This is a genomic window from Gordonia sp. B8661-1 (assembly GCF_059427765.1).
Window position 1 is genome coordinate 171007 of record NZ_JCAHRL010000001.1, and the last position, 57032, is coordinate 228038.

Here is a 57032-nt window from a genome sequence, read left to right on the forward strand (position 1 = left end):
GGCGGCTTGGCCGCCGACGGAGGCGTCGTCGGAACCAGAGTGGTTGTCGCCCAACCGGGTTCGGCACCTCCCCAACGCGGCGCGGGGGCGGGCACATCCGTGGTCGGCATCGGCTCGGTCGGCTCCACGGTGATCGAGGGGCTCTGCGCACGGGTCGGCGAAGCGCTGTCCTCGGTGGTCGACGTCGCCGTGTCCTCCGCGAAGGACGGCGCGGTGGACGGACCCGACGGCACCGGCGAGTTGTTACCGGCCAGCGACGAACTCACCGCGTAGATGGTCATCAGCGTTGCCGCGAGGATGGCACCCACGACCGCGATCGGCGTGGCGGACAACCACTCCCGATGACGATGCCCGCCGATGAAGGCCAGTTGCGAACTCGTCTCGGCGGTGGTCCGGTTGCGCGCCAGCACCGCCGCACCGCTCGGTGCGGCCAGTTCCGGATTCGGCGGCACAATGACCTCGACGTCGCTGTCCGGGTCCAGCATGCATTGCACGGCAGGAAGATTGGCCAGACCGCCGACGAGAACAACCGCGTCGACGGGCTTTCCGTTACGCTCCGCCTCGGAGAGATAGCGCGCCAACACTTTACGAGCTTCGCCGACCATCGGTGTGACCGCCGCCTCGACCGTGCCCGACGTCAGCGGGAGCTGACCCACACCATCGGCCACCAGGATCGATTCGGCGTCCGTCGACTTCCCGGAGGCGGACAGTTCCTCCTTGGCCGTGCGGCACGCGCTGAGCAGGGCGCGACGGCGCGAACGGGTGGCGATGCTGCTGGTGGGCATCGGCTCACCGTCCGGTCCGCCGTCGATCAGTTCGTCGACGATGGCCCGGTCGAGGGCACGCCCGCTGAGAACCCGGGACCGTTCATGTCCCGAGATCTGTCCCGCCGACGGACGCACGGTGTAGAGCGACATTCCGGAATCCCCGCAGTCGACCACGACCACCGAGTCGAACCGGTTGATCTGGCCGGTCACCGAGAGATATTCGACGACGGACTCGTCCTCGCCGACGAGATGGATCTGACGTTTGGGGCCTGCGCCGCGGGAACGAAGTTCCCGGCGCTGCGCGGGGGTGCGGGCGGCCACCCCGATGGGCCCGGGCCGCAAACCCGCCTCACGGGCGGCGGTGAGCATCAGATCGATACCGGAGTTCACCCGTCCGGCGGCGTCGTGGCCGTCGCTCTCGTCGACATCGATCACCCGGCTGTCGACCACGTGGCGTCCCACGTCATCACGAGTGAGCAGGACGTAGTGGATCATCCCGGTGCCCGCGGACACACCCAGGGATGTCACCGTACTGTCGTCCTGCTTCTCGTTGGCCATCGTGGAACTGATACCCGTTGCTCCCCCGGCTGAAGTCGCGTCGATCTTCGGCCTGTACTTTTCGGGCCACGCCTGGTGGCGGCTCGCGTCGTCAGGTGCCGGATTGCACCCGTCGATCACACGAAACGTCGACCCTTAGGTCACGCAATGGTATCTATTGTAATCAATCTGTGCCCAAAGGGTCGATTGACGTGGCAAGCCAGAGTATGAGAATCCCCACTGAGGCCATGGTGGCGACATCAAAGAATCTGCTTCTGACCTGCAGTAATCCGATCCTCGCGGAGGGAATGACGGCGCGGAACACGGCACCGATCAGCAGAGCTGATCCGAATACGAAGGCACCGCGGCGCCAGCGGGCGTAGAGCACCAGGATCGCGGCGATGAGAACTCCGAGCATGACCAGCAGGTACGGGATCTGCACGGCGTACTGGCGCATGCGGCGAACCTTGCGGAGCCTGTCCACCCGGTTCGGCCGCTCGGACACCGTGCTCACCCGGCCGATCCGGCTCCGGTGCGTGCGGCGAGCTGGGCCTCGGCCCGCTCCACGACGTTGACGAGCAGGAAGGCGCGGGTCAGGGGCCCGACGCCGCCCGGGTTGGGCGAGACATGACCCGCGACGTCCCAGACCCCCGGTGCGACATCGCCGGTGAGACCGTCGGCCGTGCGGCTGACACCGACATCGATGACGGCGGCACCGGGCTTGACCATGTCCTCGGTGATGAGATGCGGCACGCCGGCGGCGGCCACCACGATGTCGGCGCGCGCGACCTCGGCCGCGAGGTCACGGGTACCGGTGTGACACAGCGTGACGGTGGCGTTCTCGCTGCGGCGGGTCAGCAGGAGACCGATAGGGCGGCCGATGGTCACACCGCGTCCGATGACGGTGACGCGTGCGCCGTCGATCGGGATGTCGTAGCGGCGCAGCAGGTGGATCACGCCACGCGGTGTGCACGGCAGTGTGGACTCCTTGCCGAGGACGAGGCGGCCCAGGTTGATCGGATGCAGACCGTCGGCATCCTTCTCCGGGTCGATGCGCTCGAGCGCGGCGTTCTCGTCGAGATGCTTCGGCAGCGGCAACTGCACGATGTAACCGGTGCAGGCCGGGTCGGCGTTGAGTTCGTCGATGGCGGCGTTGAGTTCTTCGGTGGTGATGTCGGCGGGCAGATCCTTGCGGATGGATGCCACACCGATGCGTGCGCAGTCGGCGTGTTTGCCCTTCACATAGGACTGTGACCCCGGATCGTCGCCGACCAGGATGGTGCCGAGCCCCGGCGTGATGCCTGCCGCGCGGAGTTTCTCCACGCGTGTGCTCAGATCGGTGAAGATCTCGTCTCTGGTGACCTTGCCGTCCAGTCGAATCGCGCTCACGGAGAACCATTGTTCCATCCGTCGCTGCGCTAGCGTGGATCGACGTGGAGCCGATCGTTGCCGACGACATCCGTGCCGCCCGCGAACGCCTCGGCACAGCCCTGCGACGCACCCCGGTGCTGTCCGGAAGCGTCGAGACCGTCGACGGCCCGGTCGATGTCGTGTTCAAGCTCGAGTACACGCAGATCGGCGGATCCTTCAAAGCCCGGGGCAGCCTCAACGCCGTGCTTCGGGCCCGCGCCGACGGCCGGCTCGGCGACGCCGGCGTGCTGGTGGCCTCCGGTGGCAACGCCGCGATCGCGGCGGCCCATGCGGCCCGGATCGTCGGCACCCGGTGCACCGTGGTGGTGCCGGAGACCGCGCCCGCGGTGAAGGTCGAGGCGTTGCGCGCACTCGGGGCCGACGTGCACCTGATCGGCGACCGCTATCAGGCGGCGGCCGATGCGGCCCGGACGATGGCCGGGGAGACGGGTGCGGTTCTGCTGCACGCCTACGACCAGCCGGAGATCGTCGCCGGCGCGGGAACCCTCGGCGCGGAGCTCGCCGAACAGGTCGACGGACCGCTCACCACCGTCGTCTGCGTCGGTGGCGGCGGGCTGCTCGGCGGTCTCGCCGCCGCACTGCGTCCCGGCGATCATCTCGTCGGCGCCGAACCGATCGGGGCGTCGACCCTGCATCAGGCGCTCACGGCGGGGCAGCCCGTTCCGGTCGAACTCGACAGCATCGCCTCGGACTCCTTGGGTGCCACCCGCCTCGGCGACATCTGCTGGGCCACCATCGCCGGGCGCCCGGAGGTGTCGAGTGTGGTGGTCCCCGACGACGAGATCGTCGCCGCCCGCGCCGGCCTCTGGCGCGACTACCGCATCCTCGTCGAACACGGCACCGCCACCGCCCTCGCCGCCGTCCGCACCGGCCGGGCACGTCCGGCGGCCGGCACCACCCTGTGCGTCGTCCTCTGCGGCGCCAACACGTCCCTCGCTCTGTAGGTCGGGTTCGCGCTCACCCATTCCGTTCCCGCTCACCCGATCCAATAAGCGGGAACGGAATACGGTCGCAGGAGGGACGCGAGACCGCCGACCGGTGGGCTAGCGTCTGCGGACATGCGACCAACCCGAGGACCTGCACTCACCATCATCGTGAGCGGCATCGTCGGTGCCGTGGTGTTCGGATGCGTCACTTTCGTGGTCGGCTGGCTGCTGCTGTTTCCCGGCGATCCCTTTAGCGGGGAACCCACCAGCGGATTGACCCCGGAAGGCGAAGCGGTCGGCAGGCAATTCACCACCGTCGCCGCATTCATGCTCGCCGCACTCGCGGCACTGTTCGGCTTCCTTCTCGGCGGTCTCGCCGGGTGGCTCGGTCATCGTCGTAGCCGCAGACAATCACACCCTCACCATTGAAATTGAGGTCTTTCCTAAATACATGCTTGAGCCAGTCCAGACAACCCCTGGCACTCAGTCTCTAAAAGCTCAATCCACCTACCTACCGACAGTCTCTGACCTATCGTCTCAACAAGCATCAACGAGCGAAAGAGGACGAACCATGGGACTTGGCGATCAGGTTGCGGCGCTTGCTACGAAGATAAGAAGCAACCGCGCAAGCATCTTGACAGAGGAAGCAACGAAGAATGCCTTCATCATGCCGTTCATATCCAATGTCCTCGGTTATGACGTGTTCGACCCCACCGAAGTAGTTCCGGAGTTCATCGCCGACGTAGGCGTCAAGAAAGGAGAGAAAGTTGACTACGCAATTTTCAAAGACGACCATGTTCAAATATTGATCGAATGCAAATCGATTTCCGACACCCTCGATCTTCGCTACGCCTCTCAACTATATCGGTACTTCTCCGTAACGTCGGCCCGGATCGCAGTCCTGACAAACGGCCAAGTTTATCAAGTATATACAGACGGCGACATACCGAACAGGATGGACGAGAAGCCTTTTCTCGTATTCGACCTCCTGGATATCGACAGGAATTTACTGCCAGAGATCCAGAAATTGTCGAAAGAGTCTTTCGACCTAGACTCGGTAATCAACGCGGCACAGGAACTGAAATACATCGGCGGAATCCGCAGAATTATCTCGAACGAAGTGAAGGAACCCACCGATGATTGGGTACGGTACTTCGTGTCGCGAGTCTATGACGGCAAGGCCACGCAGCGAGTCGTTGACCAGTTCCGCCCACTCGTCAGCAAGGCTCTTGGACAGTACATCGGAGCCCAAGTGAACGATCGCTTGAAAACCGCACTCGGCGAAGACGCGCCAGCGAGCGAAACACAAGCCACTGTCGCACCGCCTATCCCCACCCCCTCCGAAGTTGAAGGCCCTTTGGAACAGGCCGATCGCGACATTATCACGACAGATGAAGAACTTGAAGGATACAACATCGTTCGAGCTATCGCCGTCTCTGACGTTTCCCCCGAACGTGTCGTTCACCGCGACAGTAAGGCATACTTTGCAATACTACTTGACAATAACAACAGGAAACCAATAATCCGGCTGCACCTGAATGGCCAGAAGGTGAAGTTCGTAACCACTTTCGAAAACGGAAAAGACGCTCCTGCACGACATGACATCGACTCCGTAGTCGATATTTATAAAGTGGCAGAGAAGATTCGCTCCACAATCAGGAATTACGATGCAGCAGTCAGCGGTTTTACTGACCCTGAAACCTCTGGAATGCCAGAGTAACGATGGGTGCCGCTCCCTTGTTCGTTTCGCCATTCACGGACACAACGCGCTGCCACCACCCGCGACCTCGCCTCGTTCCCGCGACTTCGGCTGAGGTCGCGGGAACCAGGCGACGTCGCAGGAGTTGGCGGGGCCGTGCCCGATAGAGTGGAACGACCATGTTCCGCATCATGTTCTATCAACCCTGCATCCCACCGAACACCGGCAATGCGATCCGGCTGGCGGCGAACACCGGGTGCGAGTTGCATCTGATCGAGCCGCTGGGTTTCGGCATGTCCGACACCCAGGTGAAGCGCGCGGGCCTCGACTACCACGAGATGGCAACGGTCACAGTGCATCCCGATCTGCAGACGGCGTGGGATGCGTTGCAGCCGTCTCGGGTGTTCGCCTTCACGGCACACGCGAACCGCTATCACACCGGCGTCGACTACCGGCCCGGCGACGTCCTGTTGTTCGGCCCGGAACCGACGGGCCTGCCCGACGAGGTGCTAAATCAGCCGCAGGTCACCGACAAGGTGCGGATCCCGATGCTGGCCGGCCGGCGGTCACACAATCTGGCGAACGCGGCGAGCATCGTCGTCTATGAGGCGTGGCGGCAGAACGGATTCGACGGCGCGGTGTAGCGCTCGACTCGGTGCAGCACTCAGTCGATGCGGAAGCGTTTGGTCCGCGAGGTCGCGCCGCCGACCAGGGTGACCCGACTCTTCGGCACCCCCAGATGTGTGGCGAGGAGTTCGGCGACGGCCTTGGTGGCTTTTCCCTCGGTGGCGGGTTCGCGGACGAAGATCGTGAGCGAGCCGTCGGCCCCGGTCTCCACCAGCGGCCCCTTACGACTGCCCGGTTTCACCGTGACGACGATCTGCTCCGACATGCCGTCCACCCTATTGCCAGTCGCGGGATCGGGTGCCCACCCGGAGATCGAGCCGCTGCAGACGTTCGGCCACCACGGTCACCGCACCTTCGGCGTTCTGCAACCGACCGTGGATGAGCAATGCCGACGACGACTGCGCGATGTTCCGGTACCGCGACCACAACCCCACCGAACACACCACGTTCACCATGCCCGTCTCGTCCTCCAGGTTGACGAAGGTGACCCCCGAAGCGGTCGCCGGGCGCTGGCGATGGGTCACCGCACCGGCGACGACGACCCGGCTGCCGTCGACGGCGGCCAGCAATTCGTCGGCCGGGGTCACCCCCAGCGCAGCAAGCCGGGGACGCAGGAACTGGGTGGGATAGGAGGTGGGCGTGATCCCGGTGGCCCACGCATCGGTGGCGGCCAGCTCGACATCCGACAATCCGGGGAGAACCGGTGTGGGCGTGGCATTCTCGAGTGCCAGCTGATCGTCGCGGACCGTCGCGGCGGCACCCGCCTCCCACAACGCCTGCCGTCGCGACACCCCGAGGCCGTCGAAGGCCCCCGCACCGGCCAGCCCCTCGAGTTGACGCACCGTGAGGTCGGCGCGGCGCGAGACGTCGGTGACGTCCCGGTACAGGCCGTCACGGTTGCGGCAGTCGACGATCCGGTCCGCCACCTCCTCCCCGATCCCACGGACCGCGGCCAGCCCCAGCCGCACGTCGAGGCCGAAGTTCTGCAGATCGGCGTGGGTTACCGAGTTGTTGATATCCGGGCCGTGCACCGTGACACCATGTCTGCGGGCATCGGCCACCAACGTCTGGGGTGAGTAGAAGCCCATCGGCTGCGCCCTCAGCAGCGCCGCGCAGAACGCGGCCGGATGATGCAGCTTGAACCACGCCGAGTAGAAGACCAGCGACGCGAAACTCTGCGAATGGCTTTCCGGGAAACCGAAATTCGCGAAGGCCGACAGTTTCTCGAAGATCCGGTCGGCGGTCTCCCCGGTGATCCCGTGCAGCTTCTCCATGCCCTCGTAGAATCGTCTGCGCAGTCGTTCCATCCGTTCCGGCGACCGTTTGGACCCCATCGCACGACGGAGCTGATCGGCCTCGGTGGCGTCGAAACCCGCCACATCGACGGCCAATTGCATGAGTTGCTCCTGGAACAGCGGCACCCCGAGGGTGCGGTCGAGCGCCTTGCGCATCGACGGATGTTCCACCGTCGGCGGCTCGGTTCCGTTGCGCCGCCGGATATACGGGTGTACCGATCCGCCCTGGATCGGGCCGGGACGGATGAGCGCGACCTCGACGACCAGATCGTAGAAGGTGCGCGGCTTCAGTCGCGGCAGTGTGGCCATCTGGGCCCGCGACTCCACCTGGAAGACCCCGATCGAGTCGGCGCGGCACAACATGTCGTAGACGGCCTCCTCGGACAGGTCCAGGGTGGCGAGGTCGACGTGGATGTCCTTGTGGTCGGCGACCAGGTCGATGGCGTAGTGCAGGGCCGACAGCATGCCGAGGCCGAGCAGATCGAATTTGACGAGACCGATTGCCGCGCAATCGTCTTTGTCCCACTGGAGCACACTGCGGTTCTCCATCCGCGCCCATTCCGTCGGGCAGACGTCGGCGATGGGCCGATCGCAGATCACCATACCGCCGGAGTGGATGCCCAGATGCCTTGGCATGCCGAGGATCTCGCCGGCCAGGTCGGTGACGTCGGCGGGCGCGCTCTCCGGGTCGCGACTCCACGCATCCTGCTGACCGGTGGCATACCCCAGCGCTCGCGCCATGTCGCGGATCGCCGAGCGCCCACGGTAGGTGATGACGTTGGCGACCTGCGCACTGTAGTCGCGACCGTATCGCCGATAGACGTACTGGATGGCCTCCTCACGGCGATCCGATTCGATGTCCACGTCGATGTCGGGCGGCCCGTCCCGCTCCGGCGACAGAAAGCGTTCGAAGAGAAGGGCATTGGCGACCGGATCGACGTTGGTGATGCCCAGCGCGTAGCAGACCGCCGAATTGGCCGCACTGCCCCGGCCCTGACAGAGGATGTCGTTGCTCTTGCAGAAGTTCACGATGTCGGCGACCACCAGGAAGTACCCGGGAAAGGTGAGCGCCTCGATGATGGTGAGTTCGTGTTCGATCTGCCGGTAGGCACGCGGATGCGATCCCGGCGGACCATAGCGGCGCAACGCTCCCACCATCGTCTGCTCCCGCAGCCAGCTGGCCTCGGTGTAACCGTCGGGCACGTCGAAGGGCGGCAACTGCGGCGCGATGAGTCCCAGTTCGAACGCACAGTCGGCGGCCAGACCGGTCGCGTTGTCGATGGCATCGGGATGCCCGGGCAGCAGACGGGCCATCTCGTCCCCGCTGCGCAGGTGCGCACCGCCGACGCCGGGCAGCCAGCCGTCGATGGTCTCGATGTCGGTGCGGGCGCGCACCGCGGCCACTGCCGTCGCCAGCCTGCGCCTGCGTGGACCGGAGAAGTGCGCACCGGTGGTGGCCACCGTCAGCAGGCCGAATTCCCTTGCCAGATCTGCCAATACCGCATTGCGCTCATCATCCTCCGGCAGGCCCTGGGCGGTGAGTTCGACGACCAGATCGTCGCGGCCATAGCGGTCGACCATGCCGGCCAGCGCACCGCGGGCGGCCTCGGGACCACCACGGTCCAGCGCCCGCCGCACCTCCCCCTTCCGGCAGCCCGTCAGGATCAGCCAGTGCCCGGCTCCCTGATCCGGCAGCGCGTCGCGGTCGTAGCGGAGCAAGCCCTTCTCCCCCGCGACCATGTGCGCGTCGGCGATGGTCCTCGACAGTCTGCGGTAGCCCTCGCCGTCGCGGGCCAGCACCAGCAGGTGATCACCCGGCGGGTCGGTCACCCCGGTACGGGTGACATCCGGCTCCAGCGACAGTTCGGCACCGAACACCGTCGGCATCCCGTATTCCCTTGCCGCCTCGGCGAATCGGACGATTCCATAGAATCCGTCGTGGTCGGTCAGAGCGAGCGCCCCCAACCCCAGACGGTGCGCCTCGGCCACCATCTCCTCGGGCATCGACGCACCGTCGAGGAAGCTGTAGGCACTGTGCGCGTGCAGTTCCGCGAAGGGCACCGACGACGGTTCCCTGGTCAGCGGCTCGGCGCGATACGCACCCCGTTTACGGGACCAGGCCGGACTGTCGTTGCCGTCGCCGGGGCCGAACGCCTCACCCGGCCGGCCACCGTCCGGTGCTCGGCCGGACAGCACCCGTTCCATCTCCGACCAGGTCGGAGGGCCTTGATCCCATCCCACCCGCACAGATTATCGAACGTCTGTTCGACACACCAAGGGGCTAACGCCGGGACACGCCGATGTACGCCGAAGATGTTATTGCCATCCACGGATGTAAGTGTCAGTGTGTTGGGATGATGTTTCTTACCGTCCGGTAAGCAGCGGGGCCTTTCAGCGGGGGATGACGGGCCGTCATCTGCCGCTTTCACATCTCGGACAAGGACGCACAGCGCATGACCACCTACTTCGTCACCGGCGGTAGCGGATTCATCGGCCGCCGGGTCATCGAACGCCTGCTCACCGTCGAACCGGATGCCGAGATCTACGCGCTGGTGCGGGCCGGTTCGTTGTCGAGGTTCACCGAGATGCTCGCCGGATTCGATTCCGGCGATCAGGTGACGCCGGTCGTCGGCGACCTGACCGCGCCGGGACTCGCCTTGAGCCGCAGCGATCTTCCCGCCATCGACCATGTCATCCACCTCGCGGCCATCTACGACATGGCCGCCGACGCCGAATCGCAGCAGGCGGCCAACGTCGACGGCACCTCCCGGGTCGCCGACTTCGCCCTCGCCCGCGGCGCCATGCTGCACCATGTGTCGTCCATCGCGGTGGCCGGCGATTTCCGCGGCACCTTCACCGAGGACGATTTCGACCTGGGGCAGGGCCTGCCGTCCCCGTACCACCGCACCAAGTTCGAGGCGGAACGCGTGGTGCGTGAACGAGAAGGGTTGCGCTGGAGGGTCTACCGGCCGTCGGTGGTCGTCGGGGATTCGCGAACCGGCGAGATGGACAAGATCGACGGTCCGTATTACTTCTTCGGCCATCTGCGTGCCCTCGGCTACCTGCCCTCGATGCTGTCGCTGCCGATGCCCGATCTCGGCGGCACCAACATGGTCCCGGTCGACTACGTCGCCCACTCCATCGTCGCGTTGCTCACGACCGAGCCCGAGCGCAGCGGGCTCGTGTACCACCTGAGTGATCCGCGCAGGCGGACCATCACCGACATGTACAACGCGATCGCGCCGGCCTTCGGTGGTCCGCAGGGGCACAACGTGGTGCCGAACGCCGTCGTCGATCCGTTGGTGAAGCTGGCCGGGCGCGGACCGTTACGCCTGGGCCGCGACCTCACGGCAGCACAGCTGAACATTCCACCGGCGGTGCTCGACACCATGTCCCTGACAGTCGATTTCCGCTCCGACACCTCCGTATCCGTCCTGAGTGAGCACGGCATCACGCTGCCCGATCTCGAGGAGTACGGCCCTCGCCTGTGGACGTATTGGGCCGAACACCTCGATCCGGGCCGTCATCGCCGAGACGATCCACGCGGACCTCTGGTGGGCAAGAACATCCTGATCACCGGCGGCTCCACCGGCATCGGCAAGGCCACCGCGCGGATGTGTGTGGCGCGCGGCGCGAATGTGCTGATCGTCGCCCGCGACGCCGACGGACTCGAGTCCGCGGCCACCGAACTCGGCGCCACCGGAAGCGCGGACGGCGTCCCACCCGGCCGGGTGTTCACCTACCAGTGCGACGTCACCGACGAGAACGCCGTCGGCTCACTCGTCAAAAACGTTCTGGCCGAACATGATCACATCGACATCCTGGTGAACAACGCCGGACGGTCCATCCGCCGCGCGACGGTCAACGCCACCGAGCGCATGCACGACTATCGCCGGGTGATGGCGGTCAATTACTTCGGGGCGGTGAACCTCATCCTCGGACTGCTGCCGCATATGGTGGAACGCCAGTCGGGGCATATCGTGAACGTGTCCTCGATCGTGGTGCAGGCCCGTGGTCCGCGGTTCGGCGCGTACGCCGCGTCCAAGGCCGCACTGGAGGCGTTCAGCGACGTCACCGCCACCGAAACACTGTCGGACCACGTCACTTTCAGCAATGTGCGCCTCCCGCTGGTGCGCACTCGCATGATCGCCCCCACCGACGCCTACGAGAACCAGGCGACCTGGGGTGTCGACAAGGCCGCGAGCCGGGTCTTGCGCGCCATCGTCCGGCGACCCCATCGCACCGGTCTCGCGCTGGGTAACCTCGCCGAACTCGGCCACCGATTCGCTCCCCGCCTCACCAACCGCATCCTGCACCAGGAATATCTTCTCCTCGGCGAATCCGACGCCGCGCTGGGCCGCGAGAAGCCCGGCGCCACAGTCGATTGAGCTATTCACCGATCACGTAGTCGCTGAGCGCAGTGGGCCGGCGCGTCGAGATACCGCCACCACACCGGTAGCGACCATCTGTCCACAGGTGTGCACAACACAGGCATTGACACCCGTTGCGCAACGGGACACAATTGTGAGATGTACGCATGATCCAGTCATTCGCGGATGCCATAACCGAAGCAACTTTCCGGGGTGAACGTGCCGGAGTACGACGGTTTGGTTCTGCGGTGGCGAGGCAGGCGATGAAGCGACTGTTGTTGCTCCATGCGGCCGACTTGTTGTCCGATCTCATGTCGCCTCCCGGCAATCGCCTGGAGGCTTTGGCCGGAGATCTGACCGGTCTGCACAGCATCCGCGTCAACGGTCAATGGCGGATCGTGTTCAGGTGGACCGACCGAGGTCCTCATGATGTGCAGATCGTTGACTACCACTGAGGAGGTGAGAGGAATGGCAAAGAACGTCCATCCCGGAGAGATGCTTCAGGATTTCATGGATGATTACGGACTGTCGCAGCGTGGACTCGCGGAACGGCTCGACGTCTCCCCGCGTGCTGTGAACGAAATCGTGCGCGGTCGTCGACGGGTGACGGCAGCAATGTCACTGCGCCTCGGCAAGTTATTCGGTCAGTCCGACGCATTCTGGTCAAACCTACAGGCCGAGTACGACCTTCGAGTCGCCCGCGCTGAAGCCGACCTGTCCAATATCCGGCCACTGTCTGCCTGAGCGTTGCAGCACAGCGGGTCTCGATACGCGACGGGCTCGCTGCGCTCACACGTCACTACTCGACCAGCGAATGACGTATCGAGATCACTCGTACACGCCTTCGACGGTCCACTCCCCGGCCCGGTAGCCGATCAGCAGGGCCCGGGAGTCGTCGAGGAGCACCTGGGCGCGGGCGATGATCCCGTCGCCCCCGGCGGAGGTGTCGGTCCCGGTGGGCCACGGGCCGGCCCACCATCGCAGCTCCCAGCTCCGCGGCTCACCGACGACCCGGCGCATCCGCACGGTGGTGGGTTCGGCCGAGAAGGCACCTCGTCCGGTCACCTGCACCGGATGCCCCATCAGGTCGAGGACGTCGACGGGGGTGGCGGTCAGCACCGCGGGTCCCGGCTCGGGCAATCGGCCGGGCCACGGCGCATCCGGTGATCGGTGCGCCACCGGCTCGTCGCCGAAGGGCACCATCGTGATCCGTTGCGACGGGGTGCGGCCACCGCTGCGCACCGGCAGCCGGACGGCGTCTCCGCCGAGCAGCCCCTGCACGCGGACCAGGGAACGGCGCGCCCGCTCCCCTATACCCGCCTCACCGGACTGATCGGTATCGGGCAACCCCTTGCCGCGCAAGGCATATTGCAGCGCGCTCGCCGACGCCACCTCGACCGGTTCCAGACGGATCATCCCGATCGGCGCATCCGGCGGCTCCTCCATACCTGGCCGTCCGCCGGTCAGCCAGCCCTCCAGTTGCCAGCGAATCCGGTCGGCGGTGGCCTCCGGCGTCAGGGGCTGGGCACATCGCCAGGTGCGAACGTGCCGTCGGCCACGCCCGGTGACGGCCTCGACGGTCAGCCGCGTGCACGCCACCGAGGCGGCGGCGAGCCGGGCCGCCAGTTCGTCGGCGAGTCTGCGACCCAGGAAGGCCGCCGCATCGATCCGCTCGATCGGCGGATCACAAATGTGCTCGATCACCAGATCCACTGACGGCACCTGCCCGGACGGAGGCCTGCCGGGCAGCGCATTGGCCAGCCGGTGTGCGGTCACCGCATCCGCGGAGAACCGACCCGCCACATCCCGGACGGGCAGAGCCGCGAAGGCGCCGATCGTCGAGATCCCCAGCCGCCGTAGCAGTTCCACCAGTTCGATGCGGTCGGGATGGCTCAGGGCCGGCTCCACGGCGAGGTCGGCGATCGGCCGGCCGGCCAGATAGCCGGCGTCGCCGCCCGGTTCCACCTGCCTGCCCCCGCGGGCCGCGAGCACCGCGGTGAACAGTTCGTCGGCGATCCCCGCCTGCGCCTCCACCCCGGAGGCCGCGACCGCGTCGATGAGCTTTTCCGCGAGCGCCGACTCACCACCGTGATGGCGGGACGCACGATTCGCCGGAACGACCAGCAGACCCGGCCGCAGCACCTCGACCACCGGCACCAGATCGGCCACCACCGCGACCACCGGCTCGAAGGCCCTGCCGTCGCGATGATCGTCGGCGAGCACCACCGTCAGTTCCGGACAGGTCGCCTGCACCTGCCGTTTCCGCATGCCGCGACGCACACCGGCAGCCCTGGCCGCGGCCGAACACGCGATCACCCGGTTGGCGTGCAGCACCGCGATCGGCGTCTGCGGTGGAAGATCATCGGCCATCGCGGCCGCCGTCGCGGGCCAGTCCGGACACCACAGTGCCAGGATTCGCCCCGGGGAGGACACCGCATCGGTGTCGGGAGAGGGAGCCGGAGCCAGAGAAGTGGAGGTCATCAGTTCGCCACCGCCAGCTCCGGACGCCGCACGAGCACCCGTTCCATCCGTATGCCGGAGTCGAATCCGCTTGTCACGATGTCGATCTCGCCGATATCCCGCTGCCGGGAACGTCGGGTGACCGTCACCCGCAGGGACACCCCGCCGATGCGGCCGTATCCGGAGCGCGCATCGGACAGATCGGCCGCACCGTCGACTACCGGGATGTGCCGGTACGCCCGGACCTCCGTGTCGATCCGCAGTTGAGCTCCCGGCCAGTCACCGACGATCAGCAACGTCGACGACTGTTTGCGCAGCCGGCCCATCACCACCCGCACCCGTGACGGCGGGACCGAGACGCCCGTCAGATCCAGCACCACCAGATCCATCCCGTCGAGCAGCACCCCGGCCACCTCGACCGGATCACCACCGGGTTCCGGCACGGTCGCGATCCGGGACAGGACACCGCCCCATTCCACGATCGCCCCCAGATTCAGATACGGCATCCCGACGATCCCGACCTCCGCACCGGAATGACTCACCGACGCGATGATCGACAGCAGGACCGACCGGGCACCGGAGAGCACCGCGACGCCACCCCGCGCCAGCCCGCGGCCGGGCAGCAGATCGGCCAGCGCGTCCGGTACCGGCAGCACTCCCGCCGCCTCGTCGGCCGGCGCTTCCGCACGATGCCCCGGGCGACCCGACATCACCGCGATGCGGCGGCGCAATTCATCGACCTCGGCCTGCATTCATCCTCCTGACCAGCGACTTTCCGCAATCAGCGCGCCGGGAAGATGCATGCTGTTCGAACATGTTTTCGATATGACCCGATATTAAGGGCACCCACCGACAGCCGTCAACGCGTGCCGGTCAGACGGCTCAGAAGAGGGTCAGCGCCTGCTGCAACTCGGGCTCCGCGACCGGATCCTCGGCGCGCTGCACCGACGGAACCCGCGGCCCCGGGGAGCCGGACAGTCCGTGCCGGGCGACGAGCGGACGCATCCGGTCCCGCAGCCACGCCGAGTACTCGGGAGTGACGTAGGCACCGTGTCCGTACAGTCCGCGATAGCGGCGCATCAAGGCGGGATGCACCTCGGCCAGCCACTCCAGGAACCACGGCTTGGTGGCCCCGCGCAGATGCATCGGAAAGGCCGTGACCCCGGATGCGCCGGCATCGGCGAGCGCCGCCAGCAACTCGTCCAGATGAGCGGTCGAATCGGTCAGATACGGGATCACCGGCGCCACCATCACGTGCGGCGCGAACCCCGCATCGGCAATCGCGCGGATCAGATCCAGGCGGGCCTTCGGTGACGGGGTGCCGGGCTCCAGCGCCTTCTGCAGATCCGGGTCGTGGATCGCCAGCGAGATGGCGATGCTGATCGGCACCTGCCTCGACGCCTGCCGCAGCAGGGGCAGATCGCGGCGCAGCAGCGTGCCCTTGGTGAGGATGGAGAAGGGCGTGCCGGATTCGGCCAGCGCACCGATCACCCCGGGCATCAGCCGATACCGCCCCTCCGCCCGCTGATACGGGTCGGTGTTGGTGCCCAGCGCGACCGCATCCTGCTTCCAGGATCGTCGCCGCAACTCCTTGCGCAGCACCGCGGCCACATTGAGCTTCACGACGACCTGGGTGTCGAAATCCCGCCCCGAGTCCAGATCCAGATACTCGTGCGTCGGCCGCGCGAAGCAGTACCGGCAGGCGTGGGTACACCCGCGAAAGGTGTTGACGGTGAAGCGAAACGGAAGATTGGCACCCTCCGGGATGGTGTTCAGTGCACTCTTGGCCAACACCTCGTGAAAAGTGACACCCTCGAATTCGGGGGTCTGCACGGATCGCACCAGACCGGCCCGGCTCAGGCCCGGCAGTGCCCCGTCGTCGACCCCGACTCCCTGGTCGGACCACCGCATGGCCACAGTCGAACATATGTACGACGCGAATGTCAAACAGTTCGCACCGCGAAGATCGGGGCCGACTATCATGCTGCTATGCCGTCCTCCCACCTAGCGGGTAAGCGAACCCCGGGCCCCCAATCGCTGGTGGCCGGGCGATATCGGCTGCTCTCCCGGATCGGCGGCGGTGGCATGGGCGCGGTCTGGCTGGCCCGCGATCAACTGCTCGACCGCGAGGTAGCCGTCAAGCAGGTGGTGTCCACCGAGGGCCTCAGCGAGGAATCCGCGGAGAACATCCGTACCCGCGCCATGCGCGAGGGCCGCATCGCCGCCAAATTCGCCCACCGCAATGCCATCGCCACCCACGACGTCGCCCTCGACAGCGGCGAACCGTGGCTGGTGATGGAATACCTGCCGTCCCGCAGCGTCGCCCAGATCCTGCACACCACAAAGACTCTCGGTGTCTCCCAGGCCGCACAGATCGGCGCCCAGGTGGCCGATGCGGTGGCCGACGCGCACGCGGGCGGCATCCTGCACCGCGACATCAAGCCCGGCAACATCCTGATCTCCACCACCGGACGCAGCGCCGGTCAGGTCAAGATCACCGACTTCGGCATCTCCCGGGCCAAGGACGACGAGAGCACCACCGCATCCGGCGTCATCACCGGAACCCCGGCCTACTTCGCACCGGAGGTGGCGCGCGGTGCCGAACCCGGCGAGGCCTCCGACGTCTACTCGCTGGGCGCCACTGTCTACACCATCGTCGAGGGACAGCCACCCTACGGCGTCGACGACGACTCGATCGCGTTGCTGCACAAGGTCGCTCGCGCCCGCATCAACCCGATGACCAAGGCCGGGGAACTGCATCCGGTGATCCTCCGGCTCCTCGAACCGAACCCGGCCAAACGCCCCACCATGTCCGAGGCACGCGACCTGCTCGCCCAGGTGGCCGCGGGCAATCGCCGCACCGTCTCGCAGGTCCTCACCAACCCGATCACCACCCCGGACGGCGGTACCCCGATCTGGGCGCAGCGCTCACCGCGCCCGACCCGCGCCACCTCCACCGGTACCCACCTGCCGGTCGGTGGTCCCGCGCTCAGCACCGGTTCCCACCAGCGTCCCAACCTGCCCGGCGGTACCGTGCCGACCCCGCCGGCGCGCGGACCGCAGCAACCGACTCCACAGAATCAGAATCCGGGGACGGGCTTGCGCGGATCACCTGCGAAGCCCCCGCGATCGTCCTCGTCGGCGCCGATGTCACCGACGACGCTGGCCGTCGCCGGTGGCGCCGCACTGCTGGTGTTGCTGGTGATCGTGATCCTGGTCATCGCATTGTGATCGCATCCCTGCTTGGGTGAGGGCATGGGACAGCGATATCAGGACATCGCATTCGGACCGAGGTCCCGTGAGCGTCAGCGACGGGCGGGCAGCGACGTGGCCTACGGGAGCGCGGGGCACGTCGAGGACGGCGACGGCCCACAGGAACTGACCGGCCGGGAGATCGCCATCATCACCGGGGTCTTCCAATTCCATCTGGCCACGGTCACCCCCGACGGCTGGCCGTACGTGCAATACCGCAGTGGGCCACACGGATTCCTGCATCACCTGGGCGGCAACCGCATCGGGTTCGCCGACTTCCACGGGAACCAGCAGTTCGTCTCCGTCGGAAACATCGAATCCGACGGCCGCACAGCGCTTTTCCTGGCCGACTACCCCCGCAAGCGGCGACTGAAGCTCTTCGGACGCGCCACCGTCGTTGACGCACAGGATGATCCGGCACTGATATGGGACCTGCAACAGCTGCCCGGCGGCGCCGTCGTCGCCGCACGCTGCGAACGCGGCATCGTCATCGATATCGAGGCCTTCGACTGGAACTGCTCCCGCAGCCTGGTGCCCCAATACACCGCCGAGGAGGTCCGCGAACGCGTCGAACCGTACATCGAGCAGATCAGGACGCTGCAGGACGAGGTCGCCGAATTGCGTGCCCGCCTCGACGCGAGTCCCGGCGACTGACTCCGAAAATCTTGCGGCTCAACCGATGTGACGGTTGGCCGCCCACCGGGTCAGGGCATTGCGATTGGACTGCTGGGTTTTGCGCAACACATTGGAGGCGTGTGTCTCCACGGTCTTGATCGAGATGAACAGTTCGTCGGCGATCTCCCGGTAGGTGTACCCGCGGGCCAGCAACCGCAGCACCTCGAGTTCCCGTTTGGTGAGCGAATCGAGTTCCGGGTCCAGGGGCGGTTCGGGCGCGGCCGACTTGCCGGTGAAGGAGTCGAGGACGAAACCGGCCAGCCGCGGACTGAAGACCGCGTCACCGTCGGCGACGCGGCGTACCGCATCGGCAAGTGCCGCACCGTCGATGGTCTTCGTGACGTATCCGCGCGCCCCCGCGCGGATCGTGGCGATCACGTCCTCGGCCGCATCGGACACCGAGAGGGCGAGGAAGACCGGCGACTCCTCCCCGAGGGCGTCGTTGACGCCCCGGAGCACCGCAACGCCACCACCGGCGGGCATGTGCACGTCGAGGAGCACCACGTCCGGCCGACGGGCGACGATGCCCGCCACGGCCTCCGCGACACCGCCCGCCTCACCGACGACCTCGAGGCCGGCCTCGCCGCCGAGTTCGGCGCGCACGCCGGACCGGAACACCGCGTGGTCGTCGACGAGGAAGATCCGGCAAGTGTCGGAATCGGTCATCGTCGGCCGGCCTCTCCTGGTGCTGTCTCCACTGGTGAATCATCTTCCGCCCCAGTGTCGTTCACAACAGTGTCGTTCACAGCAGTGTCGTTCACAGCAGTGTCGTTCGCTGCGGCGTCGTCCGCAGCGGAATCGTGGTCGCCGTCGGCGGCACGCGGCAGGGTCAGGCGCACATTGGTGCCGCGTCCTTCGGCGGTGTCGATGGCGACGGTCCCACCGGCGCGTTCCATGCGGGCACGAATCGAGCGGGCGATCCCCTGCCGGTCGTCGTCGACGGCATCCGGATCGAAGCCCACCCCGCGGTCGCGCACGAACACCTCCACCTCCTCATCGGTGATCTCGGCGTACACGTCGACCTTGCGCTCGCCGGAATGCTTGGCCGCGTTGACGAGTGCCTCGCGCGTGGCGCCGACCAGCGCGGTCCAGCGCCTGCGGTCGGCGGCCGGTTCGTCGTCCGGCCGAAGATCACCCACGGTGATCACCCCGACTTCGATGCCGTAGGCGTCCTCGACCTCACCGGCGACGCCCTGCAGACTGGCCGACAGCGAGCTTCCGCGCAGCTGCGGATCGCCGAACAGCCATGCCCGCAGTTCCCGCTCCTGACCGCGGGCGAGCCGCGCGACCTCCTCGGGACGCGCCGCCTGCTTCTGGATCAGCGCCAGGGTCTGCAACACCGAATCGTGCAGATGCGAGGCGATCTCCTCGCGCTCGGCATTCCGGATGCGCGCGGCCCGTTCCTCGTTGAGCGCACGCCACATCCGCATCCACAGCGGCACGGTCAGCAGGATGACACCGATCAGGGTCGCCAGCACCGCGAGCAGAGTCGTCGACAATCCGCCGAAACTCTGATCGCCCGCCAGCACGATCACCACCAGGCCACCGATCACCAGCAACGCGCCACCACCGAGCCGCGTCCAGGTCAGCACGGGTGTGCGCGGCGCCGAATGCGTGTCGAACTCACGCCAGACCAGGCTCGCGCCCACCACGACGAAGACCAGCGGCACCAGGTAGGCGACGGGCGTTCCCGACGCCCCGAAGCCGACGAGGGCCATGGCCACCAGCCCGACCAGCGCCAGCCCGTACGCCTGACGGCGCTCCCCCGGACGGGGTTCGGCGGTGTCATGACCGGGCGGACTGAAGAACCAGATCAGCGCGTACGCGAGCACACCGGCACCGGCCAGCGCGGCGAGCACCACGAAGACCACCCGGACGCGGAACACGTCGACACCCAGGTGGTCGGCCACGCCTCCGGCGACACCGGCGATGACCCGCCCGCGGTCTCGCCGCACAAGCTTCGGCGCCGTCTGGCCCGGGGGGACTGCCCCGGGTAGACGGGAAGCCGGTACGGGCACACCACTACTCACCATTCGATAGTGACACGATCATCGTGCCCGGCACATCAGGGACGTTCTCAGGGTGTTCCCCCGATGTTTTCCGGCCGCCGACGCCCCACGATGGGAACCATGGATACGAAGCAGCTCGAAGGCATGTGGGCCACCCGCCCGGTGCGGCCGACGGCCGGCCGCACCGTCGCCGGTGTGTGCGCCGGCATCGGCGCCCGGTATCGGGTGGACCCGACGCTGGTGAAGGTCGCGTTCGTCGTCGCCGCGCTGTTCGGCGGCAGCGGCCTGATCCTCTACCTGGCCGCCTGGGTGGCACTGCCCAGCGCCGACCGCGCCCGCGATCAGCTCGGATCGATCGCCCACGGCCACCCGTTCCGGCACGGGCGTCGCCACCTGCACGGCCTGGGCAACGGGCGGGTCATCCTGCTGGTGGTGTTGGCGATCGTGGTGGTCACCTCCTTCGGTCCCAACCGCACCTGGGGTGGCGGTGGCCTGCTCGGTGTCGCCCTGATGGCGCTCGCCTGGTGGCTGCTCTACCAGCGCACTCCGACCCCGCCCGAGGGCACCAGCGTGGACACGGCCCCCGCCGCGCCCGTTCCCGGCACGGTCCCCGGTCCGGGTCAGTTCCAGAGATGGACCCCGCGCGGGATGACCGCACCGATGCCCGCGCCCGGATTCCCGACGGCGACCACCGGCACTCCGCACGTCCCCACCGCGACGGGAATCACCCCGACGGTGCCCGTGCCGACAGATGTCTCCCCGTCGGAGGCCGCCCCGACGACCGACGCCATGACCGCGTCCACGATGCCGACGTCGAGCACCGCACCGACGACCACCGCACCGACGGCGGCCGAAGCCCCCACCGTCGGCACCCGCACCGATCCGTTCGCGCCGACCGACCCTCCCGTACCGCCGGCATGGGATCCGCTGGGCACGGCGCGGTTCGCGTGGGATCTTCCGGAGCCGGCCGCATCACCGGAGCCGCCCCGTAAGCGATCGCCCCTGACGCTGATCGTCATCGGCCTCGCCGTGATCACCGGCGCCGTCGGTGCGGGTCTGAATCAGGCCGGGGTCGACTGGTTCACCCCCGGTCGCGTCCTTGCCATGGCACTCGCGGTCGTCGCGGTCGGCCTGATCGTCGCCGGGATTCGCCGTACCCCGCGCAAGGGTGGTGCGGGCCTGGTGCCGATCGTGGTGGCTCTCTCGGTGGCGACCATCGTCGTCACCACGGCCGGGCACTTCGACGGGTTCCGCGGCGGCGAGGTCGGTGAGCGCACCTGGTATCCGCACAGCGAGAACGAGATCCGCCCCTCCTACCGCATCGCGATGGGCAGCCTCAATCTCGATCTGCGGCGAGTGGAGCTGACGGCCGACCGGCACGTGTCCCTGCAGGCCGGGGTCGGCGAGATCATCGTACGGGTACCACCGAAGATGGATGTCCGCGCCATATGTGATGTGCGCGTGGGTGATTCGAAGTGCCCGACCGGCCTCGACGGAGGCGTCGACGGCACCGGCGGTCCCGTCCTGACCATTGATGCGAGCACACGTATGGGAAATGTGGAGGTCGTCCGATGAACGCGATCCCGGAGAACACCGACGACCAGGCGGCAGGCCGCCGCTCCCCCGGACTCGTCCTGATGGGCGTCGCCGGGCTGTTGATCGCAGGCTGGGGGCTCTCCGGCGGCGTGGAACTGCCGGCGGCCGCGCACTTCGGGTGGGCCGCGATCGGGATCGGCCTGGTCGTCGGCCTGATCCTGATCCTCACCGGCGCCCGATCGTCCCGGTCCTGACCCGCTGGTCGAGACGCCGGGTCCGCGTCACTCCCACTCGATGGTGCCCGGCGGCTTGCTGGTCACGTCCAGCACCACCCGGTTCACCTCGGGTACCTCGTTGGTGATCCGGGTGGAGATCGTCTCCAGCACCTCGTAGGGCACGCGGGTCCAGTCCGCGGTCATGGCGTCCTCGCTGGACACCGGACGCAGGACGATCGGATGACCGTAGGTGCGGCCATCGCCCTGCACACCGACGCTGCGCACATCGGCGAGCAGCACCACCGGGCACTGCCAGATCTGATTGTCGAGGCCCGCGGCAGTCAACTCCTCGCGGGCGATCAGGTCGGCACGGCGCAGCAGTTCGAGGCGGTCGGCGGTCACCTCACCGACGATCCGGATCGCCAGTCCCGGCCCCGGGAAGGGTTGGCGCGCAACGATCTCCTCGGGGAGGCCGAGCTCGCGTCCGACGGCGCGCACCTCGTCCTTGAACAGCAGGCGCAGCGGCTCGACGAGTGTGAACTCGAGATCCTCGGGCAGACCGCCGACGTTGTGGTGGCTCTTGATGTTCGCGGTGCCGCTGCCGCCGCCGGACTCCACGACGTCCGGGTACAGGGTGCCCTGGACCAGAAAGTCGATCTGCTCGCCCGCGTCGGCCTTGTCGCCGAGCACCTCGGAGACCGCGCCCTCGAAGGACCGGATGAACTCGCGGCCGATGATCTTGCGCTTCTCCTCCGGATCAGAGACGCCGGACAATTCCCGCAGGAAGACGTCGGCGGCGTCGACCGTCACCAGGCGGGCACCCGTCGCGCCGACGAAGTCGTGCTGCACCTGCTCGCGTTCGCCTGCCCGCAGCAGACCGTGGTCCACGAAGACACAGGTCAACCGGTCGCCGATGGCCCGCTGCACCAGAGCCGCCGCGACGGCGGAATCCACTCCGCCCGACAGCCCGCAGATCGCCAGCCCGTCGCCGACCTGATCGGATACCGCGTCGATGAGGGAGTCGGCGATATTGGCGGCGGTCCAGGTCGCCTCCAGCCCGGCGATCTCGTACAGGAAGCGCGTCAGGATCTGCTGGCCGTGCGGGGTGTGCAGCACCTCGGGGTGATACTGCACCCCGGCCATCCGCTTCTCGACATTCTCGAAGGACGCCACCGGCGCACCCGGCGTGGAACCGGTGACCGTGAAGCCTTCCGGTGCGACCTGCACCGCGTCGTTGTGGCTCATCCACACCGGCTGGGTGTCCGACAGCCCCTGATGCAGCACGCCGTCACCGGCGACCGTCAGCGTCGTCCGCCCGAACTCGCGACCACCGGTGTTGGCGACCTCGCCGCCGAGCGCGCGGGCCATCGACTGGAATCCGTAGCAGATGCCGAAGACCGGCACGCCCAGCTCGAAGACCTCGGGATCGACGGTCGGCGCATCGTCGGCGTATACCGACGCCGGTCCGCCGGACAGGATGAGGGCGACCGGGTTCTTGGCGCGGAACTCCTCGATGGGCGCGTCATGTGCGATCACCTCGGAGTAGATGCGTGCCTCACGCACCCGGCGGGCGATGAGTTGCGCGTACTGGGCACCGAAATCGATGACCAGCACCGGGCGCGGGGCGTCGAAGACGTCGGCAGGAGAATCCGTCACGCCGACAATTCTAGAGATGCACCCGCGAGGGCGTGCAGCCGCGCCACCGGGCCATAATGCTTGGCATGTCCGAGACAACCAGCAGTTCCCCGGCGCGGGAGAATCCGACCCGGTGGTACGCCCTCTCGGTCACCGATGTGACGCAGGCGGCGGTCTTCGCCGCACTCATCGCCGCACTCGGGCTGCCCGGGACCATCAACCTGGCGAGCGGTGTGCCGATCACCCTGCAGACGATGGGCGTGATGCTCGCCGGAGCGATCCTCGGCCCCAAGAAGGGCACGCTGGCGGTGGTGATCTTCGCGGTGCTCGCGATCGCAGGACTCCCGATCCTGGCCGGCGGCCGCAACGGCTGGACGTCGCTGTCCTCCCCGACCGGCGGCTTCTTCGTCGGGTTCCTGCCCGCGGTCATCGTGATCGGGGTCCTGACCGCGATGATGATGCCGCGGTATCGCGTGCTGTGGGGCATCGTGATCAACCTCGTCGGCGGGCTTGTGGTCATCTACCTGTTCGGCATCGGCGGACTGCTGATCCGCGGGATGTCGCTGAGTGCCGCGATCTCGGCGAACACCCCGTTCCTCCTCGGCGATGTCGCGAAGGCGGTGGTGACCGCGCTCGTCGCCGCACAGGTGCATCGAGGGTGGCCGGGACTCATCGCGCCACTTCGGTTCTCGGGGACATCGCAGCGCACCACATGATCGAATTCGATTCCGTCGGACACGCCTACGGCGATCGCGTCGTGCTGCGCGATGTGTCGTTGTCGCTGCCGGAGAAACGGGTCGGGATCGTCGGTGCCAACGGCAGCGGCAAGTCGACGCTGGCGCGGATGATCAACGCACTCGTCACGCCGGACACCGGCAGCGTCGTGGTCGACGGGATCGACGCCGCTCGCCATAAGCGGCAGGTGCGCAAGCAGGTCGGCTTCATCTTCTCCGACCCCGACCGGCAGATCATCATGCCGACCGTCATCGAGGACATCGAACTCTCGTTGCGCCGCACCGGATTGTCGAAGAGCGACCGTGCCGAACGCGCCCGCGAGGTGCTCGGCCGATTCGGGCTCGCCGACCACGCGGACCATCCCGCCCAACGACTCTCGGGCGGGCAGAAACAGTTACTGGCGTTGGCATCGATCTTCGTCACCGAACCCTCGGTGATCGTCGCCGACGAGCCGACCACACTCCTCGACCTCCGCAACAGCCGCATGCTTCGCGAGGTCTTCCGGACGCTCGACGAGCAGCTGATCGTCGTCACCCACGACCTGGACCTGGTGTCGGATTTCGATCGGGTCGTGGTGATCGACGACGGACGGGTCGTCGCCGACGACCTGCCCGGACCCGCTCTCGCCGCGTACCGGGAGCTGATGTCGTGAACGTGCTCGGCGTCTACCGCCCCGGAGACTCACTGCTGCACCGGCTTCCACCGGGGGTGAAACTTCTCGCACTGGCCGCGGCCATCCTGGTCATCTCGGTGACCGTCCGCACGCTCCCGGCCCTCGGCATCGCCGTGGGCGCGGTCGCGATGGTCTTCGCGATCGGCGGGATCGGCCCGGTCACCGCGTGGCGGCAGTTGTGGCCGATGCGCTGGGTCATGGTGCTGATCTTCGTGTTCCAGACCATCTTCGGTGATTGGCGGCAGGGACTCATCGTTTGCGGCATCCTGCTCACCTCGATGGCCCTGGCCGCCGTCGTCACCCTCACGACCCGCACCACCGACATCCTCGATGCCGTCGGCCGATGGCTGCAACCGTTGCGGCGCTTCGGCTTTCCCGTCGACCACTTTGCGATGGCACTGGCGCTCACCATCCGGTCCATCCCGCTGATGGTCGAGGTGGTGCGCGAGGTCGACGAGGCCCGCAAAGCCCGTGGCCTGCGCCCCGGACCACGCATCCTCGTCGCCCCCATCGTCCTCGCCGCCCTGCGCACCGCCGACGGTTTCGCCGACACACTCACCGCTCGGGGACTGGATTGATGTCGCGGTGATCCACCGAATCCAATTCCTTATCGCCCGAAGCACACGTCACGCGGACAGTGGACGGCGATTCCTGCGGAATTGCAGGCCACCGAATGTGACGGCTGCCGCCAGTGTCAGTGCGGGCCACAGGATCAGTGGTAGGTCCAATCCGAAGCTGTCCGCCAGAATCCCCCCACCGAGTGCTGCCAGCGGGATCGATCCCATCGTGATCATTCGTTCAGCCGCACTCGTCCGGCCGAGCGATTCCTGCGGGACGGCTGCTGCGACATACGAGAACCCTGCGATATTCGAGATGGTCACCACCATCGACCAGACAATGGTGAAGATCAGAAAGATCACTGTTGCGCCGGCAGGATTGTGAAGCGCCACCAACGGAAGCCACGTGATGATCGCCTGCACAACCGAGACGATCGCGAACAGCCGGCCAACTGACACCACTTGCACCAGTTTCGGAGCAGCAAGGGACGCCAGAAGTCCGGAAACAGCCCCAACTGTCCCGAGAAGTCCAAAGTAGACGGTTCCGAGATCAAGCGCCCTGAGGATAGCGATGGTCATTACGGAGTCGCCGATCGCAAGTCCCATGTTGGTCACGGCCACCAGGAGCGTCACGCCGAGAAGCACCTTCGTTCGGTACAAGACGGCGAATCCGTGCGCGGCCGTGGCCAGGGAAGCACGTAGGCGCAACGAATCAGATTCGGAACGCGGCTGATGACTTCGACGAGGTGTTTCACCACCTGTTCGTCGAATCCGAATCAACCCTGATGCCGCCGCCAGTGCGCAACCAATGAGGAACGTCGCGCCGGCAAATGCCGGGACACCATCCGACATCGTGATCAGCAACCCTGCCGAAGCGGGAGCGACAATCGAAGCCACGCGGTCGGCCGACGCCATCAGAGCGACTACCTTCGCGATCTTGTCGCCGTCGCCGACCAACGACGGCACGACAGCTGTCTGCGACATCTCGGTTGCCGTCGTGAACGCGCCGATGGCCAAGCCGATGATCATCGCCAACACGACGGACATGCTGTCGCTCAGTACCAACACGACGATCGTTGCGACCATCGCTACCTTGGCAAAGAGGCTTGCAATCAGGATTTCCACGGGACCGACCCTGTCGACAAGGACGCCGATCGGGATGGTCAACACGAGGAACGAAATCATCGACAGAGCATTGAGCAAGCCTAATTGGGTGGCCGTGAAGCCGAGTATCGCAACAGCGAAAAGGTCCAGCGCAACAGACGCCAGCTGGGTGCCGGCAGCGTCGGTGGCATTCGAAACATAAGAAAGCCTGAGAACGCTCCAATGTCCCGACATGATTCCCCCCGGATAAAGCCAAACTCGAACCGTGGAACGGTAAGATATTGCGCACCCCGGATCAAACCCTTTGTTGACACGGCCAGGCTCCACATGACGATCACGACAGCGGTTCCGACTGGAACGTGGCCGCGATGTCGCTTATCAACCCGCTACTCGGCATAACCGTCACCGCTGCGGTGTGAATCGGCCTCAGTCACGGCGTGTCGCCCGGCATCGGTGACGGTTACGCCAACAACTCCCGCACGTCCGACTAGGCCGCTACCGGGGTCGCGCGATTCCCTTCAGAAGGTTGTCCACGAGCTCGCCGAGATACGTTGTGCTGACCGACTGACGGAGAAGCAACACCTTGATCCACAACGCGCCGATCAGAGGATGAAAGACCTCGGATTCCTCAATGCCGGAAGGAATCTCGCCACGGGCCTGCCCTCGTTCGACAATCTCGCGGTAGCCACTGAGCCGGTCATCGACGAACTCGGTGGCCAGGTGGCCAAGATCAGGCCGACTGCCGTCGACCGCACCGGCGACGATGGCACGCGTGTACGGCGATTCGAGCAGTGAAGCAATCTGGCTCAGGATATCGAGCACGTCGCCGCGAAGACTTCCCGTGTCGACGGGCCGAAGTTCGAGAAGCCCCCCGTGCCGCAGTGCAGCAGACAGCAATTCGTCTTTACTGACCCACCAGCGGTAAAGGGTGGTCTTGTTCACGCCGGACTCGGCAGCGATTCCCTCGATCGTCACGGCGTCGTATCCATGGGCGGCAAGGTGCCGCAGAGCCACATCGAAGATCGCCTCCGCCTTTCGCGGTAACCGAACGTCGGCCATGTCGCACCACCCTACGACCACCAGCATCCATATGCAACGCTACGTTGCGTCCATTATTTGTGAGAACCCGCATGTTGCAAATAAGTGCAACGGAGCGTTGCATTATCGGTGAATCGACTGCTCACGGAGGCATCATGACCACAGAGACACAGACCGCTCCCGCCCCATTGTGGAGTACCTGGGGGCTTTTCGCCGCCTGGCTCATCCACGACATCGAAGAGCTGCTGACAATGCCGGCGTGGACAAGTCGCCGGCCATCCACGTTCGGCGGCCGCGAGCTACCGATCCCCGAACTGTCCCCACTGCACGTTCGCGTCGCGATCGGCACCGCCGGCCTCCTGGTCGCAGGCGCCGCGGAAGACGGTCGCCGCAGCGGAGGCCGGAGCCGCTTCTATCAGACGGGGTTGGCAGCCTTCGGCTGGCACAGCGTCACTCACCTGGCGGGCAGTGTCGTCACACGCGGCTATTCGCCCGGCGTGGCAACCGTGGTTCCGGTGGTCATCCCCTTCTATGTGGCCGCCCGCCGGGCCTTGCAGAATCGCGGAATCGCAATTGCGGACCGTGACCTCGCAGCGGGTGCGGTCGCCACATTTGCTGCCACCGTGGCACTATCGCACGGAATGGGTCACCTCATCGGCCGCCGGTCGTCCTAACCGTCACCGCTGCGGTGCGAATCGGCCGCAGTTGCGGCGTGTCGCCCCGCATCGGTGACGGTTACGCCAACGAACGCGCCTACGACACCTTCACGATCGGCAGGCGAAGGGCTCCGGGCGCGTCGGCGGGGACGACCGGATGCCGGGGCGCAACCGGCGCCAGACGCGCATACGACGCACCCTGTTCCGGACGGCTGTCGGCCTCATCCTTGTTGGGCCACAACGACATCGCCCGCTCCGCCTGTGCGCAGATGGTGAGCGACGGGTTGACGCCGAGGTTCGCCGAGATGGAGGCGCCGTCGGTGACGTGCAGCGACGGGTAGTTCCACACACGGTGATACGGGTCGATGACGCCGTTGGCCGGATCGTCGGAGATCACGCAGCCACCCAGGTAGTGCGCGGTGAGCGGCATGTTCATGACGTCGCCCCAGGTGCCGCCGGCCATACCTCCGGGCAGTTTGTCGGCGATGCGTCGGGTGGCCTCGTTGCCCTTGGGAATCCACGTCGGATTCGGCTCACCGTGTCCCTGCTTGCTGGTGATGTACTTCAACGGTCCACGACGCTTCACGAAGGTGGTGAGCGAGTTGTTGCTGTTCTGCATGACCAGCGCGATCACCGTCCGCTGGCTCCACTGGCGGACGTAGAGCAACCGCACCAGCAGCAGCGGATTGCGCGCGACCTGCTTCAGGAACTGCCCGAATCGGTTCATCCGGCTGACGCCGCCGTCGGTGAGCAGGGTCTGGAGATAGGCGATGGCGTTGGAGCCCTTGCCGTATCGCACCGGTTCGATGTGCGTGTTGGGTTCCGGATAGAAGGAGGACGTGATCGCGATGCCCTGCGAATAGTCGTGTGCCGGATCGAATTTCGATGCGGCGGCGCCGAGAATCGACTCCGAGTTGGTGCGGGTCAGGACACCCATGGCGTCCGAAACCTTCGGCAGCGTCGACGATTTCGCATGATGCATGAGTCGCTGTGTGTTGAAGGTGCCCGCCGCCAGGATCACCTGCTCGGCCGTGAACGTCCTGCGCCGCCGGCCGATGGGCCCCCACGACGACGAATGATGAGCACCGACCTCCCAGGAACCGTCCGGGCGCTGTGCCAGCCGGTCGACGGTGGTGCGGTCGATGATGGTGGCGCCGTTGCGTTCCGCGAGTCCGAGGTAATTCTTCATCAGGGTGTTCTTCGCACCCACCCGGCAGCCCGTCATACACGCGCCACATTCGGTGCACGCAGTCCGATCCGGGCCCGCCCCACCGAAATACGGGTCGGCGACGGTCTCGCCCGGCGCTCCGGACAGACCGGTCTTCGTACCGAAGAACACGCCGACGGGCGTCGGACCGAAGGTGTCGCCCACGCCCATCTCGTCGGCCACCTGACGCATCACGAGGTCCGATTCGGTGGTCGTCGGATTGGACACGACGCCCAGCATGCGGCGCGCCTGGTCGTAGTACGGACTGAGTTCGGCATCCCAGTCGGTGATGTGATTCCACTGCGGATCGGTGAAGAACGGCGTCGATGGCTTGTACAGCGTGTTCGCGTAGTTGAGCGAGCCACCGCCGACACCCGCACCGGCGAGGATCATCACGTCCTTCAGGGCGTGGATGCGCTGGATACCGTACAGGCCGAGCTTCGGCGCCCACAGCCAGCGATTGAGTCGCCAGCTGGTCTTCGCGAACTGGTCGTCGGTGAAGCGGCGACCCGCCTCGATCACCCCGACCCGGTATCCCTTCTCGACAAGTCGCAGCGCACTGACGCTGCCGCCGAAACCGGAACCGATGATGAGCACGTCGAAATCATGGTGGGCTGCCATGGTCGATCATACTAACGAACGTTGTCACGGTGGGAACACGCAGCCTCGCCTTCACGAAACGGGGCGGAACCTCACTCGTGAACCGAGAGCCCGACCTTCTGGAATTCCTTCAGATCGCAGTAGCCGGCCTTCGCCATCGACCGGCGGAGTGCGCCGATCAGGTTCAGCGAGCCGAACGGATCGTCGGAGGGGCCGGTGAGGACCGTGTCGAGGCTCGGACGCTCCTCGTCGATGGCGACCTGCAGCAGAGCGCCGCGCGGGGTGTCCGGGTGCGCCGCCGCCGACGGCCAGTACCAGCCGCGGCCGGGTGCCTGCGCGCTCGCGGCGAGCGGTGTGCCGAGCACCGCGGCATCCGCACCGCAGGCGATGGCCTTCACCAGGTCACCGGAGGAGTGAATGTCGCCGTCGGCGATGACGTGGACGTACCGTCCGCCGGTCTCGTCGAGGTATTCGCGGCGCGCGGCGGCCGCGTCGGCGATCGCGGTGGCCATCGGCACGCCGATGCCGAGCACCTCGTCGGTCGACGTCGCGCCATGGGCGGCGCCGTAGCCGACGATCACGCCGGCCGCACCGGTCCGCATCAGATGCAGGGCGGTGCGGTGATCGTGGACGCCACCGGCGATCACCGGAATGTCGAGATCGGCGATGAAGGTCTTGAGGTTCAACGGTTCCCGATGCTGGATGCCCGCGTCCTCGTCGTCCTCGGCGACGTGCTCGGCCGAGATGATGGTGCCGTGCACGACGAGGATCTCCACACCTGCTTCGAGGAGCGCCGGGGTCAGTTCCAGGGCGTGCTGGGGGCTCACGCGCACGGCGGTCGTCACGCCGGCCTCACGGACACGGGTGACGGCCTCGCGCAGCAGGCCGGTGTCCAGCGGTGCGGCGTGCAGGTGCTGCAGGAAGCGGATCGCTGCCGACGGATCCGGGTCGTCGGTGGCGACGGAGATCAGTTCGGCGATCTTCTCCTCGACGTCACGATGCCGTGCCCACAGCCCCTCACCGTTGATGACGCCGAGCGCACCCAGCCGGCCCAGCTCGATGGCCATCTCGGGCGATGCGAGCGCGTCGGTGGGGTGACTCAGGATCGGCGAGGTGAACCGGTAGGCGTCGATCTGCCAGTCGGTGGACACATCCTTGGACGACCGCGTCCGCCGGGACGGCACGATGTTGATGTCATCGAGTTCGAAGGTCCGACGGGCCGTGCGACCCATACCGATGTCGACGAGATCACGCACCATTGCGCCTTTCTGCCACGGGGACGATGACGTCCCCATGCCGGTTACTCAGGAGTCGGCTGGCGGGCACTCCCCGCCTGTCCGGCCGTCAGCGTGAATAGTAGTTGGGGGCCTCGGCCGTGAGAGTGATGTCGTGCGGATGCGACTCCTTGAGTCCCGCAGCGGTGATCTGGACGAACCGCGCATCGTGCAGGTCGTCGATCGTCGTCGACCCGGTGTAGCCCATCGCTGCACGCAGCCCGCCGACGAGCTGGTGGATGACCTCGCCGAGTGGCCCGCGGAACGGAACCCGTCCCTCGATGCCCTCGGGAACGAGCTTCTCCTCCTTGAGGACGTCGTCCTGGAAGTAGCGGTCCTTGGAGTACGACTTGCCCTGCCCGCGGCCCTGCATGGCGCCCAGCGACCCCATGCCACGGTAGCTCTTGAACTGCTTGCCGTTCACCAGGACCAGCTCGCCCGGTGCCTCCGCCGTTCCGGCGAGCAGCGAGCCGAGCATGGCGGTCGACGCACCCGCCGCGAGCGCCTTGGCGATGTCGCCGGAGTACTGCAGGCCACCGTCGGCGATCACCGGAACGTCGTGCTGCTTGCAGGCGGCAACCGCCTCGAGGATCGCCGTGATCTGCGGGGCACCGACGCCCGCGACGACGCGGGTGGTGCAGATGGAGCCCGGTCCGACACCGACCTTGACGGCATCCGCGCCGGCCTCCACAAGTGCCAGCGCGGCCTCCCGGGTGGCGACGTTGCCGCCGACGATCTGCACCTTCTCGCCGATCTCGGCCTTGAGCTTGGCGACCATGTCGAGCACGAGACGGTTGTGGGCGTGTGCGGTGTCGACGATGATCACGTCCACACCGGCATCGGCCAGCGCCATCGCGCGATCCCACTGCTCGCCGCCGGTGCCGACCGCCGCACCGACGAGCAGGCGGCCGTCGGCATCCTTGGTGGCCAGCGGATGCTGCTCGGTCTTGACGAAGTCCTTCACCGTGATGAGTCCGGTGAGCTTGCCGTTGCCGTCGACGATCGGCAGCTTCTCGATCTTGTTGCGACGCAACAGTCCCAGGGCGGCCTCGGCCGAGACCCCCTCCTGCGCGGTGATCAGCGGAGCCTTGGTCATCACCTCGGACACCGGGCGCGACATGTCGACCTCGAACCGCATGTCCCGGTTGGTGATGATGCCGACGAGCGCACCGGCCGCGTCGACGACGGGCAGGCCGGAGATGCGGTAGCGGGCGCACATGGCGTCCACCTCGGCGAGGGTGTCGGTGGGCGAACAGGTCACCGGATCGGTGACCATGCCCGCCTCGGACCGTTTGACGGTCTCCACCTGACCGGCCTGTGCGTCGATGGACAGATTGCGATGGAGGACGCCCATCCCGCCGGCGCGGGCCATTGCGATGGCCATCCGCGCCTCGGTGACGGTGTCCATCGCCGAACTGACCAGTGGCACCTTGAGGGATATCTTCTTGGTGACCCGAGACGACGTGTCGGCCTCACTGGGGATCACGTCCGACGCCGAGGGCAGCAGCAGAACGTCGTCGAAGGTGAGGCCGAGCATCGCAACCTTGCCCGGGTCGTCTCCGCCGGTGTGTACGCGCGTCATCGGACCATCGTATCGGCCCGCACACAGTGGCGGTGCTCACGCACCCCAACCAGCATGAATCCCGGGCAAACCGGGCCCGGAACACCCCCTGTCGACCCCGTACCTGCACCACCTGTGACCGATCATCGGTTACCGTTAGGTGTGCGCGACCAGCTTCCTCCCGGCCTCCCGCCGGACCCGTTTGCCGACGACCCGACCGATCCGGCGTCCGCTCTGGACTCGATGGAGCCGGGTATCCCCCTCGACGAGAACGAGCGGATCGCGGTCGAAGAAGACCTCGCCGACCTCGCCGTCTACGAGGCCCTGCTCGCGCAGCGCGGCGTCCGTGGGCTCGTCGTCATCTGCGACGACTGCCATGAGGACCACTATCACGACTGGGACATGCTGCGCGCGAACCTGCTGCAGCTGCTCGTCGACGGCACCGTCCGGCCCCATGAGCCGGCCGTTGACCCACGGCCCGATGCGTATGTCACCTGGGATTACTGCCGAGGCTACGCGGATGCGCGCGCCCACGCCGACGACGATCGCTGACCGAGTCGGCCCAGTAGGCGGCACGCGAACGAGCCGCTGTCCGTCTATCGATATCGAGAACCGACGACCTCGTACCGGTCAGGCCGACGGGGACGTCGTCGTACCCCGCCGATCGAGCGACTGCGACGCGGTCGGCTGCGGCGTCGTGGTGACCGCGGATGTGGGCCGAGGCGTTGTGGGAGGCGTCGACGCGTTGGTCGGCTGCTCGGTGGTCGGCGGCGTGCTCGGCTTCTGATCGACCGGTCCACTCGTCTCCGCGGATGTGTCCGACGGTCGCGTGGCCGTCTGCGATCGATCGGTGGTGGCGCCACGGCGGACGTCATCGGGCAGCGTGGTCGCGTCGGATGTCGCCGATCGGGGATCGGCCGGCGTCCGCGACGTCGCACGCTTCTTGGTCGTCGGGTCGGTGGTGGCCTCCAGCCGCGTGATCCACTCGTTCATGCGATCACGGGTGTCGCCCTTGTCCATCGGCTTCATGCTCAGCTGAGCACGCGCGATGAGTTCCGCCGCCTCGGCGGTGTTGCCCGCCGCCACCGCGGCCTCGGCCTTCTCCAGATTGGCCTGGACGTCCATGGAGGCCTGCGTCTGGGTCGCCGCGGACGAGAACACCACCTTCTTGACTCCCCACAGCGGGTCGCCCGGCGACGACCCCTCGGCGAGGACGGTCAGCCCGGCGCCTGCGATCACCACGATCGCGGCCGCACCGGATGCCACACGCAGGTGGCGGATCATGCCGCGCCCCTTGCGCTTTCGTTCGGTGGCGGCCATGGCCGCGGATACGTCGTCGAGTGTCGGCATTGCGGGCGCCGGCGTGGTGGCCACCTCGTGCCGCCAGCCGGACAGCAGTTCGGCCAGCTCATACTCGGCGTCGTCATGCGTGGGAACGGGACGGTCATGGGAGAGCGCCTCGATGAACTGGTCGTCGCGGTTCACCGCGGACAGGTCGATGGGGTCGTTCACATCCCACCGATTCGTTTCAGGATCGTGCCGGTCGTTCATCGAATCCACTCCTCCTTCCCAACTCGTTCTTCAACTTCGCCAGTGCGCGATGCTGTGCCACCCGCACCGCACCCGGTGTGCTGCCGACCGCCTCGGCGGTCTCCTCGGCCGAGAGCCCGACTACCAGGCGGAGCACCAGCACTTCTCGCTGTTTCTCCGGAAGGATCTCGAGCATCTCGCGCATTCGATGACTCGCATCGGAGTCCAGCGCCGCCTGTTCGGGTCCACCGGTGACGGTTCTGACCTCGGGGACGTCGTCCACCGGATCGGATTTCACCCGGCCGGCAACGCGCATGGCGTCGGCGACCTTGTGGGAGGCGATGCCATAGACGAACGCCATGAAAGGCCGGCCCTGTTCTTCGTACCGGGGCACGGCGGTCATCACTGCCATCAACACCTCCTGCGCGATGTCGTCCGCGGAGAACAAATGACGTTCTCCGACTCCGATGCGTCCCCGGCAGTACCGCAGGATGGGCTCCTGGACACTTTCGAGAACCGACGAGAGAGCATCACGGTCCCCGCGCCGTGCGGCGCGGACAGCGTCGTCTAACTCGTCACCTGCCAGCTTCATCGTGAGTTGAGATCTCCGTGTTACATCGCATGTGTGTGGCCCCGAACACCCGCCGATTACCTCGCTACTTTAAGCGATGGGTGCACGCGGACCGGTTGTCGGTCCGGTGTGGCCTGGCCGCCCCGTGATCATCCCCGAACGAACGGTACCCCGCGCCCCGTGAGCACCTCGCGGGTACGTGCGAGCTCGTTCGCGATGCGCGTGTCGTCCGGGTCGAGTCCCGCCCGCAACGCCCAACTCGCCCACTCCAGTGGCAGCAGATCCGCATCCCGCGCCCGGTCGGTGACCTCGGCGGCGAGCGACCGGGCGCGGTCCGGCTCGCCCGCGGTGGCCGCGGCCGCCGCTGCGATGAGCCGGGTCTTGACCCGATGACGTTCCGGGGTGCCCGCGATATCGGCGAGCCGCTCCCCCTCGGCGGCATGGACGAGTCCGGACCGCGGGTCGCCGGAGTACATCGCCAACTCCGCGGAGACCCAGGCGACACGGAGTCGCGGGCGACGACCACCTTCCCAGTCCTCGTTCTCGTCGTCACGCGTACCGGTCGCAGCCGCGAGTTCCGTGCGAGCGCGGTCGAGCAGGCGTGCCGACGCGCCCAGCCGCAGAAGCCCCAGGTTGTCGGCGGCCAGGCCGACGAGCGCGTCGAGTGTCGCCGACCGTTCGTCGGTCGTCGAGTCCGTTCCGAGCCGCCCCGCAGCGGCCAGCGCACGACCGTCCCACCGATGGGCGACGGCATGCCTGCCCGCCTGCCGCCACAGCGACGCAGTGGTGGAACGCGTCAGCGACAGAAGCGCACTATCACCCGCCGCCCTCGCCGCATCCGCCGCACCCTCCAGAAGCGACCACGCGGCCGCGGTGTGACCTACACCTCCCCGCTCGACCGCCAGCGCCCAGCGTGCGTACCCGGCGGCATGTTTCCCCATATCAGCCCCTATTTTCTCACCCATTCGCACACCCGCACGGAAACCGAATACGTTTCAGTTTGCCTGAATTTAACCTGACCTCGGAGCTCAAACGGGCCCGCCGATGTCATCGCCGCATAATCGAAAGATTTCCGGCAGGTTACTCGCGCCGCCACCCGCGCGCAGCGCAAGAATGCCATGCCGGGTCGCGAATCCTCAGTTGCCGCAAGCAAACCGACAGGTCAGGCACGGTTCCTACGTTCGTATACACCTCAGGACCGCCATCGTGACGCGGAACTGCTGAAATGGGCCTTCTATAACGCAGAGTTAACAACTGAGGAATTTTCATAGTCACTCATCGCATAATTGCGTCTATTGACTGCTTTTCTCGCACTTGCCTAATGTGTCTTTTGCACCGCAGTTTCATGAGTGCCCCGCGCAGACAAGGAGTCGCTGTCATGCCTCAGCCCAATCTTCTCCCCGGCCCGAATGCGGACATCTGGGATTGGCAGATGAGCGGCGTGTGCCGCGGCGTCGAGTCCTCGATGTTCTTCCATCCGGACGGCGAACGCGGCCGTGCCCGGCTGCAGCGGGAGCGCCGCGCGAAGGAACTCTGCCACCAGTGCCCGGTCATCGCGCAGTGCCGGGAGCACGCGCTGGCCGTCGCCGAGCCCTACGGCATCTGGGGCGGACTCTCGGAGTCCGAGCGCGCCGTCCTGATGAAGCGCGGCGTCGGCCGCCGCCTCGCCGGCTGAGCCACACGCAGACCACACAGTTCGGGGGCATCGATCCAGCACGGATCGATGCCCCCGAATCGTTCTGGGGCCGTCAGTGCGCGTGGCCGTGCCCGTGGCCGTCATCCGCGTCGGCCGGGCGGTCGACGATCGCGGTCTCCGTGGTGAGCACCATGCGTGCCACGGAAGCCGCGTTCACCACCGCGGACCGGGTGACCTTGACCGGGTCGACGATCCCCTCCTTGACCAGGTCGCCGTAGGTCAGCGTGGCCGCGTTGAAGCCGTGCCCGCGCTTCTCGGTGGCCACCTTCTCGACCACGACCGCGCCGTCGAGGCCCGCGTTCTCGGCGATCCAGAACAACGGTGCGCGCAGCGCGTCACGCACCACGCCGACACCGAGCGCCTCGTCCTCGGGCAGTTCCTTCTCGAGCTTGCCCAGCACGGCGGCCGCCTGCACGATGGCCGAGCCGCCGCCGGGGATGATCCCCTCCTCGACGGCTGCCTTCGCCGCTGCGACCGCATCCTCGACGCGGTGCTTGCGCTCCTTGAGTTCGGTCTCGGTGGCCGCTCCCACGCGGATCACCGCGACACCACCGGACAGTTTCGCGAGTCGCTCGGACAGCTTCTCGCGATCCCAGTCGGAATCACTCTGCTCGATCTCGGACCGCAACTGTGCGGCACGCTTGTCGACGTCCTCCTTGGTGCCCGCGCCCTCGATGAGGGTCGTGGTGTCCTTGGTGACGACTGCGCGGCGCACCTTGCCGAGGAGATCGATGTCGGCGGTCGCCAAGCTCAGGCCGATGTCGGACGAGATGACGGTGGCGCCGGTGACGACCGCGAGGTCGTCGAGGAACGCCTTGCGACGATCACCGAAGAACGGCGCCTTGACCGCGACGGACTTCAGGGTCTTGCGGATCGCGTTGACGACCAGGAGCGACAACGGTTCGCCCTCGACGTCCTCGGCGATGATCACCAGCGGCTTACCCGTCTCGGCGATCTTCTCCAGGAACGGGAGGAAGTCGGGCAGCGAGCTGATCTTGTCGCGATACAGCAGCACCAGCGCGTCTTCCAGGATCGCTTCCTGCAGATCCGGATCGGTCACGAAGTACGGCGAGAGGTAACCCTTGTCGAACTGGACACCCTCGGTGATCTGCAGGTCGGTCTCGAGTCCGGAACCTTCCTCGACGGTGACCACGCCATCGACGCCGACGGTCTCCATCGCCTTGCCGACCATGGTGCCGACCTCTTCGTCACGCGACGACACGGTGGCCACCTGGGCGATCGCCTTCTCCCCCTTGACCGGGGTGGAGGCCTTCAGCAGGTCCTCGTTGACGGCGTCGGCGGCTTTGCCGATACCGGCACCGAGCGCGATCGGGTTGGCGCCGGCCGCGACGAGACGAAGACCGGAGGTCACCATCGCCTGTGCCAGCACGGTGGCGGTGGTCGTGCCGTCGCCCGCGACATCGTTGGTCTTGGTGGCGACCGACTTCACCAGCTGCGCACCGAGATTCTCGAACGGATCCTCGAGGTCGATGTCGCGCGCGATGGTGACGCCGTCGTTGGTGACGTTCGGGCCGCCGAAGGACTTGGCCAGCACCACGTGCCGGCCACGGGGGCCGAGGGTCACCTTGACGGTGTCGGCCAGCTTGTTGATGCCGCGCTCCAGAGCTTTGCGCGCCACCTCATCGAATTCGATCTGCTTGGACATGAATCCCTTTCACTCCCGGAGAACTGATGGTCTCGACACCACGCGGTCCGGTCATGCCTCGTGAAAAAAGCAAGGCCCCGGTGCCCCGACGAGGGGCACCGGGGCGATGACACGCGTGAAATGCGTGTGCTACTTGCCGACGACGGCCAGCACGTCGCGTGCCGACAGGATCAGGTATTCCTGACCGCCGTAGTTGATCTCGGTGCCGCCGTACTTGCTGTAGATGACGGTGTCGCCCTCTTTGACGTCGACCGGGATGCGGTTGCCCTGCTCGTTGACCCGGCCCTCGCCCACGGCGATGACGGTGCCTTCCTGAGGCTTCTCCTTGGCCGTGTCCGGGATGACCAGGCCGGAGGCCGTGGTGGTCTCGGCCTCGACGACCTGCACAAGGATCTTGTCCTCAAGCGGCTTGATATTCACGCTCGCCACGATGTGGTTCCTCAACTTTCGTACTGTGTGAGTTTCGGTGTACGAACTGCACGTTCATGGCGCTGCGATGAACCCCCGTCGTCGCGGGTGCCGAGGCTTCGCACAGTGCCAACTAGCACTCTATACATGAGAGTGCCAGCACTCAAGGACACATATACGAACGGCGTTCCGCCACCGGCGAATACCGACGGCCGGCCGCGACCGTCTTCTCAGAGCTGCGACACCTGGACGGACATCCCCGGGTCGGTCGCCACGGTCAGCGGCGACGGTTCGGCACCCCCACCGATGACATGGGCACCCAGCGTCGCGATCATCACGCCGTTGTCCGTACACAGCCGGGGCTTGGGCACCCGGAGGGTGATGCCCGCGGCCGCCGTCCGTTCCTCGGCGAGTGAACGGATCCGGGAGTTGGCGGTCGCGCCGCCACCGAGCACCAGGGTGTCCACCCCGAGATCGGTGCAGGCCCGGATCGCCTTCATGGTCAGGACATCGGCGACGGCCTCCTGGAAAGATGCCGCCACGTCGGCGACGGGCACCTCGGTGCCGGACCGTTCGCACTGTTCGACGTAGCGCGCCACCGCGGTCTTCAGCCCACTGAAGGAGAAGTCGTACCGCGCGTCCCGCGGCCCCGTCATGCCGCGCGGGAAGCCGATTGCGGTCGGGTCGCCGTCGACCGCGAGCCGGTCGAGAGCGGGACCACCGGGATACCCGAGGTCGAGGAGACGGGCGACCTTGTCGAAGGCCTCCCCCGCCGCGTCGTCGACGGTGGTGCCCAATTCCCGGATCGGTTGCGCCAGATCGGTGACGTGCAACAGATGGGTGTGGCCGCCGGACACAAGCAGCGCAACGCATTCCGGCATCGGCCCGTGCTCCAGGGTGTCGACGGCCACGTGTCCGCCGAGATGATTCATGGCGTACAGCGGAACATCCCAGGCGAGGGCGTACGCCTTGGCGGCCGCGACGCCGACGAGCAGCGCCCCCGCCAGGCCGGGGCCGATGGTCACGGCGATGGCATCGGGACGGTCGATGCCCGCCGCTTCCCGTGCCCGCCGCATCGTCGGCACGATCGCCTCGAGATGTGCGCGGGAGGCGATCTCCGGGACCACGCCGCCGAAGCGTGCGTGTTCGTCGACGCTGGAGGCCACCTCGTCGGCGAGAAGCGTCGCCGTGCCGCGACCGCCGTCACCGACACCGTCCGGCTCCCAGCGCACGATGCCGACTCCGGTCTCGTCGCACGAACTCTCGATGCCCATCACGATCATCGGTCGCCTCCCGGCATCGCGGGCCTGATCATCGTGTACGCGTCCGCACCCGACGGCTGATAGTAGTTGCGCCGCACCCCGGCCCGGGTGAATCCGGCACGCTCGTAGAGGGTGATGGCCGGGTTATTGTCGGTACGCACCTCGAGATAGACGGGCGCGCAACGGGTATCGGCGATGTCGAGCATCGCGGCCAGCAGGGCGCGCCCGATCCCCAGCCCACGATGCGACGGGGCCACCGCGATGGTGTGGATCTCGCACTCGAAGGCCCCCTCGGAGCCGAGGATAGACACGCCCGCATAGCCCGCGAGCTGGCCGCCCGGCTCGGCCCGGGCGGCGAAGTACCGGTTGTAGGGGGCGTTCAGTTCCGACCGGAATGCCGATGCGGGCCACGGCGAATCCTCGGCGAACATCTCCTGTTCCAGCTCGGTGCAGCGCGGAATGTCGGCATGGCCGAGTGCGTCGATCACCAGCGAGTCCCCGGTCATCGCACGCCTCCCGCCACACCGTCCGGGGTCGCTCGCCTGCGCGGCTTTGGTTCCTTCGCGTCGGGTCGGCGCAGATACAGCGGAACCAGCGGTTCCGGTGCGGTGACAGCGAGATCGGCTGCCGCGCATCGTGCCAGACCGGCCGCCGACGGCACCGTCGTGTCGCCCACGCGACGTCCGAAAAGGGCTGCGTGCGTGGGAGAGCCGAGCACCGCGTCGATGTCGTTACCGGCCAGTTCCTCGACCACCCGGTCCGGGGCGTCGACGGCCGGCCCCGCCACCCGGTGGCCGTCCCGGTAATGCGCCCAGTAGATCTCGCGACGCCGGGCGTCGCTCACGACCAGGATCGACCGATCGTCGGGATGTGCCGAGAGATGTTGCGCGGCAAGCGCGTCCAGGGAGCAGACGCCATGTACCGGAACACCGATAGCATCACCGAAAGCGGCGCCGGTGGCCATTCCGACGCGCAGCCCGGTGAACGGGCCGGGCCCGCAGCCGACGACCAGAGCGTCGACGTCGCCGCGGCCGATCCCCGCCTCGGCGAAGACCTCACCGATCAGGGTCGTGAGGATCTCGGCGTGCCGCCGCCCGTCGGCGACGACACGTTCGGCACGCGTCCGCGGCCACGCATCCGCGCCGCTGCCGAGGTCCACGATGCCGGTGACCACCGCATCGGTGGAGGTGTCGATGGCCAGTATCCGCGTCACTGCTCGCTCACCCATTCCCATTCCGCACGACGGACTTCCGTGTCGGGATCGCGCCGCAGCCGCACCATGAGGTGACGATCGGTGAGCCGTTCGGCGACCCCTTCGCCCCACTCGACGACGACCACCGAATCCTCGAGATCGGTGTCGAGGTCGAGTGCGTCGAGATCGTCGAGGCCGTCGAGGCGGTACGCGTCGACGTGAACCATCCCCGGTCGTCCCGGAGTCCCGGGACGGTGCGCACGGGCGATGATGAACGTCGGCGACGACACGCGGCCGACGACACCCAGTCCGGCGGCGATACCGCGTGCGAGAGCGGTCTTCCCGGCTCCCAGCGGGCCGTCGAGGATCACCAGATCCCCGGCCCGCAGCGGGCTCGCCAGTTCGGCGCCCAGCGCCTCGGTGTCGGCGACCTCCGGCAGTACGCGCGACCCCGCACCACTGGCGCCCGCGGTCGCCGTCATTCGCGTCCCCGTTTCCGCCACCACCGGCGGCCGGGCGGCAACTGTGCCGAACGCCCCCGCTGCACGAGGTCGGCGATGGCATCGGTGACCACGGCGGGTCGTTCCATCTGCACCATGTGGCCCGCCCCCTCGACGACCACCAGCCGCGAGTCGGGGCCCAGTTCGCCATACATGCGAACGGATTTCGGCAGAGGCGTCAGTCGGTCCTGGTCACCGCACACCACCACGGTGGGCACCTGGGCGAGCACCGGCAGAGCCGTCGACTCGTCGTGATCCTCCAGTGCGTGCAGGAAATTGACGATCGTCTGCAGGGGCGTGTTCTGGATCATCTTCTCCACCGCACGCCCGGCGGCCGGCGAATGGAAGTCGGTGCCGAAGCTCGCCGCCACCAGCACGGGTTCGAGTGCCAGCCGGGTGACGCCGCGCCCGGCCTGTACGAGTCCGGGGACGTGCCGGACGGAGAGACGGAAGGCGTCGAGGACCGGATTCGACAATCCCTCACCGAGTCCCGCCTCGGTGAGGCCACGCGACGCGGTGGCGACCAGGGCCGCTCCGGTCACGCGACCACCGGGTTCGAAGTACTCGGGATACCGGCGCGCGAATCCCATCAGCGCCATACCGCCCATCGAATGCCCGACGAGCACGAGCGGTCCGTGCGGGGCCACCGCCCTGATCACCGCATGCAGGTCCTCGGCGAGCTGCGCGATGGTGCAGGTGTCGGCCGGGGCCTCGCCGCTGGCACCGTGGCCGCGGTTGTCGAAGAACACCATGCGGATACGTCGCTCGGACCAGCGGTCGGCCAGGCCGAATCGCTGCCAGTGCCAGCTCGCCATCCGCAGACTGAAGCCGTGTACGAAGATCACCGTGAGCTCGGGATCGTCGTCGGCGTCGTCCCGCGGTCCGCTCATCACCGTGCGCACCGCGAGAGCCACCCCGTCGTCGGTGGTGACGGTACTGGCCTCGTCGAGATACATCGACGTGAAGTCCACGCCCGCAAACGGATCCACGCCACCATCGGGTCGCCGCCGGGCGACGGTACGGGCGACCCCACCGGCGGCGATGGCGCCGACGGCGGCCACACCGGTGAGCCCGGCCATCCAGCCGACCCGTTCGTTCCTATCCACCGGCCGGGCCTCCCACGTAGACGCGGCGCGCGCGGGCACCGATACCGGTGAGGATCTCGTAGTCGATGGTGCCGATCGTGTCGGCCCACTCCTTCGCCGTCGGTCCGCCGTCGCGGCCGGTGCCGAACAGGACGGCACGGTCACCCACCGACACCCCGGCGCCGTCGGGTCCGAGGTCGATGACGAACTGGTCCATACAGATTCGTCCCACTCCGGGGAATCGCCGGCCGTCGATCTGGACGTCGATGCGGCCGGACAGCAGGCGCGGCACACCGTCGGCGTACCCCGCGGTCACCACGGCGATCGTCGTGTCGCGCGGCGACGTCCAGGTGTGGCTGTAGGAAACCCCTTGTCCGGCAGCGAGATTCTTGACCAGGGCCACGTCCGCGGACAGCGTCATCACCGGGACCAGACCGAAATCGCCACGCTCGGGCACCGGCGTGCGGCCGTACAGCGCGATGCCCGGTCGCACCAGGTCACGGGAGAGGTCCGGACGGGTCAGTGCGGCAGGGGAATTCGAGATGTGCATGACCTCGGCGGGCGCCCCGAGCCGCCGCAGGTCGTCGGCGGCGGCGTCGAGTCGTTGTGCCTGCTCGGAATTCAGCGGGTGGTCCGGTTCGTCGCCGCGCGCGAGGTGGCACATGATGGCCCGCATCCGGATCGCGCCGTCGGCCCGCGCCTTGGCGAGAGCGTCGGCGACGTCGGCCCACTCGTCGGCGGCGATGCCACTGCGGTTGAGCCCGGTGTCGACCTTGGCGGTCACGATGGCCTGTGTGGATCGCTCGCGTGCCGCCGCGACCACGGCGTCGAGCTGGCGCTGCGACGACACCGCCACGCCGACCCCGGCCTCGACCGCCGCACCGAAATCGGTGTCGGACGCGTGCAGCCAGGTGGTGATCGGCGCGTCGATACCCGCCGCACGCAACGACAGCGCCTCGTCGACCCGGGCCACGCCCAGTTCCGCCGCGCCCGCCCGTAGTGCAGCCCGTGCCACCGGAACCGCACCATGTCCGTAGGCGTCGGCCTTGACCACGGCCAGCAGGTCGGCGCCGGAGCGGGTACGCAGGACGTCGACATTGTTGGCGAGGGCATCGAGATCGATGGTCGCGGTCAGGGCATCAGAACTCATCAGATCTCCATTGTCCCATGATCTCGATACGGCACCTCGCTGCGCTCGGGGCCTACTCGATCAGCGGACACCGGCACCCCGCCACCCGAACCCACTCGACCATCGGACACCGGCACCGGCCTCCCTCGAACCCGCTCGGGCATCGAAACAGCCACCGCTCGCTGGTTGAGTAACGACGCACGAGCGCAGCGAGTCCGGCGCGTATCGAAACAAGCACTCATACGATCGTGGCGCGCAGACGTGCGATGGCCGGATGGACCGCCGCCAGCAGGAGCGAGGCCCCGATCGGCGCGCCGTCGGCCGCGATATCGGCTGCCAGCCCGTGCGCACGAGCCGCAGCGGCTCCGGCGAGCTGCGGATCGAGCCCCGCGGCCAGCAGCGACCCGGCTATTCCCGACAGCACGTCGCCCGCGCCCGCGGTCGCCGCCCACGAGTTCCCGGCATCGTTGCCGAGGACGTTCCCATCCGGATCGGCGACCAGGGTGATCCGGCCCTTGAGCAGGACGGTGGCCCGCAGGCGCGCGGCCAGGTCCCGCACCGCGCCGAGCCGGTCCACACCGACCGGCGCGCCGGCGAGACGTTCGAATTCCCCCGCGTGCGGCGTGAGCAGGGTGGGCGCCGAACGCCCGGTCACCAGTTCGGGGTGTGCGGCGAGCACGGTCAGGCCGTCGGCGTCCACCAGCACGGGAAGGTTGGTGGCCAGCACCTCCCGCAGCAGGGTGAGCGCTTCGTCGCCGGTGCCGAGGCCCGGCCCGATCACCCACGCCTGCACCCGGCCCGCAGCGGCGATCGATTCCGCCGCAACGACTTCCGGCCAGTGCGCGACGACCTGCCCGGCCGCCGTCCCGATATAGCGGGTCATTCCGGACGTGGCGGCCACCGCGGCGCCCGCCGACAGCACCGCGGCACCGGGGTACCGCGCCGAACCCGCGATGATCCCGACGACGCCCTGGGTGTACTTGTCGTCGAAGGGTCCGGGCACCGGCCACAGCGCGCCTACCTCGGTGTCGGTCAGCGACCGCAGTGTCGGCCCATCCGTCTCCTCGGCGTCGATGCCGATGTCGACGACCGTGATCTCGCCGCACCGCGGTGCCGCGAGCAGATGTGCGTGACGCCGCTCGCCGAAGGTGACCGTGATGTCGGCGCGTACGGCGGGATCGTGGACCTCACCGGTGTCGGCATCGACACCGGACGGCACATCGACCGCGACGATCCGCGCCCCGGACTCCCCGACGCCGGCGAAGACCCGGGCCGCGTTGTCCCGCAAGGGCCCTCGCCCGCCGATGCCGACGACCCCGTCGATCACGACGTCGAGGCCATCGGGCAGTTCGGTGGCGATGCGCCCGCCCGCGGCCAGGAATGCCCACAGTCCGCGTGCGTGCGCCTTGTCCGGCGACAGCAGCACCGCGGTGCACCGTACTCCGCGCCGCAGCAACCGGGCACCGGCGAACAGTGCGTCACCGCCGTTGTCCCCCGCGCCCACGACGATCCCCACGGTGCGTCCGTAACAGCCGCCGCTGCGGTGCAATTCGGCGGCGACGACCTCGGCGACGCCCGCCGAGGCACGCCGCATCAGGGTGCCATCGGTCAGCAGATCACCGGTGGCACGCTCGGCGGCACGGACCTCGTCGGCGGAGAGATAGCGGATCGTCATCGCCCGCAGGACTATTCGACGGTGACCGACTTGGCGAGGTTGCGCGGCTTGTCGATGTCGTAACCACGCGCCTGCGCGACCGTCGCCGCGAACACCTGCATCGGCACCGTCGACACCAGCGGCTGCAGCAGCGTCGGCACCTTCGGGATCGGGATCACGTGGTCGGCGACCGACCGCGCAGCGTCGTCGTCCTCTTCGCAGATCACGATGGTCCGGGCACCGCGCGCCTGGATCTCACGGATGTTGCTGACCATCTTCGAATGCAGCACCGCACGTCCCTCGGCGGACGGCATCACGATGATGACCGGCAGATCGTCCTCGATGAGCGCGATCGGACCGTGCTTGAGCTCGCCGGCGGCGAAGCCCTCGGCATGCATGTAGGCCAGTTCCTTGAGCTTGAGCGCACCCTCGAGAGCCACCGGGTAGCCGACATGGCGACCGATGAACAGCACCGTGTCGTGATGCGCGAGGGACCGTGCCAGCTCCCGCACCGGTTCCATGGTGCCGAGCAGATCCTCGACGATCTGCGGCATCAGTTCCATCGCACCGAATTCGGCGGCGACCTCGTCGGCGTACTTCGTGCCGCGGGCCTGCGCGAGCGCGAGACCGACCAGGTAGGCCGCGACGATCTGCGCGAGGAAACACTTGGTGGACGCGACGCCGATCTCCGGTCCGGCATGCGTGTAGAGGACGGCATCCGACTCGCGCGGGATCTGCGCGCCGTTGGTGTTGCAGATGGCCAGCACACGGGCCTTCTGATCCTTGGCGTGACGCACGGCCTCCAGCGTGTCGGCGGTCTCGCCGGACTGCGAGATCGCGACGACCAGGGTCGACCGGTCGAGAACCGGGTCGCGGTACCGGAACTCGCTGGCGAGTTCGATCTCCACGGGCAGGCGCGTCCAGTGCTCGATGGCGTACTTGGCGAGCAGACCCGCGTGGTAGGCGGTGCCGCAGGCCACGACGAAGACCTTGTCGACGTCGCGGAGGTCGTCGTCGGTGAGTCGCTGCTCGTCGAGGACGATGCGGCCGCCCTCGAGGTGGCCGAGCAGGGTGTCGGCGAGTGCGGCGGGCTGCTCGGCGATCTCCTTCAGCATGAAGAAGTCGTAGCCGCCCTTCTCGGCCGCGGCGAGATCCCAGTCGATGTGGAACGGTTTGCCCGAGCGGGGCTCTCCGTCGAAGTCGGTGATGGTGTAGCTGTCCGCGGTGATCACCACGACCTCGTCCTGGCCGAGTTCGACGGCGTCACGGGTGTGCTCGATGAAGGCGGTGACGTCGGAGCTGACGAACATCTCGCCGTCCCCCACACCGACGACCAGCGGGGTCGAACGTCGCGCGGCGACGATGGTGCCCGGATGATCGGAGTGGGTGAACACCAGGGTGAACGCACCCTCGAGCCGACGCAGGGCGGCGTAGGCGCTGGCCACGAAATCGCCCGCGGTGGGACCGGAGGTGTATTCGCGCTCGATCAGGTGAACGGCCGTCTCGGTGTCGGTGTCGGACAGGAACTCGATACCCGACTCCTCGAGCTCGGCCCGCAGCGGCGCGTAGTTCTCGATGATGCCGTTGTGCACCACGGCGATCTTGCCGTCACTGCTCAGATGGGGATGCGCGTTCCGGTCGGTGGGCTGCCCGTGGGTCGCCCAGCGCGTGTGTCCCATGCCGGTGGTACCGGACAGCGACTCCGCACCGACCGTCGCGATCTGTTTGTCGAGGTTCTCCAGCCGGCCGGCCTTCTTCTCGACGGCGGTATGTCCCTGACCGTCCAGAATTGCCACTCCGGCCGAATCGTATCCCCGATATTCCATCCGGCGAAGCGCCTCCACAACGATGCCGAGAGCATCGCGCTGCCCCACGTATCCGACGATTCCGCACATAGATAGTCAGGGTACCGGTGATCGGCGCGTGGCCTCAGCCGCGGAGGGCGCGACGCTTGGACGGTTTGGCACCGAACAACGCCGAAATCGGGTCGACCGCGGTGACCGGCGGGTCGTCCAGGTCGATCACACCGAGCTTGCCCAGTGCCACCCGGGGATCGGCGAACGCCGCGTACTCGTCGTCCCCCGCGACCGTGTACAGCAGGAATCCGGTCGCGACGGCCCGCACGACGCTGTGCAGCGCGCGATCGGAACCGTTGAATCCGATGAGAGACTTGATGGTGCGCCGCTCGAGCAGGTCGCGGGCGTTGCCCTTCGGCACAGTGCGCAAAACCACATCGCCGCCGTAGGCCTGCGCGAGCGGAAGTGCGTTGGCGTCGACTCCGTCGAGTTCCCCCGCACCGGCGATGATCAGGCCCGGCGCCGTCACCGTGGCGGCCGCGGGCAGGAGCGCCGGGGTCGTCGGCGACGGGAACAGGGCCGCGACACCGGACACGGCGACCGGCGGCTGGCCGTACAGCTGCGTGTCCGAGGCCGCGAGCACCGCCGCGGATGCACCGAAGCCGTGGCCGATCAGGCCGAGGCGCCCGGAATCGACGGTGACCGCACTCGATCCGTTGCCGTCGAATCCGAGTGGCACGTGCGAGATGATCGCGAGTGCGCTGCGCAGGTCCGCGGCATGCCCGACGTCCGAGGCCAGCACTCCGCTGTTCGCATCCGGGGCCGCGGTCACGAAGCCCCATGAGGCGAGGTGATAGAGCAGGTCACGGTAGCGATGACTGTCGGCCAGCCAGGCGTGCCCCACCGCGAGCGCGGGCAACTGTGTGCCACTGCTCGGCGTGAAGACCTGACCCGACATGCCGACGATGCCGAGATCGCCGCGCAGCACCCGATTCGGGCCGCGGCGCGCCAGTTCCGTCATCAACTGCTTGGACGGGCGGCTCGGTTTCTTCTTCCGGTGGCCCTTGTCGCGCGAGGCTTTCGATTCGGCTGTCGATCGCGTTTTCGTTACCGGCACACCGGACACCTTATTCGCGGTCGGCCTATTCGTCGTCATCGCCACGGGTCGACGGCAGGTCGTCGGTGGCCGCCGAGTGCGGATTGGCGTCGGCGAGGTCTGCCGGGAGCATGATCCGCGGTGTACCGACGTCCGCATCGTCGGCAATCCGTTGCAGTTCGGCGCGTGCCCATCCGTCCGGGGATTCCGTCCACGCTCCCGCGGCGGGGTCGAGTCGCCCGTCGAGGTCGCCGGTGGTGGTCATGCCGTCGTCGTCACCATCACGTTCGCGACGTTCCGCCTCGTGTTCGGCGAGTTCATGCGCCAGCTGGCGCTGTGCGTGCGTGAACCGCTGCGACGCGGCGGCCACCTCCGCGGTGGCCCGCCGCGCGATCGATTCGATCTGATCGGCGAGGTTCACGAGCTGATGATGTCACTGGTCGCCGGCAAGTGCGAGATCCCCCTCGGGCCCCCGACCAGCGGGCGGAGTGTCCTGACGCCCCGGGGTTCCGGGCTGCGGCGCGTCGCCCCTCCCGCTGGTACCGTGCGACACCTGCTCGGTGTGCGCCGGAGCGGGGGCATCCTCGGGTGAGAGTCGCAACGGCACGTCGTGGCTGCCGTCATCGGGTGCGGGTCCGGCACCGGACGTGCCATCGGGTGCGGTGAGACCTTCGACGGCCCCGGTCGAAGCGGAGACGGAGGCCGAGGTCGGCACATCGGTGCGGGGGTGCGTGACGTGTTCCGCCGTCGGCACCGGGGCGGAAACCTCCTTCGGGTACGGCTCGATGTCCATGCCGTCGGTGGCGCGGTTCAGATTGTCGAGAATCTCGTCGATGCCCTCGACCGTGGCCGCAGCCGTCTTCCGGTAGAGCGCCGACCGCGACTCGATGTCGCCCAGCACGATCGCGAGTGGCAGCCTGCCCTCGGCGATCGCCGCGGGTACCGCGGGCAGCGGGACGCCTCCGATGAGGGGGGCTGACAGGCGGCTGACCGTGAGATACCAGGTCCGTAGCAATTCTTCGACGCCCGCGGACGCCGCCGTCGTGGCGTCCGCCAGGTTGCCGAGCACGTACAGGTCCGATTCGGCGCGTGCCTGATGATCGACGACCGCGGCGCAGGCCCGCTCGCCGGAGTAGCCGGTCCAGCTCTCGCCGAGCTTCATCTGCTGTTCGGGCATGCGGTGCAGATGTTCGGCGACCGCCCGGTGCGCGGTCTGCAGCCGGTGGCTGTCGTCGGCCAGCGCGTCGGCGTCGAACTCGCCGACCTTCTGGAAGGGCGCACGGATCTCCCTCGGATTCGCGGGGGGCCCACCCAGGCGTTCACCGAGGCCCAGTACACCGATCAGGTCCTCGATGCCGAGGACAGCCTGATCACGCAGTTCAGGGAGCGTTTCGGCGGTTCGGTTCATTGCTTCGCCCCTACCGTCCGCGCATCACGTTGGTGAAGTGGCCGGCATTCGTCTCCTCGGCGGAGACCAACGCCGACAACCCCGTCTGCAGGGCAACCGACAACCGATCCGCTGCCACGGCATGCTCACCGAGACGCGCGGCGATGGCCTCACCCATCGCCCGATACCGGGCGCCGAGTTCCCGGTACTCGTCGCCCATCGCCCAGCTGCCGAGATCATGGTGCCGGATATCGTTCGCGGAGTCGCCGACGATCGTGGCTGCCCGCGCATAGAAGTCGATGACCTCGCCCACCTGGCCGACGTCGACGGTCACCCCTGATTCGGTCATCCTGTCCACTGCTCGCTCCGCAACACTCGACGGCACCGACGTTCCTTCCTCCGGACCGTCCTCAGCCGTCGGCCTGATCGCGGTGACCTGCCGTGACGTGCTCGCGTTGTCACTTGGTCGCTATACACCGCATCTCGGGGCGAACGTGCCGATTCCGGTCGTGGTTGAAGTTTAGACGCACCCGATCGCGATCCGGTTCCAGCGAGTTCGGGTTACGTTCGGGTCTCCTCGAGCAGAGCCTCCCGCCGCGTGGACGACGGCTGAGACGACTAGTCGTTGTGCCCCTGCACCTCGATACCGTGCGCGGCGAGCGCGTCGACGAGTGCGTGCGGGCGTTCCTCCACGGGCTTGTCCTCGACGATCTCGACGGCGCAGCCGATCCGGCGCGCACCGCCGTCGGCCTCCTCGCTGTCACCGATCATCAGCGCGTCGTACGGCGCCACCCCGAGCTCGTCGAGCGCGGCGTGGAAGATCCGCGGATTCGGCTTGATCGCACCCACCTCGTAGGACAGCGCGTAGGCGCCGACCAGATCGTCGAGGCCGTGCAGCGCGAGCACCGCACGCAGGTCGAAGGCGATGTTGCTGACCACGCCGACCGGGATGTCCGTGCCCGCGAGCCCGCGCAGTGCCGTCGCGGTATCCGGGAAGATCCGCCACGAATGCGGGTCGATGACCCGCTCGTAGAGTGCTTCGGCGTGCCCGGGCACCGACAATCCGGATGCCCGCAGCATGGCGAGATAGGCGCGCCGATGCTGTTCGGGGTCGAGATCCCTGCGCTCCCAGGCGATCCGGTCGTCGTCGACGATGTTCGCGGGAAGTCCGACGGGCTGCGTCATCCGCCGGATCAGCTCGGCCTGCTGATCGAGATGCAGCGGTTCGCCGTGCTCGTCGTGCATGCCATCGAACCAGTCGTCGGCCGCCTCGAAGCGGAACAGCGTGCCGGAGAAGTCGAACAGCACCGCCTGCGGGGTACTCATGAGCCGGCGGCCAGCACCACGTCGGCGATGCGGCGCGCCACGTCGCGGGCCGCGTCCGGGGTGCCCGCCTCGACCATCACGCGCACCAGTTGTTCGGTGCCCGACGGACGGAGCAGCACCCGGCCGGTGTCGCCGAGTTCGATCTCGGCGTCGACGACCGATTGTTTGACCGTCTGCGATTGCGCCACCGCATGTTTGTCGCCGACGCGCACGTTGATCAGTTCCTGCGGCAGCGGGGTCATGATGGCCGCGAGATCCGCGAGACGCCGGCCGGTGGCGGCCATCCGCTCCATCAGCATCAGGCCGGTCAGCACACCGTCGCCGGTGGTTCCCGAACCCGGCACGACGATGTGGCCGGACTGTTCACCACCCAGCGAGTAGTCGCCGCGACGCAGTTCGGCCAGCACGTAGCGATCGCCGACACCCGTGGTGCGCAGGTCGATACCGGCGGCGCGCATGGCGAGGTGCAGGCCGAGGTTGCTCATCACGGTGGCCACGAGAACGTTGTCGCGCAACCGATTCCGCTCCCGCAGCGAGACCGCGAGGACGGCCATGATGGCGTCTCCGTCGACGAGGGCCCCGGTGGAGTCGACGGCCAGGCAGCGGTCGGCGTCACCGTCGTGCGCCAGACCGAGGTCCGCACCGTGTTCCAGTACGGCCGCCCGCAACGAATCCATATGTGTCGAACCGCAGTTGTCGTTGATGTTGAGACCGTCGGGATCGGCGTGGATCGCGATGACGGTCGCGCCCGCGTCCCGGTAGGCCTGCGGACCGACCTGTGCCGCAGCACCATTGGCGCAATCGACCACCACCGTCAGCCCGTCGAGCCGATGGTCGATGGCCTGCTCCAGATGGGCGACGTACCGGTCGTCGGCGTCCGGGGCATCGGTCACCCGGCCGACGGCCGCGCCGGTCGGTCGGACGGCCGCCGAGTCGTCGTTCATGACGGCCTCGATGTGGTCTTCGACGTCGTCGTCGAGTTTGTGTCCGCCGGCGGCGAAGAACTTGATCCCGTTGTCGGGCATGGGATTGTGCGAGGCGGAGATCATCACGCCGAAGTCCACACCGTAGTCGGCGGTGAGGAAGGCCACCGCCGGGGTCGGCACCACGCCGACCCGGATCGCGTCGACACCCGCCGCGGCGAGGCCTGCGCAGACGGCCGCCTCCAGCATCTCCCCCGAGGCGCGCGGATCGCGGCCGACGACCGCACGGGGACGCTGCCCCGCGGTCGTATCGTCCCCCGACGTCTGTCCCAGAACGACCGCGGCGGCCGAGGCCAGGCGCAACGCGAGCTCGGGTGTGAGCTCCGCGTTGGCCAGGCCCCGGACGCCGTCGGTTCCGAAAAGGCGTGCCAAGATCAGCGCTTGGAGTACTGCGACGCCTTGCGTGCCTTCTTGAGGCCGTACTTCTTGCGCTCCACCGCACGCGGGTCACGGGTGAGGAAGCCGGCCTTCTTCAGGGCGGGACGATCCTCCGGTGTGACCTCGATGAGGGCGCGGGCAATGGCCAGACGCAGCGCACCGGCCTGGCCCGAGGGGCCGCCGCCGACGAGCTTGGCGAACACGTCGAACGACTCGGTGCGCTCGACGGTGACCAGCGGAGCCTTGATGAGCTGCTGGTGCACCTTGTTGGGGAAGTACTCCTCGAGGCTGCGGCCGTTCAGGGTGAATCCGCCGGTACCCGGGACGAGGCGCACGCGGACGACGGCTTCCTTGCGGCGGCCGACGGTCTGGATCGGGCGGTCGATGACGACCGGTCCACGATCTTCCACGGCGACCTCGACGGTCTCGGTGTCGTAGTCGTCGGAGGCCTGCTCGACGGCGTCCACGGCGTTCTCGACAGCGGTCTCGGCGGCAGCGGTGTCGTCACCGGCGTCGGCCTGCACCTCGGCAGCGACCTCGACGGTCTCCTCGACGGCCGGATCGTTGATGTTCTCGTTGCTCACTGTGCCACCTGCTTGATCTCGAAGGGCACGGGGCGCTGGGCCTCGTGGGGGTGATTGGGGCCTGCGTAGACCTTCAGCTTGGACGCCATGGCGCGACCCAGCTTGGTGTGCGGCAGCATGCCCTTGATGGCCTTCTCGACGACCCGGTCGGGGTGCGATTCAAGCAGCTCGGCAGTGGTCTGGACCTTGAGTCCACCCGGATGCCCGGAGTGCCGGTAGTTCAGCTTGCGGTCAGCCTTGTTGCTCGTCAGAGCAACCTTTTCGGCGTTGATGATGATGACGAAGTCGCCGCCATCCATGTGCGGGGCGTAGGTCGGCTTGTGCTTGCCGCGAAGCAGGTTCGCGCTCTGCACGGCCAGCCGGCCGAGCACCACGTCGCTGGCGTCGATGACATGCCACGTACGCGTGATGTCACCGGCCTTCGGGGTGTAGGTAGACACAGTTGGTCCTCAACTCTTGTCGATGGGTGCTGGTCAGGTACGACGGCAGAGGATGTTCCGGCGACCAGTGGGGACCCGGGCCTCGCCTACCCGTCACGCACGCATGAGCGACAGGTGCCGTGCACCAGCGATCCAGAGTACGGGGTGTCGCAGGTCAGGGTCAAAACGATCAGCGCGGACCGATGCGCACGGACTCGACGGCACGCGAGCACGGGGTGTCGACGGACTCCCCCGCGGCACCGGCCTGACAGCCCACCGACACCTGGAGGCCGCGGTCGACCAGCACATACCAGCGGATCGCTCCCCCGGACGCGGGCGCCTCGCGGTAGCTGATCACGGTGCGGCCCATGAATTGGGTGGACGGTGAGAACTCCGTGACCACGTCGTCGCCGCGCTGCCGGATCTTGTTCTGCAGGCTGGTCGCCACCGATTCCAGCGTGGACCCGTCCCGCAGTTCGCTCTGCACCACCAGGATGCGCCTGCCGTCCGCCGGATCGGCGAAGACCGTGCGGGTGATCCGGTCGTCCGGCTGCTCGTTCGCGAGTTCGCTGCGCCGCCAGCCGGCGGGCACGGTGACCTCGGCGCGTCCCAGCTGCACCGTCTGATCGGCCGGCGCCGACGGCTCGTCGCGCTCATGCTGCACGATGCCGACGACGGCGGCCACCACCCCGACGATCACGGCGAGCGTCGCGGCCGCCCAGACCCAGCGCCGTGGACCGGAGGCGCCCGCGCCCGGCACGGCATCCCCGGTTGGCGGCGGGGTCAGAGCCGCGGCATCTCCGGTGTCGGTCCATCCACCGAAGCGCCGCACCAGGTCGCGATCGACCGCGACGACCCGTCCGGCGAGCGTGTGTTCGGCGACGAGTTCGGTGGCCCGTTCCACCCCGTCGGCGGTCGCGCCGTCGACGAACACCGCTTCCACGGAGTCGTCGATGATGCGCTCGATACGGTCGCCCGCATCGGGCGCGTCCGGCGCCAGGGTGTCGGAGGACTCGATCTCCCAGTCGTTCGACGACCGGCGCATCCGGCTGATGGTCCACGGCATGGGGTCCGAGCGGGCCGGATCCGTCGGCGGCACGGGCCGGTGCGTGGTCTCGACGACCACGCATCTGGCGACGGTGGAGTCCGCGTGACTCCGAGCGACGAGAACGGCCCGCGGCACCAGGGTCACCAGATCGCCGAAGTCGGCGACCGAGCGGGCCAGCACCGACGACCGGGGTCTGCCCCAGGTGCTCGGGTGCCCGATGATCAAGGGCACCGGGCCGTCGTCGCCGCGGTCGGGCAGACCGAGCCGGTGCCAGACGCCCTGCCAGGCCTGGTGGCTGTATCGCCGGACACCGTCGACCGTGGTGGTCGGGGCGTCGACGGCGTCGAGCAGTGCGGTGACATCGGCGGTGCGCCGGCCGGTGATCTCGACCTGCCCGTAGGCGAGGTCGATCACAGTCGGGCGCGGGCGCGTCCTCACCACGACATCACTCCTCCGGTTCGGTGTAGCCGACCTGGATCATCTCCTGCGGACGGGTCCGGGACACCAACTCGCCCCGCCCCGGCACGAGTTCCTGCATCCGGGTCCGGCCCACGATGTAGCCCTCGTCGCGATCGCCGCTCATGAGAAGCATGTCGGCCGCCAGATCCTTGAGTCTCGCGATGACCGGATCGAACATCGCCCGTCCCACACCGCCCGACCGGCGGGCCAGGACGATGTGCATGCCGATGTCGCGTGCGTGCGAGGCCAGATCCAGCAGCGGCAGCAGCGGATTGCCGGTGGTCGACGCGACCATGTCGTAATCGTCGACCACCAGATAGATGTCGGCCCCCGACCACCAGGACCGTTCGCGCAACTGCTGCGGGGTGACGTCCTCCGGCGGCAGCCGCTGTGTGAGGAACTCGGCCAGCTCGTTCATCCGGTCGAAAGCCGTTGCCGGCGAACTGATGTAACCGCCCATGTGGTCGTCGTCGACGAGGCCGAGCATGGTGCGCCGGTAATCGACGAGGACGATCTTCACCTCGTTGCCGCGTGAGTTCGAGACCAGTCCACGGACGATGGTGCGCAGCAGGTTCGTCTTGCCGTGTTCCGCGTCGCCGAAGGCCATGAAATGCGGCTGCGCGGTGAAGTCCAGGATCACCGGTGCGAGCTCGAGTTCGCCGACACCGATGGCGACCTGGTTGCGCGCCACCGTGATTCCGGCGTCGGCCACCAGGGCGTCCACCTCGGTGGCCGTGATCTCGCTGCTCAGCTTGCGGACACGCATGGCCTCGCGCCCGCGGTAGGCGGTCGCGAGCTTGTCGACCGCCACCTGCACGCCGGCAGGCAACGTCTCCACCGAGGCGACCCCGTCCAGCCGCGGCAGCGCGACCAGCATGTGCAATTCCTCGGGGGTGAGGCCGCGTCCCGGTCGGTTGTGCGGCACGAGTGCGGCGGCACGCCTGCCCATCTCGGAATCCATGGCGTCGCCGAGCTTGAGTTCGACACGGCTGCCCATCAGGTCCTTCATCGCCGGGCGCACCTCCGCCCAGCGTGTCGCGGTGACCACCAGATGCACGCCGAAGGACAGGCCCTGCGACACGATGGCGGCGATCTGCTCCTCGAGGAACTCGAGTTCGTTGCGCAACACCGCGATTCCGTCGAGGACGAGGAACACGTCGCCGTGCCGGTCCCCGGCGAAGGGATCACCGTCGGCGACGGTTCCGGTGGCGAACCACTCGGCACGGCGGGCGCGGTAGTCGCGCATCGATTCGACACCGAGTCGGGCGAACATGCGCTCCCGCTCGCGCACGAGGCTCGAGACCTCCGCGACCGTGCGCCGCACGGCGTCCATGTCGCCGCGGGTGGCGACCGAGCCGACGTGGGGCACCCCGGCGAGACCGGCCAGCGAACCGCCACCGAAGTCCAGACAGTAGAACTGCACCTGCTCGGGGGTATGCGTCGCCGCCGCGGACATGATCAGGGTGCGCAGGGCCGTCGACTTGCCCGACTGCGGGCCGCCGACGATCGCGACGTTGCCCGCCGCGCCGGACAGATCGAGGCGGTACACGTCACGGCGCTGGTCGTAGGGCCGGTCGACGATGCCGACCGCGAGTCCGAGATCGCCTGCGCCACCGGGTTTCTGCCAGTCGCGGACGCCCACGAGCCGATCGATCGTCGGCGACTCGTCGAGGGGCGGCAACCAGACCCGACGAGCGCGGGGTGTGTAGTCGGCCATCCGCACCACCAGCGTGTCCAGCAGGGTCGGGACCGATGACGCGATCAGATCGGGCTGCGTCTGCACGTCGTCGTCGGGCCGGGGCGGTTCCTCGTCGAGCAGGGCCTGCGCCTGGTCGAGCACCGACGAACTGGTGACGGCCGTTTCGTCGTCGAGCGGCACCGGGAGCGCGGTGAACACTTTCATCCGGCCCAGCGGCCCGGTGTAGGGCGCGAGCTCGTCGGCGACGGCGTCGACGGCCACCGGCGGATGATAGGGACCGGAGACGTAGGAGGTGTTGAATCGTGTCGGATCACCGGAATCGCAT

Annotated in this window: 56 protein-coding genes (2 of these 56 only partly in view); 17 read left to right on the forward strand and 39 right to left on the reverse strand. The window is 67.7% G+C overall.

What is annotated here, in order from left to right:
* The 3 genes from AC4JJG_RS00800 to AC4JJG_RS00810 form a co-directional block, all read right to left on the reverse strand.
* Positions 1 to 1325, reverse strand: the 5' portion of a protein-coding gene (locus AC4JJG_RS00800) for an Hsp70 family protein (RefSeq protein WP_495399412.1). 355 nt of this gene lie to the left of the window's left edge; the window shows 1325 of its 1680 coding nt (coding positions 1-1325); the start codon lies at positions 1323 to 1325; its stop codon lies beyond the left edge, outside the window.
* A 163-nt stretch (positions 1326 to 1488) separates the two neighbouring features.
* Positions 1489 to 1761, reverse strand: coding sequence for a DUF3017 domain-containing protein (locus AC4JJG_RS00805; RefSeq protein ID WP_495399644.1), 273 nt, complete (start codon positions 1759 to 1761; stop codon positions 1489 to 1491).
* Positions 1762 to 1814: 53 nt separating this feature from the next.
* The gene (locus AC4JJG_RS00810; protein ID WP_495399411.1) at positions 1815 to 2693 is read right to left on the reverse strand and encodes a bifunctional methylenetetrahydrofolate dehydrogenase/methenyltetrahydrofolate cyclohydrolase; all 879 of its coding nucleotides are present in this window, start codon (positions 2691 to 2693) and stop codon (positions 1815 to 1817) included.
* Positions 2694 to 2746: 53 nt separating this feature from the next.
* Between AC4JJG_RS00810 and AC4JJG_RS00815 the strand changes: the two genes are divergently transcribed.
* From AC4JJG_RS00815 to AC4JJG_RS00830, 4 genes are all read left to right on the forward strand, one after another.
* Positions 2747 to 3679: a serine/threonine dehydratase gene (locus AC4JJG_RS00815; protein ID WP_495399643.1), complete on the forward strand. Its 933-nt coding sequence runs from the start codon at positions 2747 to 2749 to the stop codon at positions 3677 to 3679.
* A gap of 114 nt (positions 3680 to 3793) precedes the next feature.
* Positions 3794 to 4090 (forward strand): hypothetical protein, encoded by a 297-nt coding sequence (locus AC4JJG_RS00820; protein ID WP_495399410.1) that lies wholly within the window; start codon positions 3794 to 3796, stop codon positions 4088 to 4090.
* Positions 4091 to 4232: 142 nt separating this feature from the next.
* A complete protein-coding gene (locus AC4JJG_RS00825) occupies positions 4233 to 5381 on the forward strand; it encodes a type I restriction enzyme HsdR N-terminal domain-containing protein (RefSeq protein ID WP_495399409.1) in 1149 nt (382 codons plus the stop codon).
* Between the two features lie 158 nt (positions 5382 to 5539).
* Entirely contained in the window at positions 5540 to 6004 is a 465-nt protein-coding gene (locus tag AC4JJG_RS00830) for a tRNA (cytidine(34)-2'-O)-methyltransferase (RefSeq protein ID WP_495399408.1), read from the forward strand.
* Between the two features lie 20 nt (positions 6005 to 6024).
* On the opposite strand, the gene AC4JJG_RS00835 is transcribed toward AC4JJG_RS00830, so the two are convergent.
* Positions 6025 to 6252, reverse strand: coding sequence for a DUF167 domain-containing protein (locus AC4JJG_RS00835; protein WP_495399407.1), 228 nt, complete (start codon positions 6250 to 6252; stop codon positions 6025 to 6027).
* Positions 6253 to 6262: 10 nt separating this feature from the next.
* The gene (locus AC4JJG_RS00840) at positions 6263 to 9523 is read right to left on the reverse strand and encodes an error-prone DNA polymerase (RefSeq protein WP_495399406.1); all 3261 of its coding nucleotides are present in this window, start codon (positions 9521 to 9523) and stop codon (positions 6263 to 6265) included.
* Positions 9524 to 9735: 212 nt separating this feature from the next.
* Here AC4JJG_RS00840 and AC4JJG_RS00845 point away from each other — a divergent pair, with 212 nt between their 5' ends.
* The 3 genes from AC4JJG_RS00845 to AC4JJG_RS00855 all read left to right on the forward strand — a co-directional run bounded on the left by AC4JJG_RS00845 (position 9736) and on the right by AC4JJG_RS00855 (position 12396).
* Entirely contained in the window at positions 9736 to 11670 is a 1935-nt protein-coding gene (locus tag AC4JJG_RS00845) for an SDR family oxidoreductase (RefSeq protein WP_495399405.1), read from the forward strand.
* A gap of 149 nt (positions 11671 to 11819) precedes the next feature.
* Positions 11820 to 12107, forward strand: coding sequence for a type II toxin-antitoxin system RelE/ParE family toxin (locus AC4JJG_RS00850; RefSeq protein WP_495399403.1), 288 nt, complete (start codon positions 11820 to 11822; stop codon positions 12105 to 12107).
* Positions 12108 to 12120: 13 nt separating this feature from the next.
* On the forward strand, positions 12121 to 12396 hold the full coding sequence (locus AC4JJG_RS00855) for a HigA family addiction module antitoxin (protein WP_495399402.1): 276 nt from the start codon (positions 12121 to 12123) through the stop codon (positions 12394 to 12396).
* Between the two features lie 84 nt (positions 12397 to 12480).
* On the opposite strand, the gene AC4JJG_RS00860 is transcribed toward AC4JJG_RS00855, so the two are convergent.
* The 3 genes from AC4JJG_RS00860 to AC4JJG_RS00870 form a co-directional block, all read right to left on the reverse strand.
* Complete coding sequence (locus AC4JJG_RS00860; protein WP_495399401.1) at positions 12481 to 14133, reverse strand: DNA polymerase Y family protein; 1653 nt, start codon at positions 14131 to 14133, stop codon at positions 12481 to 12483.
* Positions 14133 to 14864, reverse strand: coding sequence for a DnaE2-dependent mutagenesis accessory factor ImuA' (imuA', locus tag AC4JJG_RS00865; RefSeq protein ID WP_495399400.1), 732 nt, complete (start codon positions 14862 to 14864; stop codon positions 14133 to 14135). Before imuA' ends, AC4JJG_RS00860 begins: the two co-directional genes overlap by 1 nt.
* A gap of 130 nt (positions 14865 to 14994) precedes the next feature.
* Complete coding sequence (locus AC4JJG_RS00870; RefSeq protein WP_495399399.1) at positions 14995 to 16023, reverse strand: Rv2578c family radical SAM protein; 1029 nt, start codon at positions 16021 to 16023, stop codon at positions 14995 to 14997.
* A gap of 78 nt (positions 16024 to 16101) precedes the next feature.
* Between AC4JJG_RS00870 and AC4JJG_RS00875 the strand changes: the two genes are divergently transcribed.
* Both AC4JJG_RS00875 and AC4JJG_RS00880 read left to right on the forward strand, forming a co-directional pair.
* Positions 16102 to 17343: a serine/threonine-protein kinase gene (locus AC4JJG_RS00875; RefSeq protein ID WP_495399398.1), complete on the forward strand. Its 1242-nt coding sequence runs from the start codon at positions 16102 to 16104 to the stop codon at positions 17341 to 17343.
* A 24-nt stretch (positions 17344 to 17367) separates the two neighbouring features.
* Positions 17368 to 18018, forward strand: coding sequence for a pyridoxamine 5'-phosphate oxidase family protein (locus tag AC4JJG_RS00880; protein ID WP_495399397.1), 651 nt, complete (start codon positions 17368 to 17370; stop codon positions 18016 to 18018).
* 18 nt (positions 18019 to 18036) lie between these two features.
* Here the strand turns inward: AC4JJG_RS00880 and AC4JJG_RS00885 are convergent, their stop codons facing one another.
* Together AC4JJG_RS00885 and AC4JJG_RS00890 are read right to left on the reverse strand one after the other, a co-directional pair.
* Positions 18037 to 18705 carry a response regulator gene (locus AC4JJG_RS00885; protein ID WP_495399396.1) on the reverse strand — a complete coding sequence of 223 codons (669 nt, stop codon included), beginning with the start codon at positions 18703 to 18705 and terminating at the stop codon, positions 18037 to 18039.
* Positions 18702 to 20072 (reverse strand): PspC domain-containing protein, encoded by a 1371-nt coding sequence (locus AC4JJG_RS00890; RefSeq protein WP_495399395.1) that lies wholly within the window; start codon positions 20070 to 20072, stop codon positions 18702 to 18704. The genes AC4JJG_RS00885 and AC4JJG_RS00890 overlap by 4 nt, the downstream gene beginning before the upstream one ends.
* A gap of 96 nt (positions 20073 to 20168) precedes the next feature.
* Here AC4JJG_RS00890 and AC4JJG_RS00895 point away from each other — a divergent pair, with 96 nt between their 5' ends.
* Positions 20169 to 21623, forward strand: a complete 1455-nt coding sequence (locus tag AC4JJG_RS00895) for a PspC domain-containing protein (protein ID WP_495399394.1) — start codon at positions 20169 to 20171, stop codon at positions 21621 to 21623.
* Positions 21620 to 21838: a hypothetical protein gene (locus tag AC4JJG_RS00900; RefSeq protein WP_495399393.1), complete on the forward strand. Its 219-nt coding sequence runs from the start codon at positions 21620 to 21622 to the stop codon at positions 21836 to 21838. Before AC4JJG_RS00895 ends, AC4JJG_RS00900 begins: the two co-directional genes overlap by 4 nt.
* A 27-nt stretch (positions 21839 to 21865) precedes the next feature.
* Here the strand turns inward: AC4JJG_RS00900 and guaA are convergent, their stop codons facing one another.
* A complete protein-coding gene (gene guaA, locus AC4JJG_RS00905; protein WP_495399392.1) occupies positions 21866 to 23455 on the reverse strand; it encodes a glutamine-hydrolyzing GMP synthase in 1590 nt (529 codons plus the stop codon).
* A gap of 65 nt (positions 23456 to 23520) precedes the next feature.
* Between guaA and AC4JJG_RS00910 the strand changes: the two genes are divergently transcribed.
* The 3 genes from AC4JJG_RS00910 to AC4JJG_RS00920 are packed head-to-tail and all read left to right on the forward strand — an operon-like array spanning position 23521 to position 25420.
* Positions 23521 to 24150: a biotin transporter BioY gene (locus tag AC4JJG_RS00910; protein ID WP_495399391.1), complete on the forward strand. Its 630-nt coding sequence runs from the start codon at positions 23521 to 23523 to the stop codon at positions 24148 to 24150.
* Complete coding sequence (locus AC4JJG_RS00915) at positions 24147 to 24821, forward strand: energy-coupling factor ABC transporter ATP-binding protein (protein ID WP_495399390.1); 675 nt, start codon at positions 24147 to 24149, stop codon at positions 24819 to 24821. Before AC4JJG_RS00910 ends, AC4JJG_RS00915 begins: the two co-directional genes overlap by 4 nt.
* Entirely contained in the window at positions 24818 to 25420 is a 603-nt protein-coding gene (locus tag AC4JJG_RS00920) for an energy-coupling factor transporter transmembrane component T family protein (protein ID WP_495399389.1), read from the forward strand. Before AC4JJG_RS00915 ends, AC4JJG_RS00920 begins: the two co-directional genes overlap by 4 nt.
* Before the next feature lie 48 nt (positions 25421 to 25468).
* Here AC4JJG_RS00920 and AC4JJG_RS00925 read toward each other — a convergent pair whose 3' ends face one another.
* Both AC4JJG_RS00925 and AC4JJG_RS00930 read right to left on the reverse strand, forming a co-directional pair.
* Positions 25469 to 26737 (reverse strand): MFS transporter, encoded by a 1269-nt coding sequence (locus AC4JJG_RS00925; RefSeq protein ID WP_495399388.1) that lies wholly within the window; start codon positions 26735 to 26737, stop codon positions 25469 to 25471.
* A gap of 261 nt (positions 26738 to 26998) precedes the next feature.
* Positions 26999 to 27562: a TetR/AcrR family transcriptional regulator gene (locus tag AC4JJG_RS00930; protein ID WP_495399387.1), complete on the reverse strand. Its 564-nt coding sequence runs from the start codon at positions 27560 to 27562 to the stop codon at positions 26999 to 27001.
* Between the two features lie 134 nt (positions 27563 to 27696).
* Here AC4JJG_RS00930 and AC4JJG_RS00935 point away from each other — a divergent pair, with 134 nt between their 5' ends.
* Positions 27697 to 28215 (forward strand): HXXEE domain-containing protein, encoded by a 519-nt coding sequence (locus AC4JJG_RS00935; RefSeq protein WP_495399386.1) that lies wholly within the window; start codon positions 27697 to 27699, stop codon positions 28213 to 28215.
* Positions 28216 to 28294: 79 nt separating this feature from the next.
* Here the strand turns inward: AC4JJG_RS00935 and AC4JJG_RS00940 are convergent, their stop codons facing one another.
* From AC4JJG_RS00940 to guaB, 3 genes are all read right to left on the reverse strand, one after another.
* Positions 28295 to 30025, reverse strand: coding sequence for a GMC family oxidoreductase N-terminal domain-containing protein (locus AC4JJG_RS00940; protein WP_495399385.1), 1731 nt, complete (start codon positions 30023 to 30025; stop codon positions 28295 to 28297).
* A gap of 71 nt (positions 30026 to 30096) precedes the next feature.
* A complete protein-coding gene (locus tag AC4JJG_RS00945) occupies positions 30097 to 31260 on the reverse strand; it encodes a GuaB3 family IMP dehydrogenase-related protein (RefSeq protein WP_495399642.1) in 1164 nt (387 codons plus the stop codon).
* Between the two features lie 88 nt (positions 31261 to 31348).
* On the reverse strand, positions 31349 to 32860 hold the full coding sequence (guaB, locus tag AC4JJG_RS00950) for an IMP dehydrogenase (RefSeq protein WP_495399384.1): 1512 nt from the start codon (positions 32858 to 32860) through the stop codon (positions 31349 to 31351).
* A 141-nt stretch (positions 32861 to 33001) separates the two neighbouring features.
* Here guaB and AC4JJG_RS00955 point away from each other — a divergent pair, with 141 nt between their 5' ends.
* Positions 33002 to 33391: a DUF5319 domain-containing protein gene (locus tag AC4JJG_RS00955; protein ID WP_495399383.1), complete on the forward strand. Its 390-nt coding sequence runs from the start codon at positions 33002 to 33004 to the stop codon at positions 33389 to 33391.
* A gap of 78 nt (positions 33392 to 33469) precedes the next feature.
* Here the strand turns inward: AC4JJG_RS00955 and AC4JJG_RS00960 are convergent, their stop codons facing one another.
* The 3 genes from AC4JJG_RS00960 to AC4JJG_RS00970 all read right to left on the reverse strand — a co-directional run bounded on the left by AC4JJG_RS00960 (position 33470) and on the right by AC4JJG_RS00970 (position 35881).
* Positions 33470 to 34390 carry an anti-sigma-D factor RsdA gene (locus tag AC4JJG_RS00960; RefSeq protein ID WP_495399382.1) on the reverse strand — a complete coding sequence of 307 codons (921 nt, stop codon included), beginning with the start codon at positions 34388 to 34390 and terminating at the stop codon, positions 33470 to 33472.
* Positions 34368 to 34961, reverse strand: a complete 594-nt coding sequence (gene shbA, locus AC4JJG_RS00965) for an RNA polymerase sigma factor ShbA (RefSeq protein ID WP_495399381.1) — start codon at positions 34959 to 34961, stop codon at positions 34368 to 34370. Before shbA ends, AC4JJG_RS00960 begins: the two co-directional genes overlap by 23 nt.
* 128 nt (positions 34962 to 35089) lie before the next feature.
* On the reverse strand, positions 35090 to 35881 hold the full coding sequence (locus AC4JJG_RS00970) for a hypothetical protein (protein WP_495399379.1): 792 nt from the start codon (positions 35879 to 35881) through the stop codon (positions 35090 to 35092).
* Positions 35882 to 36318: 437 nt separating this feature from the next.
* Between AC4JJG_RS00970 and AC4JJG_RS00975 the strand changes: the two genes are divergently transcribed.
* Positions 36319 to 36615, forward strand: coding sequence for a WhiB family transcriptional regulator (locus tag AC4JJG_RS00975; protein WP_495399378.1), 297 nt, complete (start codon positions 36319 to 36321; stop codon positions 36613 to 36615).
* A 73-nt stretch (positions 36616 to 36688) separates the two neighbouring features.
* Here the strand turns inward: AC4JJG_RS00975 and groL are convergent, their stop codons facing one another.
* From groL to eccCa, 20 genes are all read right to left on the reverse strand, one after another.
* Positions 36689 to 38302, reverse strand: coding sequence for a chaperonin GroEL (gene groL / locus AC4JJG_RS00980; RefSeq protein ID WP_495399377.1), 1614 nt, complete (start codon positions 38300 to 38302; stop codon positions 36689 to 36691).
* Positions 38303 to 38431: 129 nt separating this feature from the next.
* Positions 38432 to 38731 (reverse strand): co-chaperone GroES, encoded by a 300-nt coding sequence (gene groES / locus AC4JJG_RS00985; protein WP_495399376.1) that lies wholly within the window; start codon positions 38729 to 38731, stop codon positions 38432 to 38434.
* A gap of 209 nt (positions 38732 to 38940) precedes the next feature.
* A complete protein-coding gene (tsaD, locus tag AC4JJG_RS00990; protein ID WP_495399375.1) occupies positions 38941 to 39993 on the reverse strand; it encodes a tRNA (adenosine(37)-N6)-threonylcarbamoyltransferase complex transferase subunit TsaD in 1053 nt (350 codons plus the stop codon).
* Positions 39990 to 40478 carry a ribosomal protein S18-alanine N-acetyltransferase gene (gene rimI, locus AC4JJG_RS00995; RefSeq protein WP_495399374.1) on the reverse strand — a complete coding sequence of 163 codons (489 nt, stop codon included), beginning with the start codon at positions 40476 to 40478 and terminating at the stop codon, positions 39990 to 39992. Before rimI ends, tsaD begins: the two co-directional genes overlap by 4 nt.
* Positions 40475 to 41200, reverse strand: coding sequence for a tRNA (adenosine(37)-N6)-threonylcarbamoyltransferase complex dimerization subunit type 1 TsaB (gene tsaB, locus AC4JJG_RS01000; protein WP_495399373.1), 726 nt, complete (start codon positions 41198 to 41200; stop codon positions 40475 to 40477). The genes rimI and tsaB overlap by 4 nt, the downstream gene beginning before the upstream one ends.
* Positions 41182 to 41646, reverse strand: a complete 465-nt coding sequence (tsaE, locus tag AC4JJG_RS01005) for a tRNA (adenosine(37)-N6)-threonylcarbamoyltransferase complex ATPase subunit type 1 TsaE (protein WP_495399372.1) — start codon at positions 41644 to 41646, stop codon at positions 41182 to 41184. The genes tsaB and tsaE overlap by 19 nt, the downstream gene beginning before the upstream one ends.
* Entirely contained in the window at positions 41643 to 42743 is a 1101-nt protein-coding gene (locus AC4JJG_RS01010; protein ID WP_495399641.1) for an alpha/beta fold hydrolase, read from the reverse strand. Before AC4JJG_RS01010 ends, tsaE begins: the two co-directional genes overlap by 4 nt.
* Before the next feature lie 19 nt (positions 42744 to 42762).
* A complete protein-coding gene (alr, locus tag AC4JJG_RS01015) occupies positions 42763 to 43899 on the reverse strand; it encodes an alanine racemase (protein WP_495399371.1) in 1137 nt (378 codons plus the stop codon).
* Positions 43900 to 44116: 217 nt separating this feature from the next.
* Positions 44117 to 45553, reverse strand: a complete 1437-nt coding sequence (locus AC4JJG_RS01020) for an NAD(P)H-hydrate dehydratase (RefSeq protein WP_495399370.1) — start codon at positions 45551 to 45553, stop codon at positions 44117 to 44119.
* A gap of 11 nt (positions 45554 to 45564) precedes the next feature.
* Positions 45565 to 47427 carry a glutamine--fructose-6-phosphate transaminase (isomerizing) gene (gene glmS / locus AC4JJG_RS01025; RefSeq protein ID WP_495399369.1) on the reverse strand — a complete coding sequence of 621 codons (1863 nt, stop codon included), beginning with the start codon at positions 47425 to 47427 and terminating at the stop codon, positions 45565 to 45567.
* A 34-nt stretch (positions 47428 to 47461) separates the two neighbouring features.
* On the reverse strand, positions 47462 to 48349 hold the full coding sequence (locus AC4JJG_RS01030) for a dienelactone hydrolase family protein (protein WP_495399640.1): 888 nt from the start codon (positions 48347 to 48349) through the stop codon (positions 47462 to 47464).
* Positions 48350 to 48470: 121 nt separating this feature from the next.
* The gene (locus AC4JJG_RS01035; protein WP_495399368.1) at positions 48471 to 48845 is read right to left on the reverse strand and encodes a hypothetical protein; all 375 of its coding nucleotides are present in this window, start codon (positions 48843 to 48845) and stop codon (positions 48471 to 48473) included.
* A gap of 12 nt (positions 48846 to 48857) precedes the next feature.
* Positions 48858 to 49832, reverse strand: a complete 975-nt coding sequence (locus AC4JJG_RS01040; protein ID WP_495399367.1) for a hypothetical protein — start codon at positions 49830 to 49832, stop codon at positions 48858 to 48860.
* Positions 49833 to 49842: 10 nt separating this feature from the next.
* Entirely contained in the window at positions 49843 to 50160 is a 318-nt protein-coding gene (locus AC4JJG_RS01045; protein WP_495399366.1) for a hypothetical protein, read from the reverse strand.
* Between the two features lie 269 nt (positions 50161 to 50429).
* Positions 50430 to 51137: an HAD family hydrolase gene (locus AC4JJG_RS01050; RefSeq protein ID WP_495399365.1), complete on the reverse strand. Its 708-nt coding sequence runs from the start codon at positions 51135 to 51137 to the stop codon at positions 50430 to 50432.
* Positions 51134 to 52492: a phosphoglucosamine mutase gene (gene glmM / locus AC4JJG_RS01055; protein ID WP_495399364.1), complete on the reverse strand. Its 1359-nt coding sequence runs from the start codon at positions 52490 to 52492 to the stop codon at positions 51134 to 51136. Before glmM ends, AC4JJG_RS01050 begins: the two co-directional genes overlap by 4 nt.
* 2 nt (positions 52493 to 52494) lie before the next feature.
* Positions 52495 to 53082: a 30S ribosomal protein S9 gene (gene rpsI, locus AC4JJG_RS01060; protein ID WP_495399363.1), complete on the reverse strand. Its 588-nt coding sequence runs from the start codon at positions 53080 to 53082 to the stop codon at positions 52495 to 52497.
* On the reverse strand, positions 53079 to 53522 hold the full coding sequence (rplM, locus tag AC4JJG_RS01065) for a 50S ribosomal protein L13 (protein ID WP_495399362.1): 444 nt from the start codon (positions 53520 to 53522) through the stop codon (positions 53079 to 53081). Before rplM ends, rpsI begins: the two co-directional genes overlap by 4 nt.
* 169 nt (positions 53523 to 53691) lie before the next feature.
* Positions 53692 to 54990 (reverse strand): type VII secretion-associated protein, encoded by a 1299-nt coding sequence (locus AC4JJG_RS01070; RefSeq protein WP_495399361.1) that lies wholly within the window; start codon positions 54988 to 54990, stop codon positions 53692 to 53694.
* Positions 54991 to 54994: 4 nt separating this feature from the next.
* Positions 54995 to 57032, reverse strand: the 3' end of a protein-coding gene (gene eccCa, locus AC4JJG_RS01075; RefSeq protein WP_495399360.1) for a type VII secretion protein EccCa. Its footprint extends 2054 nt past the window's final position; only the last 2038 of its 4092 coding nucleotides appear in the window; its start codon lies beyond the right edge, outside the window; it ends in the stop codon at positions 54995 to 54997.

Coding starts and splice junctions, on each gene's coding strand:
- AC4JJG_RS00805 (WP_495399644.1), bottom strand. CDS start 1,761: ATGCGCCAGTACGCCGTGCAGATCCCGTACCTGCTGGTCATGCTCGGA.
- AC4JJG_RS00820 (WP_495399410.1), top strand. CDS start 3,794: ATGCGACCAACCCGAGGACCTGCACTCACCATCATCGTGAGCGGCATC.
- AC4JJG_RS00825 (WP_495399409.1), top strand. CDS start 4,233: ATGGGACTTGGCGATCAGGTTGCGGCGCTTGCTACGAAGATAAGAAGC.
- AC4JJG_RS00830 (WP_495399408.1), top strand. CDS start 5,540: ATGTTCCGCATCATGTTCTATCAACCCTGCATCCCACCGAACACCGGC.
- AC4JJG_RS00835 (WP_495399407.1), bottom strand. CDS start 6,252: ATGTCGGAGCAGATCGTCGTCACGGTGAAACCGGGCAGTCGTAAGGGG.
- AC4JJG_RS00845 (WP_495399405.1), top strand. CDS start 9,736: ATGACCACCTACTTCGTCACCGGCGGTAGCGGATTCATCGGCCGCCGG.
- AC4JJG_RS00850 (WP_495399403.1), top strand. CDS start 11,820: ATGATCCAGTCATTCGCGGATGCCATAACCGAAGCAACTTTCCGGGGT.
- AC4JJG_RS00855 (WP_495399402.1), top strand. CDS start 12,121: ATGGCAAAGAACGTCCATCCCGGAGAGATGCTTCAGGATTTCATGGAT.
- AC4JJG_RS00860 (WP_495399401.1), bottom strand. CDS start 14,133: ATGACCTCCACTTCTCTGGCTCCGGCTCCCTCTCCCGACACCGATGCG.
- imuA' (WP_495399400.1), bottom strand. CDS start 14,864: ATGCAGGCCGAGGTCGATGAATTGCGCCGCCGCATCGCGGTGATGTCG.
- AC4JJG_RS00870 (WP_495399399.1), bottom strand. CDS start 16,023: ATGCGGTGGTCCGACCAGGGAGTCGGGGTCGACGACGGGGCACTGCCG.
- AC4JJG_RS00875 (WP_495399398.1), top strand. CDS start 16,102: ATGCCGTCCTCCCACCTAGCGGGTAAGCGAACCCCGGGCCCCCAATCG.
- AC4JJG_RS00880 (WP_495399397.1), top strand. CDS start 17,368: ATGGGACAGCGATATCAGGACATCGCATTCGGACCGAGGTCCCGTGAG.
- AC4JJG_RS00885 (WP_495399396.1), bottom strand. CDS start 18,705: ATGACCGATTCCGACACTTGCCGGATCTTCCTCGTCGACGACCACGCG.
- AC4JJG_RS00890 (WP_495399395.1), bottom strand. CDS start 20,072: ATGGTGAGTAGTGGTGTGCCCGTACCGGCTTCCCGTCTACCCGGGGCA.
- AC4JJG_RS00895 (WP_495399394.1), top strand. CDS start 20,169: ATGGATACGAAGCAGCTCGAAGGCATGTGGGCCACCCGCCCGGTGCGG.
- AC4JJG_RS00900 (WP_495399393.1), top strand. CDS start 21,620: ATGAACGCGATCCCGGAGAACACCGACGACCAGGCGGCAGGCCGCCGC.
- AC4JJG_RS00910 (WP_495399391.1), top strand. CDS start 23,521: ATGTCCGAGACAACCAGCAGTTCCCCGGCGCGGGAGAATCCGACCCGG.
- AC4JJG_RS00915 (WP_495399390.1), top strand. CDS start 24,147: ATGATCGAATTCGATTCCGTCGGACACGCCTACGGCGATCGCGTCGTG.
- AC4JJG_RS00925 (WP_495399388.1), bottom strand. CDS start 26,737: ATGTCGGGACATTGGAGCGTTCTCAGGCTTTCTTATGTTTCGAATGCC.
- AC4JJG_RS00930 (WP_495399387.1), bottom strand. CDS start 27,562: ATGGCCGACGTTCGGTTACCGCGAAAGGCGGAGGCGATCTTCGATGTG.
- AC4JJG_RS00935 (WP_495399386.1), top strand. CDS start 27,697: ATGACCACAGAGACACAGACCGCTCCCGCCCCATTGTGGAGTACCTGG.
- AC4JJG_RS00940 (WP_495399385.1), bottom strand. CDS start 30,025: ATGGCAGCCCACCATGATTTCGACGTGCTCATCATCGGTTCCGGTTTC.
- guaB (WP_495399384.1), bottom strand. CDS start 32,860: ATGACGCGCGTACACACCGGCGGAGACGACCCGGGCAAGGTTGCGATG.
- AC4JJG_RS00960 (WP_495399382.1), bottom strand. CDS start 34,390: ATGAACGACCGGCACGATCCTGAAACGAATCGGTGGGATGTGAACGAC.
- shbA (WP_495399381.1), bottom strand. CDS start 34,961: ATGAAGCTGGCAGGTGACGAGTTAGACGACGCTGTCCGCGCCGCACGG.
- AC4JJG_RS00970 (WP_495399379.1), bottom strand. CDS start 35,881: ATGGGGAAACATGCCGCCGGGTACGCACGCTGGGCGCTGGCGGTCGAG.
- AC4JJG_RS00975 (WP_495399378.1), top strand. CDS start 36,319: ATGCCTCAGCCCAATCTTCTCCCCGGCCCGAATGCGGACATCTGGGAT.
- groL (WP_495399377.1), bottom strand. CDS start 38,302: ATGTCCAAGCAGATCGAATTCGATGAGGTGGCGCGCAAAGCTCTGGAG.
- tsaD (WP_495399375.1), bottom strand. CDS start 39,993: ATGATCGTGATGGGCATCGAGAGTTCGTGCGACGAGACCGGAGTCGGC.
- rimI (WP_495399374.1), bottom strand. CDS start 40,478: ATGACCGGGGACTCGCTGGTGATCGACGCACTCGGCCATGCCGACATT.
- tsaB (WP_495399373.1), bottom strand. CDS start 41,200: ATGGGTGAGCGAGCAGTGACGCGGATACTGGCCATCGACACCTCCACC.
- tsaE (WP_495399372.1), bottom strand. CDS start 41,646: ATGACGGCGACCGCGGGCGCCAGTGGTGCGGGGTCGCGCGTACTGCCG.
- AC4JJG_RS01010 (WP_495399641.1), bottom strand. CDS start 42,743: ATGGCCGGGCTCACCGGTGTGGCCGCCGTCGGCGCCATCGCCGCCGGT.
- alr (WP_495399371.1), bottom strand. CDS start 43,899: ATGAGTTCTGATGCCCTGACCGCGACCATCGATCTCGATGCCCTCGCC.
- AC4JJG_RS01020 (WP_495399370.1), bottom strand. CDS start 45,553: ATGACGATCCGCTATCTCTCCGCCGACGAGGTCCGTGCCGCCGAGCGT.
- glmS (WP_495399369.1), bottom strand. CDS start 47,427: ATGTGCGGAATCGTCGGATACGTGGGGCAGCGCGATGCTCTCGGCATC.
- AC4JJG_RS01030 (WP_495399640.1), bottom strand. CDS start 48,349: ATGACGGAACTGGCGCGCCGCGGCCCGAATCGGGTGCTGCGCGGCGAT.
- AC4JJG_RS01040 (WP_495399367.1), bottom strand. CDS start 49,832: ATGAACCGAACCGCCGAAACGCTCCCTGAACTGCGTGATCAGGCTGTC.
- AC4JJG_RS01045 (WP_495399366.1), bottom strand. CDS start 50,160: ATGACCGAATCAGGGGTGACCGTCGACGTCGGCCAGGTGGGCGAGGTC.
- AC4JJG_RS01050 (WP_495399365.1), bottom strand. CDS start 51,137: ATGAGTACCCCGCAGGCGGTGCTGTTCGACTTCTCCGGCACGCTGTTC.